Consider the following 53576-nt stretch of genomic DNA (forward strand, 5'->3'; position numbering starts at 1 on the left):
GCTCAAAAAAACCTGCCAGAGCACCCCATAAAGCCCAACAACAGTACCCAGCACCCAAAACGGCAACTACCATTACCACTAAATAGCATCATCACTCGAAGAAAAATACACCACCACATGAACAACACACACCCACACAGCCCTGAGCCCTGGAACGGATATTCAAAAGGCTCACGCGAATACATTTACATGCTCATTGCCATGTTCTGTGCAGGCATCGCTACCTTCGCCCAACTCTACGCACCACAAGCAATCCTCCCCTCCATCGCAACCGACCTAAACATCACCCCATCTAGTGCAGCACTAACAATCTCAGCAGCAACACTTGGACTAGCCCTTTTTGCCATGGTCTGGGCCTACATCGCCGACATCCACGGCAAAAGCAAAGCCATGTTCATCGCAATCAGTATCGCCACAGTACTCGGATTAATCAGCCCATGGGTTCACGACTTCACCATACTCCTCACCCTCAGATTTGCAGAAGGAGCAGCACTAGCAGGAATAGCAGGAGTAGCAATCGCCTTCATCACCGAAGAAACAAACCCACTCCACGCAGCAACAGCAAGCGGACTATATATCGCAGGAAACACCTTAGGAGGACTCGCCGGACGACTCTTCGCAGGCCCCCTCACCCAATGGGCCGGAGACTGGCGCATCGCCATCACAGCAGTCTCACTACTAGGAGCCATCACCGCACTCATCTTTATCATCAGCCTGCCCAAAGCCCGACGATTCACGCCCATCCCACGCAAAGGATCTTTCAGCAATACCCTCAAACAAGCCAAAAAACACCTCAAAAACCCAGCGATGCTTGCACTATACCTCTACGCATTCACTATGATGGGAACCTTCGTAACCATCTATAACTACGTAGGGTTCCTCCTCAAAGCACCACCCTATCTCTTCTCCGAAATAGCTCTCTCAGCACTCTTCCTCTCCTACCTACTAGGCACAATATCCTCATCAATATCTGCCCGATTCAGCACACGATGGGGAAACCTCAACGTCATGATAGGATCAACTGCCCTCCTTATCCTTGGCATAGCTCTCACGATGACCACAAACGTCACCGCCATTATTATCGGAGTCCTGCTCTTGACCTTCGGGTTCTTCTGCGGGCATTCCATCGCCTCAGGATGGACAGGACTACGAGCCACAACAGGAAAAGCGCAAGCAACAGCACTCTATAATCTCGCCTACTATGCAGGTTCAGCAGTTATTGGTTGGGGTAGCGGATTAATCTACAACACCAGCGGATGGTACAGCACAGCCTGGTTTTGCATCATTTTCACAGCACTACTCGTATCACTATGCGTCATGGTTTTAACACGAAACGATAAACCTCATAACGACGCACCAGTAGCCTAAGATTCAATACTAGGTGGCGTATCGTTGACCATATTCGCAAAGCGAGAATAATGTCCCTGGAATCCAACAGCAATGGTCTTAGTAGGACCATTACGATGTTTAGCGACAATAACGTCCGCTTCTCCAGCACGTGATGACTCTTTATTCTGAGCATCATCACGATGAAGCAAAATAACCATATCTGCGTCCTGCTCAATAGAGCCAGACTCACGCAAATCCGAAATCATCGGACGATTATCTGCACGTTGAGTAGAACCACGGTTCAGCTGCGACAACGCAATAACAGGAATTTCCAACTCTTTCGCCATCAACTTCAAGGAACGAGAAAATTCAGAAACTTCTTGCTGACGAGACTCTACCTTTTTACCAGAAGTCATCAACTGCAAATAGTCCAGAACAATCAGCTTAAGATTATTGCGTTGTTTGAGACGACGTGCCTTCGCCCGGATCTCCATCAACGTCATATTGGGAGAATCGTCAATATACAAAGGAGCGCTATCCATCTTTCCCACAGCAGCTGCAAGAGTAGACCACTGTTCTTCATCAAGTTTTCCCTGACGTAGACGAGAAAGGTTAATCCTAGCTTCAGCTGAAAGAATTTTTGTTGCAATTTCGTTACGGCTCATCTCCAACGAGAAAAATACCGTCGCCATATCCTTCTTAATAGCAGCATGGCGAGCAATATCCAGAGCAAAGGTAGATTTACCAATACCAGGACGAGCAGCAATAACAATCATCTGGCCAGGCTGAAAACCATCGGTTAATTCATCAAACTCAAAGAATCCCGTTGGTACACCACTAATACCGCTACCGCGAGCAACCTGAGCCTCGATATCATCAATGGTCTGATCCATAGCCTCTTTAAGCGGCACATAATCCTCTGAAGCGCGACGATCACTAATCTGATAAATTTCACCCTGAGCCTGATTGACGAGAGCCTCAACTTCGCCATCTTGAGAATAACCGAGTTGAGCAATCTTCGTACCAGCCTCAACGAGACGACGCAAAATAGCGCGTTCAGAAACAATTTCAGCGTAAAAGCCCGCATTCGCCGCAGTGGGCACAGACGTCGTCAAAGAATGCAGATAAGGTGCTCCACCAATACGAGATAGCTCGCCGCGTTTTGTCAGTTCATCGGTTACGGTAATAGCATCTGCTGGCTCACCTTGCCCGTACAAAGTAATGATTGCGTCATAGATACTCTCGTGTGCAGGCTTATAAAAATCCTCGCCACGAAGCACCTCAACAACGTCTGCAATAGCATCTTTAGAGAGCAACATTCCACCAAGGACAGACCGCTCTGCATCATCATCGTGAGGAAGAGTACGAACACCGTAATCAGAAGAATTTTGAGACACAATCAACCTTAAATTGTCGAGATATTTTTACAAAGAACCCCGAAGATTATTCACTATATTCACCTAGTGAAAACCATTATAAAAACACGTGGCAGAATAGCTGTTCCACGTGAAACATACTATGAGAAAAACTTATCCCAATGGAAGCGTTAGCACTTCATTCTGTAGAGAACTATCCCACAACAGAGATAGCAAGAAAGAATGTTGCAGGATTTGCCAGTAAGGAAACCAGTAAAAGGAGTGCATTATGCACTTTAAAACGTCGGTAACGAGCTAAACCAACAACCGCCAAAATGCTCGACAGTAACGACATGATAACGGCAAGAACCACACAGATGAGAAAAATCGTCAAACTATCAGAAGGCGTTCCCACGTTATTCCAAAATCCCAAAGATATCAGCAATAACGAAATCAGCTCAGCAACCAAGGCAATCAGAAACATCTGCAAACTTGGACGCAGCTTCGGAGCAGAATCCTTCTCCGACGAAACCAATGAAAACATGATCCCTTGACCTATTCTTCAAGCAATGAACATGATGATGACATAGAAGAAGTGCCCTCCCCCGTTGAAACAACAGGAAAGGACACTTCTTCTATATGCAATAAGCCATTACTTATGCAGCAACGACATCTAATGCAACCTGTGCAACAACGTCTTCGTGCAAACGCACAGAAACTTTGTAAGCACCGGTGGACTTGATAGCGGACCCAAGGTGGATAGCGCGCTTATCAACGGAACCTAGACCAGCAGCTTCAATTGCTTCTGCAATTGCTTCCGCACGAACGGTACCGAAAAGTCGACCTTCAGCGCCAGCTTTATGAGCTACGGTAACAGTAGCTGCAGCAAGCTTAGCTGCCTGTGCCTGTGCGTCTTCAAGAGAAGCCTTAGCGCGAGCTACACGAGCTGCGCGAATGGACTCAACCTGACGTTCGCCACCTTTAGTCCAGGTCACTGCAAAACCGCGAGGTAGCAGGTAGTTGCGTGCGTAGCCGTTCTTAACGGTTACGACATCGCCAGCAGTTCCGAGACCGGATACTTCCTGAGTCAGAATAATCTTAGCCATGTTCTTCTAATCTCCTTCTCTTTAGCGGCCAGCGCCGGAGTAAGGTAGCAATGCAACTTCGCGGGCATTCTTAATTGCCTGAGCGATTTTGCGCTGTTCCTGGACGGTGACGCCGGTAACGCGACGTGCACGGATCTTACCGCGATCGGAGATGAACTTACGAAGAAGTGCAACGTCCTTGTAATCAATAACAGTTACGTCAGCAGCCTTGAGTGGGTTCTGCTTTGGTTTGGGCTTACGAATTTCAGCCTTAGCCATCGTGGTGCTCCTTTTTCTTTGGGAGCCCGCGGAAAATACCGCGGGATGGGTTGGATATTTGGATTAATGAGGAAGGTTATCTTTAGAACGGAGGTTCGTCTTCTGCACCAGCGCCCCAATCATAGTTTCCACCAGATTGAGAACCCCAAGGATCTGCAGAAGGAGCAGGCGCTGCCTGTGGTGCAGGATTTCCTCCACCAAAGCCGCCACCGTTATAGCCGTTACCCCCGCCGAAACCGCCAGAAACTGAACCGTTATACCCATTGTTCTGGGTAGGAGCGGCAAAGTTATTGCCACCACCGGCGTAGCCTTGCGCATCTTGAGCGCCACCGAAGTTACCTCCGGAGCGCTGTTGATTACGGTTAACAGACGCAGAAGCAAAACGAAGGGATGGGCCAATTTCTTCGACCTCAAGCTCCATCGCAGTGCGACGTTCGCCTTCCTTAGTCTCATATGAACGGGATTTCAAACGCCCCTGAGCGATAACGCGCATTCCCTTATGTAGGGTTTCTGCAACATTTTCTGCTGCCTCACGCCAGATGGATGCTCGCAAAAAGAGGGTTTCACCATCTTTCCATTCACCACTTGCGCGGTCAAAGCTACGCGGAGTTGAAGCAATCGTAAAGTTTGCTACCGCTGCACCGTTAGGAGTGAAACGAAGCTCAGGATCACCAGTAAGATTACCAATCACGGTAATGACGGTATCTCCAGCCATTTGAGGCCTCCATTCATAGAGTTTTTCAAATAACAATTCATTCTGAGAGCAGTTATATCAAGAGTAAAAATAATCTTGTTGATAACCACATCAAAATCATGAATGAATATTATTTAGAAGAGATTTTCTGGTCTTCCGGACGGATAATCTTGGTGCGCATTACAGACTCGTTCAAGCTAAGAACGCGGTCAAGCTCTGCAGCAGTTTCCGGAGTGGAAGTGAAGTTAACGACGGCATAAATACCTTCAGTCTTCTTCTGGATTTCGTATGCCAAGCGACGACGACCCCAAATATCCATGTTGTCGATAGTGCCGTTGTCTTTGGTAACGATTTCGAGGAACTTAGAAAGAGTTGGCTCTACAGCCTTGTCTTCTACCTCGGGATTGAGGATAACCATTAGCTCGTATGCACGCATGATTAAACCCCTCCTTTGGGCTAAACGGCTATGGGATTTCCATAGCAGGAGATGTATAACAGTCAGTGCACCGCCGGAGATTTACCCATAAAGTACACAGACTTCACCTACTCTACAGTAAGAGCAGTATAAAGTGCAGAAATTTACCAATTTCAGCACAAGGTCACATGAATTACACCAATGTCATCTAAAACTGAATCTCAGGTCAATGCATATCGCATGGTTAATAACGGTAGGCTCGAGAATTCAAAATACCCACACGTATTGGCATCGTAAAGAGATCAATAACCATCAAAACACCGAGGAGGAAGAGAAACACCCATCCAATCAGAATAGGAGTCGTCAGCCAGCCAATCCCCAGCAAAAGAAGATACAGAACAAACATCATAGGCTGCCTCAAATACAACTTATGAATACCCCATACCCCAAGGAAAAACCACAATACATACGCAATCAGCAACGATTTTTGCTTCACGATATACACAGTAGAAGGGGCACCTTGATAGGAGTTTCGGCCTCCATGATTCATGTATTCCGGTGTGTAATGTTCTCTATTTGACATCAATATCCCCTTTCTTAGAAAGATCGTCGGGGAAGAACTTCCCTATTAGTACAACCGTTCACGTAGCTGTTTTATTCCTCAGAAACACGATTCGAACGCTACTGACCAGAAGTTCTATGTGGACGAACCATTCCAGATTCATACGCGAAAACAACAACCTGAACACGATCACGAAGATTAAGCTTTGACAAAATCGACCGTACATGTGTTTTAACAGTCGTCTCGGAGAGGAAAAACTGTTGAGCAATCTCAGCGTTAGAAAGCCCCTCAGCAATAGCACCCACCATATCTTTTTCGCGAGCAGTTAAAGAATCAATCAAATACTGGTACCCGTGAATAGCCGCCCGACCTAACGAAGAATCTTCAGCATACTCTTTCACGAGCCGAGCAGTAAGAGTAGGAGTCACCATAGATTCTCCAGCATTGACTGTATGAATAGCAGCAATTAAGTCTTCAGGGCGGATATCTTTGAGCACGAAGGCGCTAGCTCCAGCTCTTAAACCAGAGAAAGCGTATTCGTCGAGGTCAAAAGTTGTCAGAATAATGACTTTTGAATCACTCATACTCGTAATTTTCTGAGTCGCGGTAATACCGTCCATAACGGGCATCCGAATATCCATCAACACAACATCAGGATGGTGCTTTTGCACCATCTCAATCGCTTCTTGCCCGTGCGACGCTTCGCCAACAACCTCAATACCTGCATTTTCAAGAACGAGACGAAACCCCATCCTCAACAATGATTGATCGTCTACTAGCAGCACACGCAAAGGACTATTTTGTTGCTCTTGCATTATTTTCTACCTCGGATGTTTTGGAACGGTCTTTAGTTTGACTCGTTGATTCCCACAATAAATGAGCACGAACAGTCCAGCCTCCACGGTCATTCGCTCCAGCACGAAGCGATCCATGATAAGCAGCAACCCTCTCTTGAATACCAATAAGGCCCTTGCCGCTTCCAACGCTATTTTGTCTGCGAGAGATACCTCTACGTTCTATTCCACTTGTTCCATCATTGGCAATAATTACCACAATATTGGGCAGATTAACCTTAATGAGGACCTCAATAATATGTGCGTCTTGGGCATACCTTAAAGCGTTAGTCAAAGACTCTTGAATAATACGATAAAGCGTCATATGCAGCTGACTATCTTCAGGCAATTTTTGACCTTGCTGAGAAAAAGAAACAGGAAGACCCGTCGAACCAAAAGAATCGACTAGCGCTTTGAGATTATCGATGCCCAGAGTCTTATTTCTTTCTACTGGCGATAAAAGCTGTTGTGGGGACTCATCACGGAGAACTCCTAGCGTCTCTCGCATGTCAGCAAGCGCACTGCGTCCCGTATCAGACAGCTCTTTGAGAACATGTGACGTACGTTGAGGGTCTTTAGCGCTAATGGCTTGAGCACCATCCGCTAAAGCAATCATAACCGTCAAAGAATGAGCTACAACATCGTGCATCTCTCGTGCGATACGATGACGCTCCTCGATGGCAGCTAATTTCTGTGTCTTATCGAAGCTGCGAATAATTTCTTGGTCAAAGAGTCGATTCTTATGTACTTGTCGAGCGACAAGAAATACGACGAGGTTCATCAAAAGAGACGAAAGCGTCAGGAAGCCAAGAACTGAATAACTGATGATGACATATCGCGAGTCGTAGCTTCCATCGGAAGGTCCGCCTCTACTAATCCCAGCATATATGTATGGGTAATAGATAAAACCTAAGACGACGAGAAAGATACTAGTGGCAATAAAAATAGGAAGGGATTTTTTAAAAGGGTATTTAACTACTGCAGAATAAAGAAATATATAGAAGGTAATTCCAGTTGGAGATGTAAAAATTGTCTGAAGAATTTGCAGTTGCAAAAAATCTATACATATTGATAGGCATATCAATAGTACGGGAAATTTTTCCCTCCAAAATATTCCTGCAGCAAAGAAGAATGCTACACAAAAATAAATAGTAACATTTTTATCGTGGTCAAATATCTCTGAATCTGAGGAGAATAAGAGTTCTAGAAAAACAAAAAGTAAATTATTGACAGCCCAGAAGAGATTAACCCAAAAAGTATTTTCGTGAATCCAACGACGAATAATTCCACGGCGTTGCAGCACTAGACGCCGTCCTTCAGTAGCGACGGCGTCTAGTGATTCCGATGAACCTCGATGATTCATGAGTTTTTAGCTCTTAGCTATCGGTAAAACGGAATCGCAGATAGCCGAAGAAGGCAGGAACAGCTCCCCATAGAGCAAGGATAGAGGCTGCCATCGTATAGCTAATTTTCGCGTCGTCTGCTTTACCATAAGAAATCAATTCACTGCCTACTGGAAGTGGAAGATAGTTCGTGAAATCTTTAGCCCAGTCCCATGGAAGGAACAATAAGAAAACAATGTACGTTACCAAAATGGTGATAACAGACAGGATAATACCGCCAGCATTGTTACGCAGCAAGGAGCCAAAACCAAGGCCCATCCACGATACAAACATGCAGTAGAGACCAACTGCTACCCAGTTCAAAAGAACCCCTGAATTTAGTTGAGGAGATAGCTCTGGGATAATGGTCAAAGAGCCAATACCGAAGGAAATGGCGGCACAGATAAAGCCCCAGAAGAATCCGATAAAGCTCACAACAATGAACTTTGCTATGTACAAAGCAGAACGGCGAGGAACAATCGTTAGCGATGTATAGATTGAACGGGTGGAGTATTCGGATCCAATAAAAATCACCGCCCACGATGCGAAAAGCATGCTAGTGAAGGACATACCCGCTCCACCAATGCCTTGAGCAGAGTTGCGAAGCATATCAAGAGATGCCCCAAGGGTTTCGCTGTAGTTGATAGACAATGCCCCGATGAAGCCAAAGCCTGCCATCATTGCTAATACGGCAATGCCCATAACGAGGTGAGAGATGACAGTTCTAAATTTTAGAAATTCAGAGCGAACAATGCCACTAAAACGTAAACGTTGATCAGATGATGCGTGAAGTGCTGTATGCTGGCTCATTATTTTGTCTCCTTTGTAGAACCTTTTGACCAAGGTGCATCCGATGGGGAGTTTGTTTCAAACATCGTTGCTTTTGTTGCTTGAGGAATAGATTGAGAAACTTCACCAGAAGATAACGTTTCTTCAGCCTGAGAAGCTTCTATTCCGTGAGAAGAATATTCAACGGAGTCTTTAGTGAGTTCCATATAAACATCTTCTAAGGTGCTAATTTGAGGTGTTAATTCATACAGAAGAACACCGTGTTCTTGAGCAATCTGAGCAACTTCGCGGGAGCTAACACCAGAGACCATGAGGCCATCTATTTCGTGTGCCTTAGTAACGAGTTGACGTTCACGCAAGAGTGTATCGAACTGTTCACGATGATCGGTTCGCACCAAAACGGGGTTGTCAGCAGAACGGGCAAGAAAATCTTTAATAGAAGAATGAGCCAGAATCTTACCGCGACCGATAACGATAAGCTCATCAGCAGTCTGAGACATCTCGCTCATTAGATGTGAAGAAATGAGGACACAACGTCCCTCAGACGCAAGATGTCGAGCAAGGTTGCGAACCCAAATAACACCTTCGGGGTCAAGACCGTTAACAGGCTCATCAAAAATGAGGTTATGAGGATCCCCCAAGAGAGCAACAGCGATACCTAGACGCTGCCCCATACCGAGGGAGAAACCGCGAACTTTTTTATGAGCTACAGCGCCAAGACCTGTGAGTTCAATGACTTCATTGACTCGTTTTTTTGAGATTCCATGGGTCAAAGCAAGCGAGCGCAGATGTTGGATAGCTGAGCGTCCCGGATGCATTGCTTTAGCGTCTAAAAGAGCACCAACGGATAGCATCGGTGAGCTGAGTGTTTTATAAGTTTTTCCTTCGACAAGAGCTTTGCCAGAGGTTGGTTTTTCTAAACCAACGATCATGCGCATTGTGGTTGATTTTCCGGCGCCGTTAGGGCCAAGGAATCCTGTAACTTTCCCATCAGGAACATTAAAACTGATGTTATCTACGGCTGTTTTTGAGCCGTAGCGCTTCGTAAGCTGGTGAACTTCTAACATAAAGATCGCTCCTTATCCTGAGCGTAGGGTATGAGGTGGTTTATGTTCTTCATTCTACGAAGTTCACCATAAGAGCACCTCATCCCTAAGGATGAACCTTGAATTTTCCTTTAAAGATGCGTAAGAGTCGGTGATAAAAATATCTAGTTAACAACATATCCCCTAGTGGTTTACATATTCCATATGAGGAATATGTAAACCACTAGGGGGGTAGAGGTGACCTTATTGCTCTAGAATACCTTCTTCTTTAGCCCACGATAATAAACGTTCACGAGCATCTTCTTCAGATAAGACACCTTCATCCAAACGCACATTAAGCAAGAACTTATAAGCCCGACCCACAACAGGACCAGGAGAAATACCCAGAATCTGCATAATCTGTTCACCGTCTAGATCTGGACGAATAGCATCCAACTCCTCTTGCTCAGCGAGAGCCGTGATACGACGTTCTAAATCATCATAGGCACGGGAAATACGCTGAGCCTTACGCTTATTACGCGTTGTCACATCAGCACGCGTCAAACGGTGCAACCGCTCCAGATATGCCCCTGCATCACGCACATAACGGCGCACAGCAGAATCACTCCACCCAGCATCACCATAACCGTAGAAACGCATATGGAGCTCTACCAAACGAGCAACAGCTTTGGTTGTGTCATTATCAAAACGCAAAGCACGCATACGCTTTTTAACCAACTTCGCGCCAACAACATCATGATGCAAGAAACTTACAGAACCATTCTTCTCAAACTTGCGAGTAGCAGGCTTGCCAATATCGTGCATCAATGCCGCAAAACGAAGAATGAAATCGGGAGAAGGTACTGCCCCCTGCTGGTCAGTTTCTTGAGCGGCTGCCTGTTCAAGAACCGTCAGAGAATGTTGATACACATCTTTATGACGATGGTGCTCATCAATTTCTAATTTAAGCGCCGGTATCTCAGGCAAAACATAATTCGCAAGACCAGAATCAACAAGAAGATCGATGCCACGACGAGGAGCAGCTGCTGTGATGAGTTTAATGAGCTCATCACGTACACGCTCAGCAGAAATCATGTCAATACGTTGAGCCATCTTCGTCATAGCATCAAAGACTTCAGGAGCCACATCAATATCAAAACGCGCAGCGAATCGAGCAGCTCTCATCATTCTCAGAGGATCGTCTAAGAAAGAATCTTCAGCTCGTCCAGGAGTTCGAATGACACCAGCACGTAAGTCTCTAAAACCCCCGTAAGGATCCACAAGCTCTAAAGAGGGTAGACGCAACGCCATGGAGTTGATTGTAAAGTCACGCCGAAAAAGATCGTCTTCTAGAGAATCACCAAAAGAAACAACAGGTTTACGCGAATCGTGACGATAAATTTCTGCCCGATAGGTAGTAATTTCGACAGTTTCATCGCCCTTTCTTAAACCAATAGTTCCGTATTCTTTACCAATTTCCCACGTCGTATCAGCCCAGTCATCAACAATTTCTAGAATTTGATCGGGGGTAGCGTTGGTTGTGAAGTCTAAATCTGTTGCTTTTTGAGCAAGGAAAAGATCTCGAACAGGACCACCCACCAGAGAAAGTTCATACCCAGACCGTACGAAAAGCTCGCCAAGGGATAGAGCGATGGGGTCAATAATAGAAGAGTCAAAAAGATGCGCCATAGTCATACCATCGTGCCAGATAAATGACCGTTATACCCGTATCCCACACAATAATCAGGCATAGACTCATTTCATCGGTTAAGGTAGAGACATGACTTTTCCTATACCTCGGGCTCCCAAGAAGCGGGCAATAACCCCTATTTCTCTCTTGCCGACGGTAGAAGAAGTCTCTGCAGGAGGGGTTATCGTCGACCTTGACAAGCCTAATTTTCCGGTAGCTATTATTGCCAGAATGAACCGCGGAGGGCGTTTAGAGTGGTGTTTACCGAAGGGACACCCTGAAGGATCAGAAAATAACGCTCAAGCGGCAACACGCGAAATCGAAGAAGAAACAGGAATTTCTGGACAAGTTCTTTCTCCTTTAGGAAGCATTGACTACTGGTTCACTGTCGGCGGACGAAGAGTACATAAAACAGTTCATCATTACCTTTTAGCTGCCACGGGAGGATATCTCACCACAGAAAAAGATCCAGATCATGAGGCAATTGCCGTCGATTGGGTTAACATTGACGATTTAGGGCGTAAACTCTCATTTTCGAACGAACGACGAATTGCTGAGATTGCGCGCGAATACATTATTCACCAGCTCTCCTCGTGAGAAGCTCTCTCAGCAAAGATTAAGGGCACAACGTGGCACGTACAGGTGCAGTATCTAGCGCAATTATGGCATCGGGGACGATGGTTTCCCGTATTCTTGGGTTCGTTAAAACCATTCTCATTACCGTTGCTATCGGCACCGGAACCGCAATGGGAACTATTTTTGAAACGGCAAACACCCTACCTAACTTGATTTATGTTCTTGTTGCCGGAGGTATTTTTAACGCCGTCCTTGTCCCACAAATTATTAAAGCAGCAAAACACGATGACGGCGGCTCAGACTTTATTTCACGGTTAGTTACCCTAGCGACTGTTGGTATCGCCGCTGTAACCGTCGTTGTCGTAGCTTGTTCTGTGCCTATTATCTCCATCATGGGACGAACTTGGACGGAAGAACAACGCACCTTAGGGCTGATTTTTGCGTTGTGGTGTCTTCCGCAAATTTTCTTCTATGGTTTCTATACCATCATCGGACAAGTTCTAAACGCTCGGGGTGCTTTCGGCTGGTTTATGTGGTCTCCAGTAATCAACAATGTGGTAGCGATTATTGCCCTTATCCTCTTTATCAATGTTTTTGGTCAACAAACTAACACTGTTCCGCCGTTACACACTGTGAACACGTGGAGCACTGCTCAGACGGTCGTTCTTGCAGGATCAGCAACGTTAGGTGTTGTAACTCAAGCGTTAGTGCTTCTTATTCCTCTGCGTCGTATTGGTATTCGTATTCGCCCAAAGTTTGGGTGGAGGGGGATTGGTCTTGGCGCGTCCGTTAAATTAGCAGTGTGGACATTAGCTACTGGAATTGTTTCTAACCTTTCATTCTTTTATCTCATACAAATTGCTTCAAATGTTATTTCACAAGATGGAAAAATTGTTCCTGGGATTCAGGCGCTCAATTACTCGTCTATGCTGTATTCATTACCTCATGGTGTTATTGGACTTTCTATTGCAACATACCTTTTCAATAAAATGTCCCATGCATCACAAGAGAATAATCATCAAAATGTAGTACATGCTTTATCTTCTGGTCTAAGAGTTTCTTCTATTGCAACTATTTTCTTATCTGTAGCTCTTATTGTTTTTTCAGGACCGGTAGGAGTATTATTTGGTAACGGAAATAATACTTCTGCTGCCCTCATTGCTCAAACAATTTGCATTATTGCTTTAGGCGGACCTTTCCTCACTATTTCTTTTATGATGGGAAGAGTTCTCTACGCAAGAGAAGACGCAAAAACTCCATTTATTATTCAGCTCATCTCTGCAGTAGTTATCGTTGGGATGGGATTCTTCGCGTCCCAACTTAACCCGCACTATATTGTCTTTGGTTTAGCAGCAGCCTATGCCTTACAGAATGTTCTTTCTGTGGCCCTAAGCCATATTTTCCTCAAAAGGTATCTTGGGGACTACGACGGGATTAATATTCTTTCGACTCATGCTCGCGTTGGCCTTGCATCCTTCGTTGCCGGTATTTTCGGTTCACTAGTTCTCTGGATACTTGGCGGCTATTCATTTGATGGGTTTGCATGGTCAGGAACAACTCCGGCTCTCATCACAATTGCTGTAGGCGGAACTATTATGTCTTTGGCCTATTACATCGCTTTGCAAATCTTTAAAGTACAAGAGCTCGATGCTCTTATCTCCCCCATTGCGCGAAAACTTATGCCACAACGTCACCAATCTCGACACAAAATATAGATTTATTTTCAACAGACAGAACCCAACACGTCGTTATAACGGGTAAGATTCAGAAGAGAATCACCGTCTTAAATATTTAGAGCCTTGGAGGGCTACCTTGTCTCATTCACATTCCTCCCATCCCATTGCTATCAACACTGTTCTAGGTGAGCGTTATCGTGTCACCGCTGCTATTACGCAAACAGAACACGGCGACGCAGTTTTGGAAGGTAAAGACCAGGTTCTGAATAGACGCGTGTCGATTGTCGTAGCTTCCCCTACTCATAATGATCGTTTGATTGCTAATGCGCGCCTTGTTGCCACGACATCGCGCTCCCCCATTCAGGTGCTTGATTTGGGCAATAGCGAAGGACGAACGTATCTTGTCACTTCCTATTCACGCCCCGAAGCGCTTTTAGAGAATCTTTTGGCAGATTCATCGGCAGTAGCAGCTTCCTCCGAAACGCAAGAAGCTCTTGGTCAGGAAATTTTTGGGGATGAGGTAGCAACGGGAAAGACTCCTTATGCTGAGGTATCAGAACCAACACCAGAAGATACCTCAATTTCTGCGGTACGAACTGTTGAGGATCACGAGACTTTAGCTCCATCTACCGTCGAAGATTCCTCTTATGACGAAGAATATGATGAATACGATTATCCTGATGAACCAGAATTTGATGATGAAGATGATCAGCGTTCTGGTGGAGTATGGATTGTAGCTATTGCGGCTATTATTCTTCTTGTTTTGGGCGTAGCTATTGTTTTTTCTTCCATCAATGGCATGGTTTCGAAGAAAAGTGAGAATGAAAACGTAGCTGCCGCTAGTACTTCTGCTACGGCCAAGCCTTCACAGAATAAGTCCTCAGAGCCTTCAGAAACACCTTCTCCAAGCGTTTCTCATGTTCCGCCAAAGATTATAAGCGCATCTCGTCTTGTGCCGTCTTCTCCAGATTTTATGGCAGATCAGGATGCGACTCTCCCCCAAATGCTCGATGGTAACCCAGCAAGTACATGGATTAGCTACGGTTTCGCAACTCCTAATTTTGGTGGCGCGACCGATTCCTTCGCTTTGGTATTCCAACTTCAAGAACGTACCGTTGTTTCTGAACTTACGATTGAACAGATTAATGGCTCAGGTGGCGCATTTACGGTATATACCAACAATACGCCTTCTTTGGATGGTGCAACGGAAGTTGGTTCAGGCTCTTTCAATGCGCCAAAAGTCAACGTCAAACTTGACCAGAAGAAGCAGGGTGAAGGCATTCAGTATGTTCTAGTGAAGTTCACAGAAGCTCCTCTATTGGGTCAGCCTATTGCTGGTTATAACTATGGTGTGCGCATTGCTGAAGTAACAGCCCGATAAAGTTCTTTGACGCGTTTTCTCGACTGCCGCCTGATGTATTCTTTTTCTACCTCAGGCGGCAGTTGTTCACATAGGCTCAAGAGTTTGGAATAATCAGAGCTACATCATGGTTCTATTTGATGAACACTATTTCTATGAAAGAAGGATACTTTGCCAAACGAGTCTTTGGGCGGTCTTTTCTCTGCTCCTACTGGCGTCAAAGTGGACACTGCAGCCGTAGAGGCTGCACCCACTGCAGAGGCTGGGGACAGTCAGATTCATGACGTCATCATTGTTGGTTCTGGCCCGGCAGGGTACACTGCAGCGATTTATGCTGCTCGAGCTAATTTACGTCCTCTTCTTTTTGCGTCCTCTGTTTCCCCTGGTGGCGATTTGATGACAACAACTGAAGTAGAGAATTTCCCTGGTTTCGTTGACGGTATTCAGGGCCCTGAATTGATGACAACTATTGGGGCGCAAGCTGAACGTTTTGGTACTGATATCCGTTACAAAGATGTTGAGTCGCTTGAGCTTGAGGGCGAGGTCAAGAAAGTCATCCTCAGTGATGGATCTACTTTTTTGACCAGGACTGTCATTATTTCAACAGGTTCTGAATATCGTAAGTTGGATGTTGATGGTGAGCAGCGACTTTCTGGTCATGGCGTTTCGTGGTGTGCCACTTGTGATGGTTTTTTCTTCAAAGGTAAGACTCTTGCGGTGATAGGTGGAGGAGATTCCGCCGTTGAGGAAGCTCTCTACCTAACAAATCATGCGGCAAAAGTATATTTGGTTCATCGTCGTGATACGTTGCGAGCATCAGAGATTATGCAAAAGCGCGCTTTTGACAATCCTAAAATTGAAATGGTTTGGGATTCTGCTGTTCAGTCAATCAATGGGGAGGATAAAGTTTCTTCTATAACGTTGACTAACACTAAGACTTCAGAAGAATCTGAGCTCGTAGTAGATGGGGTATTCGTTGCTATTGGCTCTGATCCACGCACAGCCCTCGTTCGCGACATATTAGAACTGACTGAGGCTGGAACTATTGCCGTTGATGGGCGTTCTTCACGTACCTCAATCCCTGGTGTTTTCGCTGCTGGAGATGTGATTGATTCGACGTATCGCCAGGCGATTACAGCTGCAGGTTCTGGCTGTGTTGCGGCGCTAGATGCCCAGCATTATCTTGAATCTCTTTCTTAGATAGAGATAGTTTTCATCCACCACTATATGAAGGAAATAATTATGGCTAATCAAGTAACTGATGCAACTTTTGCTGACGAGGTTCTTCGCTCTGAGAAACCTGTCATTGTTGATTTTTGGGCGGAATGGTGCGGTCCTTGTCGTATGCTTGGACCTGTTATCGATGAAATTGCTGAAGAATATTCCGAACAGGTTAAAGTTCTCAAGCTTGATGTAGAAAATAATCCTGAAACAGCAATGAAATATGGCATCACGTCTATTCCAGCAGTTTATGTTTTCAAAGATGGTGAAGTCGCTCATCAAAGTGTTGGAGCAAAGCCTAAGGCAGCTCTTCTGAAAGAGTTTGCTCCTTTCCTTGGCCTCTAACACCTAAAGGCTCTCATTAGGGTGTTGGTTGTGTTTCACGTGAAACACAACCAACACCCTATTTTTTTATTGAGAGTTCGCTCGTGCTAAAGCCTTCGCAACGTCGTTGAGTAGTTGAGGGACATCATCTTTATCCATAATAATTTCCATAAACACCATGCGATCACGAGTTTTATTAGTAATACGGCAAGCATCTAATAATTCTTGGGCAGTTCGGACTTTAAATAAGAGGACGTCATCTTCACCTGCACCAAATGCAGCAGGTATAAGATCCCATTGATAACGGTGAATATCGTTATAAGGCTGTTGAGGCCCATGAATAGCTCGTTCAACGGTGTATCCGTCATTATTAATAAGAATAATGACCGGATTAATTTTCTCACGCAGCATTGTTCCAATTTCTTGGATAGTTAGCTGCGCTGACCCGTCTCCAATAAGTAGAACACCTCGTGACGACCTATCTGCTATTGACGCTCCGAGCATCGCTGGCAAGCTATATCCGATAGACCCCCACAGTGGTTGCCCAATAAACATTGAGGATTCTGGAAATTTCCTATTCGCCATCCCGAAGAAAGAAGTTCCTTGGTCAGCAACAACAATATTTCCAGGAGTCAACTCTCCAGAAAGCAAATCCCACAAGGTATCTTGCGTCAAAGAAGCGTTCATATCAATCTTTTGAGTTTGTTCTTTGACTTCTTTTTGGAGAGGGTATGGCTTGGCATCATATTCTCGAGCAACCTCTACAACAATCTCTAAGGCTGTTTTAATGGTCAATGGAGTGAAAACTTCATGCCCGATGCGTGAAGATTGCGGACGAATATGAACCGTATTCTCGGGAAGTTTCTGAGAGAATCCCGCAGTAGTAGAATCAGTAAATTCCACACCAGCACTAATAAGAACCTCTGCATTCTCAATAGCGTCTTTAGTTCGCTCATCAGAGACCACCCCTGCATATACTCCCGCAAATTGAGAGTCACTCTCGTCGACAAGAGTTTTGCCCCACATTAATGTAGCGTGAGGGAATCCCGTTTCTTTGAGGAGTGTCTTAAGCTGTTCACGTGCTCCCATACGATGCACCAATAAATCAGCGAGAACACTCACTTCTTTCCCGGCAAGAACCTCACTCAAAGCCTTTCTAAAGGCTTTTTGAGCACCTTCAGAGGATAGTGCAACATCAGTTTGAAGAGGCTCTCGAGGCGGTGTAGTCTCCACTCTTGCAACATCGGTCGACAACAAGAGGTAACCTGGTCGACGACGGATTACTACTTCACGAATCACGCGATCAATTTCAGCCGTTGCTGTAGCATGGTCAAGGTCTGCTACGGCACAGGAAACTTCCCGCGCCATTCTCATAAAATGTGAGAAATCACCATCGCCTAACGTGTGATGCATTTTCAGATGGTTTGCTTGATTTTCTTTACTTGGAGCACCAACAATATGCACGACAGGAACATGCTCAGCATAAGAGCCAGCTAAAGCATTGATCGCAGAGAGTTCTCCGACCCCATAGGTGGTAACAAGGGCACCTAGTCCACGAACCCGAGAATAACCGTCAGCACTATAACCAGCATTAAGTTCGTTTGCGCTACCAACCCAAGATATATTTTTATGTTCTACGATGTGATCTAGAAATTGAAGATTAAAGTCTCCGGGGACTCCAAATATTTCAGTAATCCCCTGCTCTGCAAGCCTGTCCAACAGGTAATCACTCACTGTATAACTCATATAGTCCTCATCTCTTTTTTATCAATGCAATAAAAAATATTGCAAAATATTCTTAGCTGTTTTCAGAATCACACAAAGGAGGAAAAGTTGCAAGACAGGTGAAACACAAAAGGGAAATTTTCCAGCATCTTACTAGTGCGACTCCCTCTTGTTCCACGTGAAACCCTCCTTAAAAGAGGTATTCATGCAGTATATTTAACCGCAAAAGGTTTATATCCTTCATAAAATCTCGTTTCACGTGAAACATTTCATTAGAAGACAGCAAGAAAACCTTACACTTAAAATAAATAATGCGTGAAATAAATATATTTATTTCACGCATTATTAATAAATATAATTATCTATTTTTTATCTATATTTGGATCGAGAACAGAAATAATTCTATTAAGGTCTTCCACAGAAGCAAATTCAATAGTCATTTTTCCTTTACGGGCACCTAATTGAATTTTAACATTTGTATCAAGCCTATCAGCGAATGCGTCTGCAATATAATCCAAGCGTTCATGATGCTTTTGAGGTCGAATTGTTTTAGGTTCTTTTTTAGGCTGTTCCGAAAAATGTGATACTAGTTCTTCTACAGCGCGAACAGACAAACCTTCATTAACAATTTTTTGGGCAACCTTTTCCATTTCAGCATGAGTTTTCAACGACAATAACGCCCGAGCATGCCCCGAAGACAATACACCAACAGCGACTCGGCGCTGCACGAGAGCAGGAAGCTTTAGAAGGCGAATAGTATTCGCAATCAACGAGCGAGAACGCCCAATTTTTTGGGCTAATTGTTCTTGAGTAGTTCCAAACTCCTCAAGAAGTTGCTGATACGCTGCAGCTTCTTCAATAGGATTAAGCTGGCTACGATGAAGGTTTTCTAATAATGCATCACGTAGCAAATCAACATCATGAGTTTCTCGAACAATAGCAGGAATCGTATCGAGACCAGCTCGTTGCGTTGCGCGCCAACGACGCTCCCCCATGACTAATTCGTATTTTTCCTGACCATTTTCACGGCTTTTTCTTACCACAATAGGTTGTAAAACACCTATTTCTTTAACAGAATGAACAAGTTCTTCCATATCTTGCTCATTGAATTCAGTACGAGGCTGTTTTCTATTGGGGTGAATATCGTGAACATTAAGAATGGTAAATTGAGCGCCGGGAACAGGGATTAGCCCACTGTCAGACTGACTTTCTCCGCCAAAGAAGAAATCGACAGGTCGCCTATTAGAAGTTGAACCACGAAGAGCTGCTCCCATGTCTGCACGTTTTTTCTTCGAATCCTTCTGCTGGGTTTGAGATGTTCCACGTGAAACATTCTTTGAGTCACCATTGTGTTGAGGAGCATTTTGAGATAAGCGATCTGCAGTTTGAGATATGTGAACGTTCTTCTCTGTATAGTTCTCAGTAGGAATGAGAGCGCCAATGCCTCGACCTAGCCCACGCTTCTTTTCTGCCATAGTAAGATTCTCCTCTTATTCAGTAGACCGTCTAAGTCTAACTGTTTCACAAGAAACATAGGGAGAAAGATGCGATGTTTCACGTGAAACTCTTAAATTGTACGCTCTTTTAAAAAGTTGTTATTCATGAATAAAAAGCAGTTGCTTCCTTTTTTTCACATAAAACAACCTATTTAGATTTATAATAATTATTTTCTTTTTGCTATTTCTATAGCAGCTTCTATATAAGCTCTAGAACCAGTCGATGAGACATCATAACTAATTACAGTCTGCTGATAGCTTGGCGCTTCTGAGATACGAACAGAACGGGGAATAACAGCATCAAGAACTTCATTCGGGAAGTGAACTCTTACTTCATCAGCTACCTGAGAAGCTAGATTTGTTCTTCCGTCATACATTGTCAAAAGAATAGTGCTCAACACAAGATCAGCATTAAGATGTTTCTGAATCATCTGGATGTTTTTGAGTAGTTGACTCAACCCTTCCAACGCGTAGTATTCACATTGAATAGGGATAAGAACTTCTTGAGCCGCAACAAAAGCATTAACGGTCAGCAGACCAAGGCTTGGTGGGCAGTCAATAAAAATATAATCAAGGCGTTCTAGCCCTTTATCTTGACGCCATTGCTCATATTCTTGAATTGCTCCTCGCAGTCGGTTTTCACGAGCAACCATTGAGACAAGTTCAATCTCAGCTCCAGCAAGATTAATATTTGCAGGCGCACACCAAAGCTTTTCGACGTCTGGACACGGTTCAATAACATCAGATAAAGGAACTTCGTCAATGAGTACGTCGTAGACGCTAGGCACATCGCTTCCGTGTTGAATACCTAAAGCTGTTGACGCGTTGCCTTGAGGGTCGCTATCAATGACAAGAACGTTCATTCCTTTAGTGGCAAGAGCGGCCGCTAAGTTGACCGCGGTGCTTGTTTTCCCGACGCCGCCTTTTTGATTCGAGATAGCAAATACGCGGGTTTTTTCTGGTCGATTCAAAACGATTTGTTCCAGTTCCTTAAGTTTCTTTTTCTCACTTAAAACCTCTGCAGAAACCATGCTATCGAGCCCTTTGCTCCGCACCTGTTTCTCTATTTTCTGACGCGTTTCACGTGAAACATAACCGCGATCCAGCCGAGGAGTGCCTGCACTTTCTGGTGGATCCGGCGGCATTCCAAAATCAGGAACATTAATTGCTATTTTTTGGTTCATGAGGTTCCAGTCAATCCTAACTTTCTCCCCTCAAGAGCAATATAGAAAATTCGGCACTACGACATGAGGGTGCTACTTAGATTACCTGTTTATCAGTGACATATCGACAATATTTACAAATAAAAACCTTAAAAGGTTGTTCTTAAAGATAAACTCCCAAATATTAAAAATCGCACAGGCAAGATTCACCCCATCACATACCAGGCACAACAAACTTAACAAATATAAAAAACGGTGGTATCAATACCTTGCAGTATTGATACCACCAAAAAGTAGAATCGATTTACAGATAAAAGCTTCTAAAGAGAAACTCTCACAATAGTCGTCGGTTCATCAAGAAGCCCTTCACCAGCACTAAGCACCTCTACAGTACGAGCACCATATTTATTGAGCTTCTTTTGCGCCTTAGCAATTTCTTCTCCAGCAGAACGTCCTTTAATCGCAAGCAACTCACCAGTACCACGAAGAATGGGAAGAGTAATATCAACAAGTCCCACCAACGCCGATACAGCACGAGCCGTCACATATTCAACGTCTACCATGCCGATAGCTTGCTCGGCACGAGAACGCAAAATTGTCACGTTCCCCAGTCCCAAATCTTCAACAACTTCATCAAGCCATATCACACGACGCTCCAGAGGCTCTATCAGCGTAATATCGAGGTCTGGACGAGCAATAGCCAAACAAAGCCCTGGAAGGCCGGCACCGGAACCCACGTCAGCGATTGAAGCGTCTTTCTTGATATATTCCTGCACCACAGCGCAGTTCAACACGTGACGCCCCCACAAACGAGGAACTTCTCGAGGCCCGATAAGACCTCTCTCAATACCACTAGTGGCAAGATGCTCAACATAGCGTTGAGCGAGCGAAAGCCTCTGACCAAAAATCTTTTCTGCAGCGATTCTTTCAACGCCGGTTAGCTCCGGAAGAATATCCTGAGTCATTTATGCCTCCGGAACAGAGATAACAATGTGACGCCCTGCCCCTTCTCCTTCAGACTCTGAATAAAGACCATTTTCAGCGACAAGATCATGAACAAGTTTGCGTTCATAAGCACTCAAAGGCTCCAAGTGGTAGTCTTCTCCAGTTTCTTTGACCTGCGCAATAGCTTCTAGTGCCATAGAAGTAGCTCGTTTAATACGTTTTGCGCGATATTCACCGATATCAAGAACCAAACGGGAATGATTTCCCGTAGCAGCAAGCACCGATAAACGCACTAGTTCTTGCAAAGCAGCAAGAGTATTTCCTCGTTTACCGATAAGAGCTTTAAGCTGTTCGTTCTCACCATCTTCACTAATAACAGAAAGATATGTGCGGTTATTACGAATCTCAATGTCGATATCTCCATCAATATCAGCGATATCAAGGAGTTCCTCAAGATAGTCTGCGGCAATGTCGCCTTCATCTTCGAGGTATTTGAGCTGATCTTTTTCCTCGCAGTTTTCGTGTTCTTCAGACATAGGTGTTTCTTCCACAAGATGCTCCATCAAACTAATTCTTCTTTTTCTGTTGTTGACGCTGACGTTTTTTGCTGACAGGCTGTTGGCGTTGCCCTTGAGCTGCACGTTCACGTGCTTTTTGCAATTCTTCTTCGTATTGTTCTTTAGTCTTACCGACCGGTGGCAGACCTTTTTCTGCGCGACGAGCGTTGAGTTCTCGTTCTGCCTGAGAACCGGGCGTTGGGTTATTACGAATAACCCACCATTGCTGCCCTACAGACCAGATATTTGAGACAGTCCAATACACAAGAACACCGATAGGGAAGTTAATACCAGAAATCAAGAAGATAACAGGGAAGATATAAATCATCATCTGCTGTTGGCGATACATGGGTGACTCTTTAGCCGCATCAGACACGTTTTTAGCGCCCAGCTGTTTCTGGGATACAAACATGGATACAGACATCAAGACGACGAGAGCGCCAGCGGCAATAATCGTGCTTGCGTGGTTTCCGTTCCCGGGGTTCAACATTGTGGAAAAGAGCGGAACTTGTCCAAAAATATACGAATCATTGAACTGTTTGACTAGGTCACTAGAAAGCATCAAAATGCCTTCATGTTTTTCCGCCGCGTGAGGAATCCCTCTTAGTACTTGGTAGAGCCCAAAGAAAATTGGCATTTGAGCCAGAATAGGGAAACAAGATGAAAGCGGATTAGCTCCGCGTTCTTTATACAGAGCCATTTGTTCTTGCGCCATAGCTTGACGTGAGAGCTGGTCTGTTTTACCTTGATATTTTTTCTTCAGTTTTGTGAGTTCTGGCTGAAGTTCTTGCATCCCTCGCATAGATTTAATCTGTTTAAGGAACAGAGGAATAGTCAGAGTACGCATCACGAGCGTTAGCCCGACAATAGCAAGTACCCAGGTCAGACCCGAGGTAGGGTCTAACCCGATTGTAGTGAAGAGTGAATGGAATACCCAGAGAATAAAGGAAACAATCCATTTAAAGGGCCAGAGAATGGCGTCAAACATCGAGTTCTCCTTGGCTCGTTGAGCCTATTAGTTTGGTCTGTTGCATGATGGTTTATAGATAGTCTTGAGGGTGGTTCAAGAGAATAATTTTAGGTTCTTTTCCGGCAGGAAATTTTTGTTTTCCTGCCGGCACTTCATCAAGTCCACCAGCCGCCCAAGGATGACAACGCAGAAGCCTGCGGACAGTAAGCGACAGCCCCTTAGTTGCCCCGTGTCGAAGGCATGATTCTAAGGCGTAGGCTGAACAACTTGGATAGTATTTACAAACGTTTCCATAAAGTGGTGAAACGACTGCTCGATAAACTTTTAATACCGCGATAAGAAAATTCTGTGGCAACGTCCATAGAGCATGTTGTATGGATTGCGGTCGAACAAATTCATGCGGCGCTTGTTCTAAAAGGTCTGATCTTTGTCCGTGAGAAGAGTGCGTCATCATGGATTTTCAGCATTCCTCTCGGCGGGATAGTGAGGCAGTTTCAGGGCTTTTCGCTACTGCTTGCAGACATTGTTGTGATGCTATTTTAGCAAGGATGCTAGTTAGAGCACTTTCATAATCTTGTGCTAGTTGCTCCCATGTGGCATGAGAGGATGCCGGAAGAGCGCGAATAACTAGTTGGTATCCCTGCGGAAGTTCTTTGAGCGTAGGTGCTGTGAGTGCGCGCAGTCTTCTTTTGACGAGGTTTCGGGTAACAGCATTCCCAACAGTTTTAGAGACAATAAATCCGATAATAGTAGGAGATTGCCCATAGGAAGTTGCATATAGAACTAAGTTCCGGCGCCCAGAACGGACACCGGAACGTGTAGTTTCTGTGAATTGGACTTTTGTCCGCATCCGGTGCTGTTGAGCCAGCACATGTTCTCCTTTCGGTTTCGACTCCTAGGATTCCCCCAGAGGTCGAGGAGGGAAGGAGTTTAATTTATGCCGAAAGAGCGGTGCGACCCTTGCTGCGACGGTTTGCCAAGATGGCACGACCTGCACGGGTGCGCATGCGAAGACGGAAACCGTGCTTCTTGGCACGACGGCGGTTATTCGGCTGAAAAGTCCGCTTGCTCATTTTGTTACTCCAAAGCGTTTGGTAGGGGCGCGCAACCCTTCACCAATTTGTTTAGAAACAGGTTGACGCTTATTTCTGATGATGAGCACACATCCTAAGCGTTTTTTCACACTATTGCCCTGCCTAAACAGAGCGTACGGAGCGTACACATATGACTAAAAAACTCTATGAGGTTAATTGCCTGTGGTCAAGCAAGGCACAGCTAAGTTTTTAATCACAGCATGTGCATAATCTATTATCAACACCTGTGGATTCATTCTTTTTGAGGCACTAAATTTCATGTTTTCCACAGAATGACCGCTCGCAACTCATCAACAGTTACTTTTCTTGTAATTCACGACTTCTTCGATAAACTGTCTCGAAGTGCCCACATGAAATACACTGTGTAAATAACAAGTTTTCCACTCTGTGTATAACAGCTGTGGAAAACTGTGGATTTTGGTTTTTAAGCGCTAAAATTTAATCTCAACATTACCCAATATAAAAGGAGTTCCACCTTGAGCGAGCAATCACATGACACCATGATGCTTCGTTGGGCTCATCTCAAGGAGATGCTTCGAACTAAAGTCAGTCCGCGGTGGATGGGATTCATTTCGCAAGCGCTGCCTCAAGCACATATGGGTTCAGTATTACTTATTGCGGTTCCTAGCGAGTATGCAAGAGAAGTCATTCAACAAAAAATTAATCACGAATTCAAGGTTGCATTAGAAAACGCTTTCGGAGAAGGAACTACCGAAGCTATCGTCATTGATACCAGTCTTGAGGAAGTCTCCTCTGCTGCTTTCGTTCAGCCAAAGAATCCTCAACAAGAGATCTCGTCACCGGCTAAAACCGCTAACATACCCCAAAATAATGATGAGATTCAGGTTGTTGAGTCTGTTCCGACAGTTCAACAGATAGAGACAGAGGGGCGTCTGGCAAGCCCATCCTTTACACAAAGTAATAATTCTGTTCAGGAAGAATCAGTTTCTCTTGTTCAAGATGTTGAGACGCCCAAGCCAAAGCAAAACACCGAAACGTCAACGGCATCGTCTGTGTGGGAAAGCTCTGCCCGCCTCAATGATAAATACACTTTCGACACTTTTGTAATTGGACAGTCTAATCGTTTTGCTCATGCGGCAGCTTTTGCTGTTTCAGAAACTCCAGCATCTGCGTACAACCCCCTCTTTATCTATGGCGATTCGGGGTTAGGGAAAACTCATTTGCTCCACGCAATCGGACATTATGCGAAACGACTTTATCCAGAACTTCGAGTACGTTATGTCAATTCCGAAGAGTTTACGAACGAATTTATTAATTCCATTCGAGATGATGAAGGCTCTTCATTTAAGCAGATTTATCGCAATGTTGATATGTTGCTGATTGATGACATTCAGTTTTTAGCTGGTAAGGAACACACTCAAGAGGAGTTCTTCCATACTTTTAACACTTTGCATAATCATCAGAAGCAAGTGGTTATCACTTCTGATTTGCCTCCTAAAATGCTCACTGGATTCGTAGAACGTATGCGTTCTCGTTTTGAGTGGGGGCTTATTACTGACGTGCAACCACCGGAATTAGAAACTCGCATTGCCATTTTGAGGAAGAAAGCTCAAAATGAATCTATCGAGGTGCCTGATGATGTGATGGAGTATATTGCCTCGAACATCGCGACTAATATTCGTGAGCTAGAAGGTTCTCTTATTCGTGTGGCAGCGTTTGCATCGTTAAATAAGCAACCTATTGATTTGTCAGTGGCAGAACGTGTCCTCAAAGATTTTATTACCAGCGACGGTGCTCAAGAGATTACCGCTTCTCAAATTCTTGTGGCGACTGCGAGCTATTTTGATGTGTCGATTGAAGAATTACAGTCAAAGTCTCGAACACGTACTCTTGTGACAGCGCGCCAGATTGCGATGTATCTGTTGCGGGAGCTGACAGATATGTCTCTTCCCAAAATTGGTCAAGAATTGGGTGGCCGTGACCATACTACGGTCATTCATGCTGACCGAAAAATTAGGAGTTTGATGGCAGAACGACATCAGATTTTCAATCAAGTAAATGAGTTAACCAACAAGATAAAACAAGCTCAAAGGGCTCAGAAGTAGTTCTGACAAGCTTAAATAACAAAAAATCTGGACTGTGGATAACTTGTGTGACTTAAGGTCTTAAAATGTGGACGTTAAGTGCATAGTTATACGTTTTAAGTGGATTGCTTATACAGCATAATTATTCATTCACACTGGGTTCACTTAATGAGCTTTATTAAAACACATTTTATCAACATCTAAAACCTTGAATTCTCGCGGTATTTGATGGTTATCCACATAATCCACATCCGTTATTAACACTACTACCTTAAAGAGAAAAACCTCCAAATAACATTTTCTGTGTCTTTCTCGAACATCTAGACCTCTGTAATTACAACTTTTCTTGCCTGCTATTGGTGTCCTAGTTCTTGATGTAATTACAGAAAATTGGTGTTTTCTGAGATGTTGTGTTGTTTTGAAAATTAAAAGGATGTAGTTTGACTATCAGATGATCTTCTTTTGAATAACAGTATTTTAAGAAGTATTCTCGCAATGAACCATTGAGAACAACACTGAAATGTACATATTTTCATGAGTTCTCCCCTTCTTATATAGAGGAACCATGAATTCGATATCTCGTCGTCATCTTGTTAGTGGAACTGCTTGGTCTGTACCTGTAGTTCTTAGTTCGTCACTAGTACCCAGCTACGCTTCCTCCCCTTGTTCTGAAAGCGTGTGGTATATCAAGTCACGTCTGATTCAAACAGAATCGGATCCTTCAAACGTTAACTTTGACAATGTTGTTACCGACCAAACAACTCCTCCGGGTGAAAGTTCCATGCAACATTGGTATTTCAGAGGAAAATTATGGTGGCGTATTCCTTTAGGCTTTCCAGAAGGAGCAGAAGCTGGAACGCTTGTTACTATCCCCTTCGATAGCTCTTGGACTTCCCCTTCGCGTCCGTCTCCTTATCCTCTTGCTAAATTTAAAGCGTTTGGATCAGCCCATCCTGAGCTTTTTACTCACGAACTCCCTCCAGCTGAGATAGCTATAGGATCTGACCACATAACAATTTCTTTCTCTCAAGAAATCCCAGTAGGAGCTGCTGGAGGTTTTATTTTTACAACACTTCCTGTTGGTGGAGAAGATGCTGTATTAGCCGGTACTCCATATACGGCTGAAGCTTATATAACTTTCAAACCTCTACAGTGCTCTTAAAATCTCGATACTTTTTAGATACGTCGTAGTACGAATCTGGCGGGGTATGTCAGCTAAACAGCTGACATACCCCGCCAATAGAGTGGTTAGTTAATAAAACGTCTTTTGGGTATCTTGTCGGTACACTAAAAAGTGAAGTTTTAATTTAAAAATTTTTTCTTATTAGGGGAATAATGTCTCACACAGTGAACCGCCGTCATCTTGTTAAAGGTGCCGCTTGGGCTGCGCCCGTTGTCCTCGCAACATCTGTCGTTCCGGTCTATGCTGCTTCATGCGACATTCGAGTCTGGGAAGTTGAATCTCAAATTGTTGCAACGGACCCAGACTATTCAAACAACAATTACATCAAAAAAGTTCTTTACGGCAAAGGTCTTAGCGAAAAAGACAAGTCTCAAGAATACGGTGAAGCAGAAATGCAACACTGGTACGATGCCAATAGTAAAAAGCTGATGTGGCGTCTACATATCGGTCTTCCTGAAGGTGCTGCTAGCGGTGCAATGATTACAATTCCTGTTGACCCCTCATGGTCAAACCCCTCAGCTATTAGCCAAGGCGGACTCGAACTTTTCTTGCGTCTTGATGCTCACCGTCCAGAACTTTATTCGGAGAGTTTCCCACCTGCTCTCATCGAAGATCGTGGAACTTACTTGTCTATTATCTTCGCTGGGCCTATTCCGAAGGGTGCAGGAGCAGTCTTTACGTTCTCTGCGGATCCAAAGGGTGGAGAGGAAGCCGTTCTTGGACGCAATAGCTCCACTGGCACAGGCAATACATACACTGCTAAAGCGACTATCGAGTTTAAGAAATTAGGCTGCTAAAGAGTCAAAAAAGATTACCACTAGCGTATATACCCTAAAGGGTATATACGCTAGTGGTGTCTTTAAGGGTGATAACAACTAAAAACACCCCCCATCTTCTGGTCTTTACAACGGAACACTTGAAAATATCCGGTAGACTGAACACAAAATGTGCTCACATCTTCGACGAGCTCAGAAACTTTATCTTTGATTCAACGTACAAGGGGTACTGGTGAAATTTACTATCGAACGTGATGTCCTCACAGAAGCAGTCGGCTGGACCGCTCGATCACTTTCACCTCGTCCACCTGTGCCTGTCCTTTCAGGACTGCTAATTACTGCAGCTGACGGAGAAGTCTCTATCGCTAGTTTTGATTACGAGACCTCCGCAAAACTAAAAGTCAGTGCCGTTATTGAAGAAGAAGGTACAGCTCTGGTTTCAGGAAGGCTACTTGCGGAAATTTGCCGTGCTTTACCGAACTCAGCCGTGAACGTTAGCGTTCATGAGTCAAAAATGCATATTCAATGCCGTACCGCAAGTTTTAACCTCAGCACTATGCCAGTAGCTGACTATCCCGAGCTTCCTGCGCTTCCCACTATTTCTGGAACTATCGACGGAAATTCTTTCGCAAAATCTGTTTCACAAGTTGTTGTTGCAGCTTCTAAAGACGACACCATCCCCCTACTCACTGCTATTTTGGTAGAAATTGAGGGGAAAAAGATGACGTTATTTGCAACTGACCGTTATCGTCTAGCAATGCGTGAACTGACATGGGAACCAGCCTCAAAAAATATTAAAACTTCAGTATTAGTCAAAGCGAAAACAATGTCAGAGGTAGCTAAAACTCTAGGTGGAGCAGGCGATCTTAACATAGCGCTTTCCGATTCCCATGAACTGATTGGTTTTGAATCAGGCGGACGTCGCACGACAAGCTTGCTTGTCGATGGAGAATACCCCAAGATTCGCTCTCTCTTCCCTGACTCCACACCTATTCATGCGATTGTCAGAACTTCTGATTTGCTCGAAGCGGTACGTCGTGTCTCGCTTGTTGCAGAACGTAACACTCCTGTGCGTCTTGTTTTCGCTGAAGGTCAAGTGAGCTTAGATGCTGGAACAGGCGAAGACGCGCAAGCAACGGAAACGCTGAGCGCTCATCTTGAAGGTGAAGATAACATTACTGTTGCGTTCAACCCATCCTACTTATCGGAAGGTCTAAATAGTTTCGGGACAGAATTTGTTCGATTCTCTTTCACTGACCCTGCGAAACCTGCCTCTATCTCAGGGCAGAAAGAACTGATGGGCGAAGATGAAAGTGACTACCGATATTTGCTCATGCCTGTTCGTCTACCTAACTAACAAAGTCTTTTAAAACTAAGAACTTGTGAAGAACGGAAGGTTTGTGTGTACATCGACCATATTTCGTTGATGAACTACCGCACTTACTCGCTGTTGAATTTGCCGTTGTCTACTGGTGTCACCGTGTTTTTGGGTGCTAATGGTGTCGGTAAAACCAACATTGTTGAAGCCATTAACTACACTGCCGAGCTTTCTTCACATCGCGTGTCTCATGATGGCCCATTAGTTCAGGTGGGTGCTCAACGAGCGTATATACGTACTCGTGTTGTGCGTGGAAAATGGCAGACCATCACTGAATTTGAAATTGCACCAGGGCATAGTAATCGTGTTCGCATTAATAGGGCAGCTCCCGTGCGTGCTCGCGAAGCGTTGGGGATTACTGCGACAGTGTTTTTCTCTCCCGAAGATTTACAACTAGTTAAAGGAGAGCCTCAATATCGAAGACGTTTTGTTGACGATATGGCTGTTTCTTTGCGTCCTGTTGTTGCTTCTTATCGAAGTGACTATGAACGGATTCTCAGACAACGAAACTCTCTTCTAAAAACGATGAGAGGTGGGCGAATCACTGAAGAGCATCGCCATACTTTGACTATTTGGAATGAGCAAATCGCTCAAGCTGGAGCGTTACTTGTTCATTCTCGATGGAATGTTTTGGCTCGGCTAATGCCAGAAATTCAACATGCGTATCAGCAGCTCACTGACGGTTCTAAAGCGATTGGTGTCACCTACGAATCGACTATTTTTCCTGATATTACAGATGCTACGCTCCCCCACGCAGCGCAGCTGAGCGTTGCTGATATTGCTCAGGAATGGATGCGCGCGATAGAAGACAAACAGCAAGAAGAAATTGAGCGTGGAGTAAGTTTAGTGGGCGCTCACCGTGATGAGATGATATGGAAGATTGGTGATATACCGGCTAAAGGTTTTGCATCTCATGGGGAGAGCTGGTCCTTAGCGCTAGCTCTCAAATTAGGTTCTTGGTATGTTCATAGAAAAGAACAGCAAGGTGTAGGATCTTGTCCGATTCTTATCCTTGACGATGTTTTTGCTGAATTAGATACTGCACGGCGAAAACGCCTCGGTTCAATTGTCTCTGACGCTGAACAAGTGTTAGTCACATGTGCTATCGAAGAAGATATCCCTCAGGAACTGGGGGATGATATTACCATTGTGAGGGTGAGCCCGGGGCGGGTGGCATTTGGTGCAGAATCTTAGATGGCATACGGTAGTGAAAGAATTGTCTTCTCATGAATTTTGACGAGCGATACGCTGAAGCTCCAGCAATTATGTTGCAAAGAATGCGTTATGCTGCTTCTGAGCGAGGAGAGGCACCTCTTGAGGGGTATGCTGCTCGAAAAATTCTCAAAGATTTTAGTGTCTCAATGAGTCAGCAACCGGGGAAGAAAAAACCTCAACCGTATTACCAGCGGCAAAATATTGCTCAAATGGGTGGATATACAGGGTCTGGTGAAGATTATCGTGACCCCCAACCGCTGAGTTATGCTATCGATAAATTAATCCGTAGTCGAGGCTGGAAAGATCCGGTTGCTGTTTCTTCTGTGCTGGCTCGGTGGAAAGAATTGATGGGTGAGCATGTTGCTGAACATACAACACCCGAAAAATATCAAGATACTAAAGTTACGATTCGATGTTCTTCGACCTCCTGGGCTACTAATCTGAAGCTGATGAAAAGTGAAGTGTTGAAGATGTTTGAGCGGGAGCTTGGTGCTGGTATCGTGACAGATATTATTATTTTGGGCCCCCATACACGACAGTGGAAACACGGTAAATTGGTTGCTCCTGGTGGACGTGGACCACGAGATACCTATGGGTAGTTTTCTTATCTAAGAAGAGAAACTTATAACCACGGGGAACCTATTGTGCAATACCCTGATGCGCTTGAAACGCCGATTTTAGGCGTTCTAGCGGGTAGCCGCTAAGAATAACCCTTTAAAAGGCAACAAAGAGGGCGATATTTCCCTATTTTCCGGTAGAATTGAGCATAAATGTACTGCGCATTTTTAACTCTATATCACTCATTGAATGAGTAATCCGTGCAGCCTTAATGTATAGCAATAAATAAGGTTGTGAAGGTTTGACAAAGATGCGCTAAATCTTACTCAAGGAGCCTTATACCTGTGGCAACTGAAGAAACACCTCATGAATATGGTGCAGCCGATATTACGGTTCTCGAGGGGCTAGAAGCTGTTCGTAAACGTCCTGGTATGTATATCGGTTCAACTAATGAACGCGGTCTGCATCATCTTGTCTATGAAGTTGTCGATAACTCTGTTGACGAAGCTTTGGCTGGCTATGCCGATCATATTGAGGTGACAATCCTCGAAGACGGAGCGGTGCGTGTTAGCGATAACGGACGTGGCATTCCGGTTGATGAGCATCCCACCGAACATAAACCTACTGTAGAAGTCGTGATGACGATTTTGCACGCTGGCGGTAAATTTGGCGGTGGCGGTTACGCTGTTTCTGGTGGTCTGCACGGTGTGGGTATTTCTGTTGTGAATGCGCTATCTACTCGCGTGGAAACGCAGGTGCGACGTCAAGGGTATGCGTGGAACATCTCCTTTGAAACTGGTGGTGTTACGAAGAACCCGCTGACTCGTGGCGAAGCAACAGAACAAACTGGAACTACTCAGACGTTCTGGCCAGATCCCGAAATTTTTGAAACAACTGTTTTTGATTTTGAAACGTTGAGGGCGCGTTTTCAGCAAATGGCGTTCTTGAATAAGGGCCTCACCATTTCTTTGACGGATCAACGAGAAGTTCTCCCCCAAGACGAAATTGCTGGGGACGATAAGAAAAAAGGTGAACAACTCAATCGAGTTGGTGCAAATGCGCACGGATATAAGAGCGTCACCTACCTCTATGAAAATGGTCTTTTAGATTATGTTAAGTTCCTTAACAGCTCTAAAAAACTAGAGACTATTAACGACGAAATCATCGCTTTTGAAGCAGAAGATACCGAGCGTATTATGAGCTTGGAAGTGGCGATGCAATGGACTACCGACTATAAAGAGTCTGTCCATACGTATGCTAATACCATTAATACGCATGAAGGCGGCACCCACGAAGAAGGCTTCCGTGCAGCACTGACGTCTTTGGTGAACCGTTATGCTCGCGATAATAAATTGTTGAGAGATAAAGACGATAACCTCACCGGTGAAGACGTTCGTGAAGGCCTAACGGCTGTTGTCTCTGTAAAAATTTCTGAGCCTCAATTTGAAGGTCAGACGAAGACGAAGCTGGGCAACTCTGAGGCGAAGTCCTTTGTTCAGCGTGAGATGTCAGATCATTTAGGTGACTGGTTCGAGCGTAATCCTCAAATCGCTAAAGACATTGTGCGCCGTGCGATTACTGCGTCTAATGCTCGTTTAGCTGCTCGTCGCGCTCGCGAGACAACTCGCCGTAAAGGCTTGTTGGAGACAGGTTCGATGCCTGGAAAGCTTAAAGACTGTTCGTCGAAGGATCCATCGATTTCTGAAATTTATTTGGTGGAGGGTGACTCTGCAGGTGGTTCTGCGGTTCAGGGACGTGACCCAAATACTCAGGCGATTCTTCCTTTACGTGGAAAGATCCTCAATGTAGAACGTGCTCGTCTTGACCGCGCTTTGGGCAATGCTGAGATTCAGTCGATGATTACCGCTTTTGGGTCCGGCATCGGAGAAGAATTTAACATCGAAAAAGCCCGCTATCATAAGGTTGTTTTGATGGCGGATGCAGATGTTGATGGTCAGCATATTACGACGTTGTTGTTGACTTTGCTCTTCCGCTTTATGAGGCCTTTGATTGAAGCTGGGTATGTGTATTTGGCTCAACCTCCGCTGTATCGCATTAAATGGTCTAACGCTCCGCACGATTATGTTTATTCTGATGCTGAGCGTGATGAGGTTGTTGCTCGAGGTCTCGCTAATAATCAGCGTCTTCCTAAAGATAATGGTATTCAGCGTTATAAAGGTCTTGGGGAGATGGATTATACCGAGCTTTGGGAAACAACGATGGATCCTCAAAAGCGCACTCTCTTGCAGGTGACTGTAGAAGATGCTGCTGCAGCTGATCAGGTTTTCTCTGTTCTGATGGGTGAAGATGTTGAGGCTCGACGTGACTTTATTCAACAGAACGCAAAAGATATTCGATTCCTTGATGTCTAGGGAATATGTGCATAGCACAAGCGTTATATAACGCTCAAGGAATATAAATCAAGGACGAAAAGAAACGGAAAACTTCACATGAGCGATGAAACTCAGAATGATTCCACAGAACCTATTGAAGGCGAAGTTGTAGGAAGTTCCTTAGCGGCAGCAACTACCGTTCACGGACGAGTGAATAAAGTAGACCTCCGCTCAGAAATGGAACGTTCATACCTGGATTACGCGATGGCCGTCATTATTGGACGTGCTTTACCGGACGTGCGTGATGGGCTAAAACCTGTACACCGTCGCGTCATCTATGCAATGTACGATGGCGGATATCGACCTGAACGAGCTTTTAATAAATGCGCTCGCGTGGTTGGCGATGTGATGGGTCAGTACCATCCCCACGGTGATAGCGCTATCTATGACACCTTGGTACGTCTCATCCAGCATTGGACCATGCGTTATCCCCTTGCGCTAGGGCAGGGAAACTTTGGCTCTCCCGGTAACGATGGAGCTGCGGCGTCTCGTTACACTGAGACAAAAATGGCGCCTATCGCATTAGAAATGGTTCGTGATATCCACGAAGATACCGTGGACTATCAAGATAACTACGATGGTAAGAACCAAGAACCGACTGTTCTTCCATCTCGTATTCCTAACCTATTAGTCAATGGCTCCTCAGGTATTGCGGTGGGTATGGCAACCAACATCCCCCCTCATAACTTACGTGAAGTAGCAGAAGGCGTGGAATGGTTCCTTAAAAATCCTGATGCAACGAACGAAGAGCTTCTTGACGCTCTATTAGAGCGCATTAAAGGCCCAGACTTTCCTACTGGCGCTACCATTCTTGGGCATAAGGGCATCGAAGATGCTTACCGTACAGGACGCGGATCTATTACGATGCGCGCGGTAGTCAACGTCGAAGAGATTCACGGTCGCACCTGCCTGGTTATTACCGAACTCCCCTATCAAACAAACCCCGATAATCTTGCTATTAAAATTGCTGACCTCGTCAAAGAGCATAAGATTACCGGTATTGCTGATTTACGGGATGAAACTTCTGGTCGTACCGGACAGCGTCTAGTTGTCGTTCTTAAACGTGATGCTGTGCCTAAGGTTGTTCTAAATAACCTTTATAAGCACACTCAGTTACAAGAAAACTTCTCTGCTAACATGCTTGCTGTCGTTGATGGTGTGCCTCGTACACTTTCTTTGGACGCGTTTATTCGTCATTGGGTAAACCACCAGATTGAGGTTATCGTTCGACGAACTCGTTATCGTTTGCGTCAAGCTGAAGAAGAAGCGCATATTCTCCGCGGACTGCTTAAAGCTCTTGACGCTCTAGACGAGGTAATTGCTCTGATTCGTCGTTCTGCAACAGCAGATGATGCTCGTAGCGGGTTAATGACGTTACTTGATATTGATGAAGCTCAGGCTCAAGCAATTCTTAACATGCAATTGCGTCGTCTGGCAGCTTTGGAACGTCAGAAGATTCAAACTCGTCATGATGAATTGATGCGTTTGATTGCAGAATATAACGAGATTATTGCTTCTGATACTCTTCAGCGTGAGATTATTTCTGAAGAGCTTGCTGATATTGTCAATCGCTATGGCGATGATCGTCGCACCAAGATTCTGATGGGATATGACGGCGACATGTCGATGGAGGACTTGATTCCTGAAGAGGAAATGGTTGTAACTATTACTCGTGGTGGTTATGTCAAGCGCACTCGTTCTGACCAATATCGAAGCCAACACCGTGGCGGTAAAGGTATTAAGGGTGCTGCATTACGTGGCGATGATGTTGTAGAACAGTTCTTTGTGACCACAACGCATAACTGGATTCTTTTCTTCACGAACCTAGGTCGTGTTTACCGCACAAAGGCTTATGAGCTGATGGAAGCCGGTCGTGATGCTAAAGGCCAGCATGTCGCTAATCTCTTGGCGTTCCAACCTGGAGAGACTATCGCCAAAGTGATGGAGCTGAAATCTTATGAAGATGCTCCATATCTAGTGCTCGCTACTAAAGGTGGTTTGGTGAAGAAAACCAAACTAAGTGACTATGACACTAATCGTACTGCTGGTGTTATCGCTATTAACCTACGTGATGGCGATGAACTTGTTTCTGCTGGTCTTGCTTCCGCAGAAGACGATTTGATGTTGATCTCTCGTAAGGGTCAGTCACTGCGTTTCACCGCAACTGATGAGGCATTGCGTCCGATGGGTCGTGCAACCTCTGGTGTTACGGGTATGAAATTCCGTGATGGTGATGAGCTGTTGAGTATGAACGTTGTTTCTGATGATTCGTATGTTTTTGTCGTGACTGAAGGCGGTTATGCAAAACGCACGAAGGTTGGAGAGTATCGTATTCAAGGTCGTAGTGGTCTTGGTATCAAGGTTGCTAAATTGGCTGAAGATCGTGGTGACCTTGTGGGTGGATTGATTGTTGAAGAAGATGACGAAGTCTTAGTCGTTATGCAATCAGGTAAAGTTGTTCGTACTTCTGTTGCTGAAGTTCCTGCTAAAGGACGCGACACCATGGGTGTTATTTTTGCTAAACCTGGTAAAAATGACCATATTGTTGGTGTTGCTCGTAATCAAGACCGACAGCTTGAAGAAGAAAATGATGGCGAAAGCGCCGAAGCGGTCGATAATACAGTACCGTTAGAGAATCATCAGCTTGAGTCTGAGCAAGTAGTAGCTCAGAGTTCTGAAGAGAATGCACACGGAGGTAACTAAGAGTGAGCACTACCGGTACTAGCACCCGTAAACAAGGTGCACGAGCTACTGCGAATAAACAGCGTGCGGGGGCACGCAGCAACAGTACACGTTCTGCTGCTCACCGTAATAAGCCTTTGGTGCGTCCTGCACCTCGTTCTAAAGTTCGTCGCGCTCGTCTTGTTGTTGCTAAAGTCGATACTTGGTCTGTGGCTAAGCTGGTTTTCTTGCTTTCTGTTGCTGTGGGTATTGTCTTTGTTGTGTCTTCAGTGGTTTTGTGGCTTGCGATGCAGGCTACGGGGCTGTTTGATGGCATTAATGATCTTCTGACGATGCTTGGCACAACAGGTAACCATATTGATATTTCTGATTTCTTATCGTTGGGGCAGGTTGCGTTGTACACCACGATGATTTCTGTGGTGAACGTTATTCTCTTTACACTGCTTGGTGTTATTGCTGCAATGCTATATAACATTGCTGCAAAGCTTGTCGGAGGTATTGGGTTGACCTTGACTGATGATTAGAAATCTCTCTGTTTCCTTAGGATAATCTTAATGTGACCTAAAATACCCTATATCGATTTGGAAAAGTCGTGAAGGTCGTGTAAAGTTTTATTTCGTCCTAAGGGACAGGTAAGGGCGTATAGCTCAGACGGTTAGAGCGCTTCGCTGATAACGAAGAGGTCCCAGGTTCAATTCCTGGTACGCCCACTTCCTTACCGAAAGGCAAAAATGAAAAAGGTACTTCTAGTTGTTTCAACTGCGGTTCTTGGAATATTTTTGACAAAGAAGGTTCAGGAAAATCAGGATGTCAAAGCATCTTGGAAAGAATCTACGGATTCTTTGTAAAATCTCATAGAGGTTATAGCCGAGGGGGCGTGGCGCAATTGGTAGCGCACCTGCTTTGCAAGCAGGGGGTTAGGGGTTCGAGTCCCCTCGCCTCCACGTTTCGGTGGTTATAGCAAGAGGGAAACGCCCGGATCCATCCCGAACCCGGAAGCTAAGACTCTTTGCGCCGATGGTACTGCACTGGGGACGGTGTGGGAGAGTAGGTCGTCGCCGAGCTATTTTTATGGTTGAGAATGACTCCAAGCCTTGTAGAGGTTTGGAGTCATTTTTTATGCTCGGAATAGAGGATATTTGTGATGAGTGTCCTACTGTTTTTAAGGTGAACAGTTGGTAAACACTACCTAAAGATAGGGTTTAACTCGTTGATATCTTAGGTGAACGCTTTTGAATACAACATAAAACAACATATGTTTGTTACGGAACAACCCTGTGTTTACTTGAATGAAAACCTGTTATTTAGGGAGAGTTTAAGGGTTTTTAACCTTCTATTATTTTCTCTGTAAAGATTAAAGTGGTTTTAGTGTCTGTTCATGTTTGTTCATGTTGTTTTTTGGTGAGTGTTTTTACCGTGTTCACCTAGCTTTCTATCTCGAATAACTATGTTCATAATCAAAGAGTGACTACTGAACTTATTATCTTAGCTATCGTGGTTCTTACGGCTTTAGCCTTTGACTTCACGAATGGATTTCACGACACCGGAAACGCTATGGCAACTTCTATTGCCACCGGTGCTCTCAAACCTAAAACTGCTGTAACTCTTTCTGCTGTCCTTAACCTCATCGGCGCATTCCTCTCCGTCGAAGTTGCTCGAACTGTAGGTAAAGGCATTGTTAATCTTGATGCTGTTGCTGGTGATAACTCAGGACTACTTCTGATTGTCTTTACCGGGCTCGTTGGCGGTATCTTATGGAATGTTCTCACATGGCTTCTAGGATTACCTTCTAGCTCCTCTCACGCTCTATTTGGAGGGTTGATTGGATCAGCTATCGCAGCTTTCGGATTCTCTGGTGTTCAATGGAGCGGAGTTGCCGCAAAAATCGTCATTCCCGCTGTGATGGCACCATTCGTAGCAGGTATGGTTGCAACGGTAGGAACTTGGCTTATTTATAAAATTTCCCGACCAGTCTCTGATAAAAAGAAATATGAGGGATTCCGTTGGGGACAAGTTGGTACCGCATCCTTGGTTTCTCTAGCACACGGTACAAACGATGCCCAAAAAACTATGGGTGTTATCTTCCTAGCGCTTGTTGCATCTGGAGAAATTACGCCTGATGCAGATATTCCGTTCTGGGTTAAATTTACCTGTGCTCTCGCTATTGCTCTTGGTACTTACTGGGGCGGCTGGCGCATCATTCGAACCTTGGGTAAAGGCCTCGTGGAAATTGATACACCTCAAGGTATGGCAGCTGAAGGATCATCTGCCGCAATTATTTTGACATCTTCTCACTTCGGTATGGCGCTATCTACAACGCACGTAGCAACAGGCTCTATTCTTGGTACCGGTCTTGGGCGACGTGGCGCTGAAGTGCGCTGGGGTGTTGCCGGGCGTATGGTTATCGCTTGGATTATTACCTTGCCTGCGGCTGGAAGTATCGGTGCTATTACTTGGATGATTGGTCACTACCTCAACGCTGTCACAGGCAGTGGATTCTTGGGTGAACTCGCAGTATTCCTTATTCTCATTGGTTTCTGTGCGTGGATGTACCTACATTCCAAGAAAGCTCCTGTGGACGCTTCAAACGTCAACGCTGAATGGGGCGAATCAGGCGCCGATAAACAGTCTAAAGAATCAGTTCAGACACTAAACTCTGGTGTCTCCAAAAATACAGCCCATAAGGTGGGTGCCTAATGATAAGTCTTTTTGAGATTGCTCAACGAGTTGTTCCCGTCATTCTGACCGGCTTAGTGTTTGGTGCTGGTATTCCAGCTTTCTACGCCATTGGGCTGAGGATGCTTGCCGGAACGACTGAATATACCGCAGACGGTCGTTTGATTGAGGTTGAACCACCATCTTCGTTCCGTAAAGTCATCGCTTATAGTATCTTTGCAGTGATTGTCCTTGTTATTATTATGGGAATCTTATGGATTGCTAAAGATTTTATTTATCATTCCACAGGGTTTAACCTATTTGGTGTGGCGGGATAGGATGTCTCGCTTTTGAATCCCTAGCAAAGGAGTAGCGGGATGCCTCAGAGAAATATCGTCTCTCGTGTTATTGACTGGTTGAGTGTCGGTTACCCCGAAGACGTCCCGGTACAGGATCGAGCAGCAGTGATGGCTGTGTTGCGTCGTCGATTGACTGACGCGCAACTTGAAGAAGTAATTCGTAAGTTAATGCTCTCTCGTGCTGCTCGAGGTGAAGATTATGTTTCTGACCAACGTATTAACGAGTACATCAGAAAAGTAACCGATGACGTTCCTACTCCTGAAGAGATTGACCGTGTGGCTCGAATCCTCGGCGCTCATGGTCTGCACATTTCAGAGAATCATTTCAGTGCCGAAGACTCTGTTGAAGAGACTGACACTGATGGGTACGTCGAATACACCAACCCTAGTGAAGAAGAAAAGCGTATTGCTGAGTTAGCCGCTTCTCGTGTTCGATTGGATGGAATCACTGGGGAACAATAACTGTCGGCATTCGTTGAGGCGCGGATGTCGTATCTAATCTTTCTTAGAAATAAGAGAGGTGCAATCGCATCAGTAGTCCGTAGCGAAATGCACGTGAGGAGCACCTTGTAGCGGGGTGCTCCTCACTTTATTTAAGATATAAAGTGCTGTAAGTCATAACTTCTTGATTTGCTTAGGTTTCGGTAAGTGTTGTAGGATTTTATCTGTAACACCACGGGGGCGTGGCGCAATTGGTAGCGCACCTGCTTTGCAAGCAGGGGGTTAGGGGTTCGAGTCCCCTCGCCTCCACGTTTCGGTGATTATAGCAAGAGGGAAACGCCCGGATCCATCCCGAACCCGGAAGCTAAGACTCTTTGCGCCGATGGTACTGCACTGGGGACGGTGTGGGAGAGTAGGTCGTCGCCGAGCTATTTTTATGGTTGAGAATGACTCCAAGCCTTGTAGAGGTTTGGAGTCATTTTTTATATCGACCCATAGCCACTCATAATGCCATAAAACCCGATACCGCTCTACAGCGTCGAAATGACGCTATTCTCCTCTAAACAGCTCTTCAGATTCCCAAAATCCTCATAAAAGTACCCTTGACAAACGGTTACTACGCCCGTTCATCAAGGGTACTGAGAAGAAACTTTATAGAAAAATTCTTATATCCAAGATTGATCAATAACTAGCTTTGAGGGGTCTTCCAAGGATCCTCTACTGGCTGAGATGCTTTATATGCGGCATAACCGGCAACTGCACCAGCAACTACCAAGCCAAGGAATACCAAAGACTTATTTCCACCCTTAGTAGCTTTTTTCTGCTCTTTGGCATAAGCCTTCGCAGCCTTAACAGCTTGCTTCTGAGCATTCTTGAGAGCTTTTTTATTTCCAGTTGCTTTCTCAACAAGGTTTTCTGCTTGTTCTGGAATATCGAAAGAACTTAGCTTATCTGCGGCAACAGCAGCAACCTCGCCACTCTTTGCACGAGTCTTTTCTGCATACTTCTGAGCGATTTCGCTAGCCTTAGCTGCCTGAGCTTCAGCAAGCTGAGTGAGCTTCTCAGCCTTTTTGCCCGTTGCTTTCTGAGCCTTAGCAAAAGTCTTTTCTGCAAGTTTCTGAGCTTTCGATACTTTGCGTGCACACACCATGAGGTCTGCCTTTCTTTATCGTTACACCATAGAACCAAGTGCCCTACGGAAAATTATGATTAATACCTAGCTTACGTACTATTTTCTTAAAACAGAGGTTTAGCTCGCAAAAACCCCCATGTTTCACTTCTCGCTAAAGTTCTATCAACATATCTCAAAGACTTTCGCTAAGTGCATAAGTGTCCTAGAGGCTAGCGGACTATGACAGAACATGCGAAAATAGAGACTATGACTAACGCAACTGCTAAAGCAACTATTCATACCAACCACGGTGATATTGTCGTCAACCTCTTCGGCAACCATGCACCTATCACTGTCAAAAACTTCATTGGTCTTTCCGATGGCACCCAACAGTGGACACACCCTCACACCGGTGAACCACAAGAAGGTCCCCTCTACAAAGACGTCATCTTCCACCGTATTATTCGTGATTTCATGATTCAAGGTGGAGACCCCCTCGGTCAAGGAATTGGCGGCCCTGGCTACCAGTTCAAAGATGAGATTCATCCTGAACTTTCCTTCAATAAGCCATATCTTCTCGCTATGGCAAATGCTGGCCCCGGCACCAATGGTTCACAGTTCTTCATCACGACTGTAGAGACCCCTTGGCTCAACGGTCGTCACACCATTTTTGGTGAAGTCGCAGACGAAGCATCTCAGAAGGTTGTAGACGCTATTGAAGGCGTTAAAACCGGAAATATGGATCGTCCCGTCGAAGACGTTGTTATTTCTTCTATCGATATTGAAGAACTCTAAACCTGATTAATATTAGGTAAGAGCCCGTCCGGTACATACCCCGGTCGGGCTCTTATTGCATCACCACAGCATAACTCAGAGAAAAGTACGCCAGATGAACTATCAACCACCTCTACACGGAGAATCATCGACTCCTTCATTTCCGACCTGCTCTCAACACCCTGACAAGATGGCATATGCACGGTGCAAACAATGCCAAAAACCTACATGTGGTGATTGTCAGATTCCCGTAGAAGTCGGTATCTTATGTCGTTCTTGTCATCCTGATGGGACAGCTTCTCGCAAGATGAGGAGAATGTTAACACAACAAGATTCTCCTGTGATTACCTACCTGTTAATAGTGCTAACAACACTGGTTTATGGCGCTCAGCTATTAATCCCCGGGTATTTTGTGTTTAATGCTTTTGCTTTTAACTGGAACTATGTTCTTGAAACACATCAATGGTGGCGTTTTCTCACAAGTGGTTTTTTGCATAGCCAAGGGAATATCTCTCATCTGGCGCTCAATATGTTTTCTCTATGGCTTTTTGGCCGCGAACTAGAACTTCGCTTGGGAAAAATAAAATTTATAGCTCTTTACCTATGTTCTATTATTGGCGGATCTATTGCGGTGTCTATGGCTAGTATGTTGAGTTCTGATCCGTCTGTAACGACTATCGGTGCTTCTGGGGGAGTCTTTGGTCTCTTCGGTGCATCTTGGGTACTGACTCGTCTTCGAGGCGAAAATTCTTCCCCTATTCTGATCCTGATTGTTATCAACATGGCCTATAGTTTTTTCTTTCCCGGTATTTCTTGGGAAGCTCATCTTGGAGGAATGCTAACAGGTGCTGCAATGACATGGGCGTTGCAAAAATTATCCCAACAGGGGCAATCAAATATTTGAGAAGAAGGGGTATCTACTCCAGTGAAAGAGACACACTGAGTAGTTATCCACATACTTTGTCCACATTGTTAATAACTACAGGTGTGTAATTCCTAGAATGTTATTCTGTGGAAAACGTGATGGATTCAAGAAGCTACTTTCGCGTAATTACAGGGGTGTAACTATTTTCCCCAGAGTTATCCACTGTTGTGGATAACTCTGGGTTTGATATCTGTGGATTTTTTGGAATTACAAAAAAATCACACAATATGAAGACTCCTAAACAGATGCCTTCTTGATGAGAGCACGTACAACCTCAGAAGCATCAAGATGCCGAAGCAACAAAAGACTCTTGAGCTGTCGAAACTGTTGGAACAACGGCATTTCCCTGATTGACCGATTTAACAAATTCTTCAGCCTCAGAATCTTCCCAAATATTGACCCATACGGCGCTATCGCCATCGTCACCTAAACCAGCGTCAAGGCGCTCACAAAAAGGGCACCCCGGCCTCCAAAAAATAACAACAGAACCCTGCTCAAGAGCCTGCTGGGCCTGAACAAACGTTGATTGCTGACGGTTTGGCATGGCAAACTTCTTTCTTCTAAAAATACTGATACGAGGTAACACAGAAAAACTCCCTGCTACTGGAAGTGTGATGACACAAAAAACTGTGGACGATACCGAAAAATCGGTACCGCCCACAGCTTCTAAAAGAATAAATTACTTCTTGAAGGAATCAATAATGTCGCCAGCAGCGTCCTTGACCTTCTCTACACCGTCTTTAACAGTGGACTTGAGCTGATCAACTTTACCCTCTGCTTCTAGCTGAGAATCGTCAGTTACTTTGCCAGCAGCTTCTTTTGCCTTACCGGTAGCGTCTTCAACGCCGTTCTGAATTTTATCTCCGATGCTCATAAGAGCCTCCTTCATAGATATGAGGTCTTTCGAGGAAGCAAACTTGCAACCTCTCACTAGTAAGACGAAACAACCCACAAAAATGTCACGCAGAAAATAAAATTTTTTTCGGGGAAACTAAAAAAGACTAATTCTGCTGCATTCTATCGTGAAAATAGTCTTAAAAATCAAACGCCCCATCGAAAAGATGGAGCGTCCGGCGAAAAACTTACTTGCCAAATTTTTCGGTTACAGCTTCAATGCCTTCGCTGATTTTCTCTTTTGCTTGGTTGACAATATCTTCGTTGACAACGTCTTTACCAATTTTTTCGTTGACAACATCTTTGACGCTTTCGACGCCTTCGGTGATTTTGTCTTTCATTCCATCAAGATCGAAACCCACGGAACTATCCTTTCATATCAAAGACGAGAAGAACTCTTGGAGTATCTACTCGAAGCATCAGAATAATGCTCATAACTAGAATAGTTGGTGCAGAATCATAAATAAAAGCTTTTCATCAAAATTTTCTATATCAACAGATTAAGGATTCAACAGCATATCTCTAAATCTAGGTGATACCGCAAGCTGAACCACCAGCTCAAAACCTCAAAAGAACATTGGCATGCCGAAGAACCACCATTATAGGTAAAAACAAGTATCAAAATAACTAAAAATGACGTTTCTGACCAGCATGAACTAAAAAATAATGGTACTGAGTACATTGCATCGAAAAACAGGAGTATACTCGCCAGAGTCTTATTCATGATTACGCACAATAGTGCGTTCCTAGAAAGGTCCCCCTGATGGGGTCTACGCTCAAAAATAAACAGCGCAGTATCGCTCAACGAACACACAATAGCGATCCTGAACCAGAGGCGACATCAACTATCACACAAAAAGTTCGCCATATATCTCGTACATGGCTCTTAGATAATGGGCAAGAACTCAAAGGCAACCTCCAAGGCCCACACGGTAGAAAACGTCCACAACATGAAGGCCATTCTTGGTGGAAAGTCATGTGCCTCTCCGGCGTTGACTACTTTTCGACCTTGGGATACCAACCGGCTATTGCAGCACTTGCAGCAGGACTACTAAGCCCTCTCGTGACAATACTTCTTGTCTTTGTCACGCTCTTTGGTGCACTTCCTATCTACCGCCGTGTAGCTGCAGAATCTTCAAATGGCGCCGGATCTATCGTCATGCTAGAAAGACTCCTTTCACGATGGAATGCAAAAATTGTTGTCCTCATCCTTCTCGGATTTACGACTACAGACTTCATGATTACGATGACACTATCAGCAGCCGATGCTGCTGAACACGTCGAAGCTAATCCTTACGTCCCATCTTTTCTCAACGGACAACATATCCTGATTACCCTTTTCTTCCTCGGCCTACTCGGTGCAGTATTCCTCCGCGGCTTCAAAGAAGCTATCGGCATCGCAGTCGGACTCGTTATCTTCTTTCTCTCTGTAAACGTGGTAGTTATCGCCGGTTCAATGATTCGTATCTTTGAACACCCCGAATACCTCAATAACTGGTCGGAAGCATTACTAAGAAACCATTCAAACCCATGGTTAGCTTTTGCCCTTATCGCTCTTGTCTTCCCTAAAATAGCGCTGGGTATGAGCGGTTTTGAAACAGGGGTTGTCGTTATGCCCCAAATTAAGGCTGAAGGAAAAAATACTGCCGAACAAACTAAACACCGTGTTATTGCGACTCGCAAGCTACTCACCACTGCAGCGTTAACAATGAGCACGTTATTGATTACCTCAAGCTTTGTCACAACATTGCTTATTCCGCAGGCAGAATTTCAAGAAGGCGGTCACGCCAACGGTCGAGCTTTAGCCTACTTAGCCCATGAAATGTACGGGGAAGGATTTGGAACAATCTACGATATTGCCACCATCCTCATTCTCTGGTTTGCAGGGGCTTCAGCAATGAGTGGTTTATTAAACCTCGTGCCACGCTATTTGCCTCGATACGGTATGGCCCCAGAATGGGCGCGTGCTTCACGTCCTTTAGTTATTGTCTTCACGATTACAGCATTCATCATCACCATCATCTATAAGGCAGATGTTAACGCCCAAGGTGGAGCTTATGCTACTGGCGTTTTGGTGCTCATGACAAGTGCCGCTATTGCGGTAACTCTGAGCGCTCGCCGTCATCGAGAACCTTATTCCGTTATTTTCTATTCGTTGATCACTCTCATCTTTGTCTACACAACCGTTACTAACATTATTGAACGCCCAGAAGGTATTCGTATTGCTAGCACTTTCATTGTGGCAATAGTCGTTGTGTCACTTATTTCTCGTGCGATGCGCTCATACGAGCTTCGTATTGACCACGTTAAATTTGATAAAAAGGCTCTTGAATTTATTCTCGAAAAAACAGATGAGCCCATACACCTTATTGCTCACCGTCCTGATAACTTCAACCTTGCTGATTATCTTGAAAAGCGAGAACGTGAAGAATGGGGGCATCATATCGGTAGAGATAAGAATGTGCTCTTTATGGAAATTGCAGTGATGGATCCTAGCCAGTTTAAATCTGAGTTAACGGTGCACGGTGTTGAAGTAGGCGACCAGCGTATCCTCTGTGCTTCTGGAGCTTCTATCCCTAATAACATTGCTGCTTTGACATTAGAAATCCGTGATATGACCGGTAATGTTCCGCATGTGTATCTTGACTGGGCTGCGGGTTCTCCGATGAAGAACTACTTGGCGTTTATTTTCTTTGGACAAGGTCAAGTTGCCTCAACAACGCATGAGGTATTGCGGCGAGCTGAAAAACAGATTATGAGACGACCTGTTGTTCATGTGTCGTAGTTGGTGTCCTTGATATAGCTATCCCCTAGTAAATATTCCATTTGAGGCATATTTACTAGGGGATAGCTATATCTCAATAATTTCTAGATATCTTTATCTGCGGGGAATCCTGCAACCATCGGTAAAAACTCAGGGGAGGCGTAACCACAGCGAGCATAAGCTTGCGCCACACTCCTTGCGGCATCAGGAATCTTCTGTCGATCAATAAGCGCCATGACCGCACCACCAAAACCTCCTCCAACCATGCGAGCGCCTAATGCTCCATTTTCAAGACAGACGTTTACTGCAAGGTCAATCTCTGGTCGTGAAACCCTCAGCTCATCCCTCATGGAAATAAAAGATTCTGTGAAAAGATGCCCTAGTTCACTCCATGCATGAGGGGTTTCATCTGACATATTCCGAAGAAGGAATGTTGCTCGTTCTACAAGGCACATGTCGTGAAAAGTGTGTCTAACCCAACCACGAGGAAATTGTGGCGGTTGCTCAGTTCCTTCAAAAGCGTCAAGAGCACGAATCGTCGTTGTATCAACCATAGATAAACGCCAAAGCTTCGCCTGATGCTCATCTAATTGAGAACAGGACAAATCCTCAGGGAGAGCATTGCGAAGATAGTCCAAACCTAGAGCCTGCGCGCAGGCTTCTGCTGCTGCTCGACGGACTGCGAATTCTCCGCCGGAGAGTTCGTGTGGAGTATTGGTGTTGATGACGAGGAAACCTAACCCTGCTGACTCAACATCTGCTTCTAGAGGTTCAATGGAGAAATCTCGAAAATCAATAGCTAGAGCCTTATGAGGCTTCGACCGTAATGAGGTTGTCTGGTCTAAACCTCCCGTACGAGCTCCCGCTACATCATTTTCTGCGCGGATGCATACTTGAGCTAGGCGGGAACGCAAAGCGTCATTGCCTGGCCCGCGATCAGAAGGCAATGGTTCGCTCTCGTCACAATCTTCACGTAGAGGGCACGAAAGGTCGAGGAGAGCTAAAATTGTTGAGCATTCTAAAGCTGCAGAAGATGAGAGTCCGCCGCCAACAGGAACATGAGAGTCAATGAGTAAATCTGCACCAAAATTTTTAGGTAAAATAATATCTTTGCCCCCTTCCTGATTCATGGACCAAGCAACACCTGCAACATATGTGAACCACCCTTTGAGGTTGCCTGGTTGAATATCTCGAATGACAACAGTTCTTTCGTCAGCGGGCATCTGTAGAGATTCTGCACGAAGCACACCGTCGGTTCTGAGCTTTCCTGCAATATAGGTGCGGTAGGGAAGAGGCATCGGTAAGCATGAGCCACCCAAGAAATCAATATATTCCCCTAGTAGGTTAAGTCGTCCAGGGGCAGACCAGACACCATCAGGATAGACTCCATATTTTTCTTTGAACGCATTTTTCACATGCAGTACTTGTTCTTGATGATGAGGAAGATCTTTCCATCGTGGTTGAGCAAAATTGCTCATAATGATATGTCTTCTTTCCTGTAGTTGTAACCTCTACACCTCATATGTGGTGAGGTGGCATATTCGAGAATATAACGATATTTTCTCACGGTGTATTCCCTCTGATTATGTTGTGCTCATGCTCTGAATTTGATGGAGAAGAATATATTTTGGGATGATCTACTTTTCAGAGGAGTGATTATTCTGTTGCTAACCACCCATGAATGAGCGCTTGGATACTTGTTTGATAAGAAGAAGGGGGCGTCAGCATCGCCTTTCGTGCTTCAAGGACAGCTGTTGTTTGTTCTTCTTCAATGAGGCTGAGACAAAGATGTACTAAAGATTTTGCGGCAATCATGCCTGATATGTCTTCTCTGAGCTGTGTGAAGAGGTCTGCTAGATGGCAGAGAAAAGGCAAGTCTTCGGGGTGGAGAGCTAAGGCTAAACGGATGACTTCAGCACCTTCGGGTATAGAAATAATATGTGTGTAAAGTTCTTGAGCGCTATGAGAAAGCGCAGTATCTACACTGTCTCCAACGCAGCGGATATTAGAGAGCATTCTTGATGCCAAAGACGCAAGAAGCTCTTGTTTATTTCGAATGTGATAGTACAAAGAACCTGGTGCGACGTTTAACTCAGTGGCTAATCTACGCATAGAAAGATCCGCTAAACCGTATTGGTTGAGAACGGAGAATGCAGTGTCCAAAATTTTTTCACGTGATAGAGCCACCACATTATTGTAAAACGGTTCAGAGAACAAAAAAATAGATAAACAATGGGGTTGAATGGAAATATGACACTGAACTTCTCTGAACTCAAAGCACGTGTTTCTCGTAAAGAGCCTCTGACTATTAATGATGTTGTTGATATTTTGAGCTCTGGCCCAGGTGCAAAGTTTGCTCTTGTCGAATTAGCTGCACAGCAACGTACGGAGTTTTTTGGTCGTGAAATAACGATCGCTAATTTACTCGGTGCAGCACCTCTTTCTGATATTCCGCAAGTGGTTGTAACCGTCGCAGATGCAGAGGATGACCAAACATTAGCGCTGAAGCTTATGAACGCTGCTGATGAATTAGAGTCGCTTACTCACGGACAATCTGGCCAGCTGGTTCTCGACTTTTTACCAGTTCACAAGGTATCCGATGCGGCTCAGACACTTAGTCCGATGCGAGCTGTTGGCGTTCTTGTTGCTCTTCGTCTATTAATCGGTTCGCATAGTCTTTTCTTGAGACAACAGAGAGTTCAGCGACTGCAGTCTTTACAATCTTTAGGTTTGCATGTGCTAGATACTCTTGCGATGGAATATGACCAAGAAAATGCTTCCTTGAGCGTTTTTGAAGACCTCGTTTCTATTCGTAATGCGCGTTTAGAAATCTCTAATATTCAAGGGCGAGATATCATCGAAGAACACATCGCGTTCTTTGAGTCTCAAGGAGATTCTGACGCTCGCTCCTACGCTGAGGTTCTTTTGGGAGAGGACGGCGGTACCAGTGGCGGTTGCGGTGGTAACTGTGGGTGCGGTTCAGGCGGTTGTGGCTAATAACCTGTGATACAGGCATCTTTAAATGCACTCTTCCTGAGATTTTCTGGAGAACTTCAGGGGTATGGGCGCGTTTTGAATTGAACACCGTTCAAAAAAACAGTTAGATGAGTTTATGACGACCAACTTTCTAGAGATTTCTCAACGCATTCTCAACGGTGGGCAACCTGCTACCCGCGAAGAAGCCTTAGCCATGCTCACCGCAGAAGACTTTTCTACCTTCATCCTGGTAGAAGCTGCCGGTCAATTACGTCGCCACTATTTTTCTAATACAGTCAAAATCAATTACCTCGTCAACCTCAAATCTGGTCTGTGCCCAGAAGACTGCACCTATTGCTCTCAGCGACTAGGTTCAGAAGCTGACATTCTCAAATACACCTGGATTAAACCCGACGAAGCCGTCAAACAGGCAGGGCACGGTATTGCTGGAGGGGCATCTCGTGTATGCATGGTTGCTTCCGGTAAAGGGCCAACCAACCGAGACGTTGAACGAGTTGCCGGAATGGTAGAAAGCCTGAAAGAGGAACATCCCGAGGTGGAAGTATGCGCCTGTCTTGGGATTCTCAAAGAAGGACAAGCAGAACGTCTACAACAAGCTGGTGTTGACGCTTACAACCACAATCTCAACACTAGTGAAGACCACTATAAAGATATTTGTACAACCCACACCTATGAAGACCGCGTCAACACAGTACACTCAGCTCAGGAGGCTGGACTATCTGCCTGTTCGGGTCTCATTGTGGGAATGGGAGAAAGCGACGAACAACTTGTCGACGCAATTTTTGCCCTTAAAGACCTTGAAGGGGACTCTATCCCCGTAAACTTCCTGATGCCTTTTGACGGAACTCCCTTAGCTGGCACGTGGGAACTCACGCCCATGAGATGTTTGCGTATCCTTGCAACAGTTCGCATGGTCAACCCTGAAAAAGAACTTCGTATGGCTGGAGGCCGCGAGATGCACCTGCGCTCGCTTCAAGCTACAGCATTACACGTCGTTAATTCCTTATTCCTCGGTGATTATTTGACCTCTGTGGGTCAGTCTGCTTTAGATGACTTAAAAATGATTCGGGATGGGGGTTTTGTCGTTCTTGGTGCTGAAGATCGAGATCTTGTGGCAGAACACGAAGAATATCTACGTGCTCATAATGCTCTACCTCAAGAGAATATGCCGGCTGCGACCCCCTGCGGAACTAGTGGTTCTGCAAGTGCCTGCGGTGGTTGTTCTTCTGCTGGAGCTTGTGGAAGCTCGCACGCTTTAGCTGAAACTGTTCAAGATTCTGGACACCATGTTGAGTTTTCTCCTGTAATTACAAGAAAACGTGGTGTTGGTACAGATATTGCACCTAATGCCTGATGGTTTTCTGATGATACGGTGAGAAAAATAGCGTATTTTTAATCTTTTCTCACATAGACTGGGGCATAATGTCTTATACGATGCACCAGCACATCATGAGAGGGTGAATAGAGCTATTATTTCTCGACGTTCAGCACTGACATTATGTAGTCTAGGTGGTCTAGGTCTAACTCTTAACGCTTGTGGTTCTTCGTCTAAACAAGAAAAAGATGAGAATCATGTTGCCGTGGAATTGTTTGATCGACAGAATAATCCGCTTAAAGTTTCTGGTGCTTACCGTCAATTAGCTGATTCTCTACGTGGGCTACCAGAGTTTTCTTCCCCTCGTAATTTTTCTCTGGCTCTGCACCGTTATGATACGCAAGAAACTTTTTACTATAACCCGTCATATCGTGGTTATGAAGCGAGCACGGTGAAGGTTCCTATTGCCTTGGCTCGAATGCGTATTGCGTATGAGCATGGAAAATCTTTGGGGCGTCATACCGTATCTTTAGTGAAATCAAGTATCGGTTATAGCGATAATAATTCGACAGTTTTGCTCTACGCCGGATTAGGTGAAAACGAGCAGGAACGCTCTGAACAACTTAATCTCACCTATCAAAAGCTGGGTGTTTCTCAGACTCGAGACGGTGGTGGTTGGGGGAATAACCTCACAACAGCTGGAGACCACCTCAAAATTGCGCGAGCGGTCTATGAGGGACTTGATTGGGTGGCTTCATCTGATATGCGCGTCCTTCGTACTGCTATGGAAGGAGCTGACCCGTCATCGCAGGGGTGGGGTGTTGGTGCCCTCACTCAAAACCCCGGTGCTCAACGCGTACTTTGCAAGAACGGATGGATCGCTGATGATGCTGGCATTTGGTTCATTAATTCTACGGGCGATGTGCTTCATCATGGGAAAACATATGCTCTATCCGTAATGACAACCGGTTTCGCAGAGCAACAGCAGGGGCAAGAAGCTAATAGTAAAGTTGCTCAGACGGCGTTATCAGTATTATCTTCTTGATAAACACCGTCATCGGGAAAACTTTGATGATGCTATCAGTCTTTAGGACTTAGAACGAGAAGAAATATGAACTAGACTTATTGCATAAGATAGCTTATGAACCTGTATAAAGCTCCTTTATGAGCGACGCAAAGACTTACTCAAGGAATTGATTCAATAACCATGAATTTAAAAGATTTTTCTCCAGCATTCCTAACCTCATTAGCAGGCATTTTCGTGGGAGCGTTGATGATTGGTTCAAGCTCGGTAGTAGTAACGGCTCTAGGATGGTTACTGTTACTGGCGGCCCTCGTTCTTAACGTATTTTCCGTGATGGTTTCTCTCCAAGGGGCTAAAGGTAAAGATCTTCCTAGCTTGATTAGTTCTGTTGTTTCGGATTCTCGTGGTGACGAGAAAAAAGCTATTACTCAGACAGAAAATTCTGAGCCTGAACCTGATACAGAGGCTCAACCCACGGTAGAGAAAAATACTGAAAAAGAACAAGAGAAGATTTTTCGTACGCGTTCTGCTCGACCACGAAACTAGAAGGTAAAGAACCGGTATGAATACAAAGTTTTTACGTTCTCCGGCGTATCTTATGTCGGTTGGTGCGCTTATTGTTGGTGCGGTGCTAGCTAGTACTGACATGATGATTATCGGGTGGATTGTTTTTGCTGTTGGACTTGCTCTTAACGCGATGGCTTTAGTTGTTTTAGCTAATCGAGATTATTTGCATCATGTTCAGCGGTTAGAAGCGTCTCGTTCTGCACGTGCTTCTGGTCGCTCGTAAGATACGAGCACATGTCATAAAAAATGCGGTGACCCTCCGTGTTAAGGGGAGGGCCACCGCATTTTTTATTTCTTTGCATTATCACTACTTAGATGATGTCGTTGAGGATTCTCTTCATGAGAGTAGACATCGCAACGATTTCGTTTGAGTCGGTGTTGCGTAGTAGGTTTTGAATAAGGTCAGTGTGCACGGTGCGTGCTGCTCGGAATTGTTTATATCCTTGGGGTGTTAGGTAGACACCTTTTCCTCGGCGGTCTTGTTCGACGTTGATGCGTTCAACCCAGCCGATGTCAATGAGACGACCAACCTGGTAGGTGAGGCGAGAAGGGGAAAGGACGAGTGTTGAGGACAACTTGCCCATGCGCACCACTGGTGGCTCTTTGTCTTTCTTGTACCCTTCTGCGAGTACTGCAAGCACCTGGAAGTCGTCGAGCTTCATTTTGGTGTGCGCTCGAAGTCCTTTATCAAGGTATTGGGTAATAGTGCTGTGTGTTTGTGAAAATAGCTTCCAGAGAAGTGTAATTTCCTGTTCGGTAAGTGGATGGGCAGTATTCATAGCAGTATGGAGTGTACCCTTCGTTGGGGAAGTGGGTTGGGGAAATATATTTTGTAGGTTTCGATGATATGTTGTTCAGAAAATCCATTACTGGATATCCATGACAAAATATCAAGTCCACAAGCTACATATAGTTTATAGTAAATAATCTCTTAACAGTTACATTATATGCAAAGAAAAATTTTCTCATTACCAA

55 protein-coding genes, 3 tRNA genes and 2 rRNA genes are annotated in these 53576 nt (G+C 44.8%); 32 read left to right on the forward strand and 28 right to left on the reverse strand.

Going from position 1 to position 53576, the window contains the following annotated elements; genetic code table 11:
• The first annotated feature begins 117 nt into the window (after positions 1-117).
• A complete protein-coding gene (locus tag ACN08X_RS07285) occupies positions 118-1368 on the forward strand; it encodes an MFS transporter (RefSeq protein WP_419108356.1) in 1251 nt (416 codons plus the stop codon).
• Here ACN08X_RS07285 and dnaB read toward each other — a convergent pair.
• The 12 genes from dnaB to ACN08X_RS07345 form a co-directional block, all read right to left on the reverse strand.
• Positions 1365-2726, reverse strand: coding sequence for a replicative DNA helicase (gene dnaB / locus ACN08X_RS07290; RefSeq protein ID WP_419101286.1), 1362 nt, complete (start codon positions 2724-2726; stop codon positions 1365-1367). The two genes, ACN08X_RS07285 and dnaB, sit on opposite strands and share 4 nt — an antisense overlap.
• Positions 2727-2898: 172 nt before the next feature.
• Positions 2899-3228: a hypothetical protein gene (locus tag ACN08X_RS07295; RefSeq protein WP_419101285.1), complete on the reverse strand. Its 330-nt coding sequence runs from the start codon at positions 3226-3228 to the stop codon at positions 2899-2901.
• A gap of 112 nt (positions 3229-3340) precedes the next feature.
• Positions 3341-3790: a 50S ribosomal protein L9 gene (gene rplI / locus ACN08X_RS07300; RefSeq protein ID WP_419101284.1), complete on the reverse strand. Its 450-nt coding sequence runs from the start codon at positions 3788-3790 to the stop codon at positions 3341-3343.
• A 21-nt stretch (positions 3791-3811) separates the two neighbouring features.
• Positions 3812-4048, reverse strand: a complete 237-nt coding sequence (rpsR, locus tag ACN08X_RS07305; RefSeq protein ID WP_004005948.1) for a 30S ribosomal protein S18 — start codon at positions 4046-4048, stop codon at positions 3812-3814.
• A gap of 82 nt (positions 4049-4130) precedes the next feature.
• Positions 4131-4763 carry a single-stranded DNA-binding protein gene (locus ACN08X_RS07310; protein ID WP_419108357.1) on the reverse strand — a complete coding sequence of 211 codons (633 nt, stop codon included), beginning with the start codon at positions 4761-4763 and terminating at the stop codon, positions 4131-4133.
• A 109-nt stretch (positions 4764-4872) separates the two neighbouring features.
• Entirely contained in the window at positions 4873-5178 is a 306-nt protein-coding gene (rpsF, locus tag ACN08X_RS07315) for a 30S ribosomal protein S6 (RefSeq protein ID WP_419101282.1), read from the reverse strand.
• Positions 5179-5401: 223 nt separating this feature from the next.
• Positions 5402-5740, reverse strand: a complete 339-nt coding sequence (locus ACN08X_RS07320; RefSeq protein ID WP_419108358.1) for a TM2 domain-containing protein — start codon at positions 5738-5740, stop codon at positions 5402-5404.
• Between the two features lie 98 nt (positions 5741-5838).
• Positions 5839-6534, reverse strand: coding sequence for a response regulator (locus tag ACN08X_RS07325; RefSeq protein ID WP_419101281.1), 696 nt, complete (start codon positions 6532-6534; stop codon positions 5839-5841).
• Positions 6515-7915 carry a histidine kinase gene (locus ACN08X_RS07330; RefSeq protein WP_419108359.1) on the reverse strand — a complete coding sequence of 467 codons (1401 nt, stop codon included), beginning with the start codon at positions 7913-7915 and terminating at the stop codon, positions 6515-6517. Before ACN08X_RS07330 ends, ACN08X_RS07325 begins: the two co-directional genes overlap by 20 nt.
• A 13-nt stretch (positions 7916-7928) precedes the next feature.
• Positions 7929-8744, reverse strand: a complete 816-nt coding sequence (locus tag ACN08X_RS07335; protein WP_419106557.1) for an ABC transporter permease — start codon at positions 8742-8744, stop codon at positions 7929-7931.
• Entirely contained in the window at positions 8744-9790 is a 1047-nt protein-coding gene (locus tag ACN08X_RS07340) for an ABC transporter ATP-binding protein (RefSeq protein ID WP_419108360.1), read from the reverse strand. The genes ACN08X_RS07335 and ACN08X_RS07340 overlap by 1 nt, the downstream gene beginning before the upstream one ends.
• A gap of 222 nt (positions 9791-10012) precedes the next feature.
• Positions 10013-11437 (reverse strand): CCA tRNA nucleotidyltransferase, encoded by a 1425-nt coding sequence (locus ACN08X_RS07345; RefSeq protein WP_419108361.1) that lies wholly within the window; start codon positions 11435-11437, stop codon positions 10013-10015.
• Between the two features lie 91 nt (positions 11438-11528).
• Here ACN08X_RS07345 and ACN08X_RS07350 point away from each other — a divergent pair, with 91 nt between their 5' ends.
• The 5 genes from ACN08X_RS07350 (at position 11529) to trxA (ending at position 16616) form a co-directional block, all read left to right on the forward strand.
• Positions 11529-12035: an NUDIX hydrolase gene (locus tag ACN08X_RS07350; protein WP_419101276.1), complete on the forward strand. Its 507-nt coding sequence runs from the start codon at positions 11529-11531 to the stop codon at positions 12033-12035.
• 32 nt (positions 12036-12067) lie between these two features.
• A complete protein-coding gene (murJ, locus tag ACN08X_RS07355; protein ID WP_419108362.1) occupies positions 12068-13729 on the forward strand; it encodes a murein biosynthesis integral membrane protein MurJ in 1662 nt (553 codons plus the stop codon).
• Positions 13730-13826: 97 nt separating this feature from the next.
• A complete protein-coding gene (locus ACN08X_RS07360; RefSeq protein WP_419108363.1) occupies positions 13827-15071 on the forward strand; it encodes a serine/threonine protein kinase in 1245 nt (414 codons plus the stop codon).
• Between the two features lie 150 nt (positions 15072-15221).
• Positions 15222-16250, forward strand: coding sequence for a thioredoxin-disulfide reductase (trxB, locus tag ACN08X_RS07365; protein ID WP_419108364.1), 1029 nt, complete (start codon positions 15222-15224; stop codon positions 16248-16250).
• A 27-nt stretch (positions 16251-16277) separates the two neighbouring features.
• Positions 16278-16616 carry a thioredoxin gene (gene trxA, locus ACN08X_RS07370; RefSeq protein WP_419101272.1) on the forward strand — a complete coding sequence of 113 codons (339 nt, stop codon included), beginning with the start codon at positions 16278-16280 and terminating at the stop codon, positions 16614-16616.
• A gap of 66 nt (positions 16617-16682) precedes the next feature.
• Here the strand turns inward: trxA and ACN08X_RS07375 are convergent, their stop codons facing one another.
• From ACN08X_RS07375 to rpmH, 9 genes are all read right to left on the reverse strand, one after another.
• A complete protein-coding gene (locus tag ACN08X_RS07375) occupies positions 16683-18341 on the reverse strand; it encodes an alpha-keto acid decarboxylase family protein (RefSeq protein ID WP_419108365.1) in 1659 nt (552 codons plus the stop codon).
• A gap of 341 nt (positions 18342-18682) precedes the next feature.
• Entirely contained in the window at positions 18683-19795 is a 1113-nt protein-coding gene (locus ACN08X_RS07380; RefSeq protein ID WP_419101270.1) for a ParB/RepB/Spo0J family partition protein, read from the reverse strand.
• 188 nt (positions 19796-19983) lie between these two features.
• A complete protein-coding gene (locus ACN08X_RS07385; protein WP_419108382.1) occupies positions 19984-20847 on the reverse strand; it encodes a ParA family protein in 864 nt (287 codons plus the stop codon).
• A 452-nt stretch (positions 20848-21299) separates the two neighbouring features.
• Positions 21300-21944, reverse strand: a complete 645-nt coding sequence (gene rsmG / locus ACN08X_RS07390) for a 16S rRNA (guanine(527)-N(7))-methyltransferase RsmG (protein WP_419105860.1) — start codon at positions 21942-21944, stop codon at positions 21300-21302.
• Entirely contained in the window at positions 21945-22460 is a 516-nt protein-coding gene (locus ACN08X_RS07395; RefSeq protein WP_419105884.1) for a protein jag, read from the reverse strand.
• 31 nt (positions 22461-22491) lie between these two features.
• Positions 22492-23469: a membrane protein insertase YidC gene (gene yidC / locus ACN08X_RS07400; protein ID WP_419108366.1), complete on the reverse strand. Its 978-nt coding sequence runs from the start codon at positions 23467-23469 to the stop codon at positions 22492-22494.
• Positions 23470-23521: 52 nt separating this feature from the next.
• A complete protein-coding gene (gene yidD, locus ACN08X_RS07405) occupies positions 23522-23902 on the reverse strand; it encodes a membrane protein insertion efficiency factor YidD (RefSeq protein ID WP_419105883.1) in 381 nt (126 codons plus the stop codon).
• A 9-nt stretch (positions 23903-23911) separates the two neighbouring features.
• On the reverse strand, positions 23912-24322 hold the full coding sequence (rnpA, locus tag ACN08X_RS07410; RefSeq protein WP_419108367.1) for a ribonuclease P protein component: 411 nt from the start codon (positions 24320-24322) through the stop codon (positions 23912-23914).
• Positions 24323-24386: 64 nt separating this feature from the next.
• Positions 24387-24524: a 50S ribosomal protein L34 gene (rpmH, locus tag ACN08X_RS07415; protein WP_419101264.1), complete on the reverse strand. Its 138-nt coding sequence runs from the start codon at positions 24522-24524 to the stop codon at positions 24387-24389.
• 521 nt (positions 24525-25045) lie between these two features.
• Here rpmH and dnaA point away from each other — a divergent pair.
• The 18 genes from dnaA (at position 25046) to rrf (ACN08X_RS07505) (ending at position 40659) form a co-directional block, all read left to right on the forward strand.
• The gene (gene dnaA / locus ACN08X_RS07420; protein WP_419108383.1) at positions 25046-26611 is read left to right on the forward strand and encodes a chromosomal replication initiator protein DnaA; all 1566 of its coding nucleotides are present in this window, start codon (positions 25046-25048) and stop codon (positions 26609-26611) included.
• 544 nt (positions 26612-27155) lie between these two features.
• Complete coding sequence (locus ACN08X_RS07425; protein ID WP_419105857.1) at positions 27156-27752, forward strand: hypothetical protein; 597 nt, start codon at positions 27156-27158, stop codon at positions 27750-27752.
• Positions 27753-27925: 173 nt separating this feature from the next.
• Positions 27926-28570, forward strand: a complete 645-nt coding sequence (locus tag ACN08X_RS07430; RefSeq protein ID WP_419108368.1) for a hypothetical protein — start codon at positions 27926-27928, stop codon at positions 28568-28570.
• 211 nt (positions 28571-28781) lie between these two features.
• Positions 28782-29906, forward strand: coding sequence for a DNA polymerase III subunit beta (gene dnaN / locus ACN08X_RS07435; RefSeq protein WP_419105856.1), 1125 nt, complete (start codon positions 28782-28784; stop codon positions 29904-29906).
• A gap of 45 nt (positions 29907-29951) precedes the next feature.
• The gene (gene recF / locus ACN08X_RS07440) at positions 29952-31121 is read left to right on the forward strand and encodes a DNA replication/repair protein RecF (protein WP_419105855.1); all 1170 of its coding nucleotides are present in this window, start codon (positions 29952-29954) and stop codon (positions 31119-31121) included.
• A gap of 32 nt (positions 31122-31153) precedes the next feature.
• Positions 31154-31741, forward strand: a complete 588-nt coding sequence (locus tag ACN08X_RS07445) for a DUF721 domain-containing protein (protein ID WP_419108369.1) — start codon at positions 31154-31156, stop codon at positions 31739-31741.
• Positions 31742-32044: 303 nt separating this feature from the next.
• On the forward strand, positions 32045-34072 hold the full coding sequence (gene gyrB, locus ACN08X_RS07450; protein ID WP_419108370.1) for a DNA topoisomerase (ATP-hydrolyzing) subunit B: 2028 nt from the start codon (positions 32045-32047) through the stop codon (positions 34070-34072).
• A 78-nt stretch (positions 34073-34150) separates the two neighbouring features.
• On the forward strand, positions 34151-36796 hold the full coding sequence (gene gyrA, locus ACN08X_RS07455; protein WP_419108371.1) for a DNA gyrase subunit A: 2646 nt from the start codon (positions 34151-34153) through the stop codon (positions 36794-36796).
• Positions 36797-36798: 2 nt separating this feature from the next.
• Positions 36799-37299: a DUF3566 domain-containing protein gene (locus ACN08X_RS07460; protein WP_419108372.1), complete on the forward strand. Its 501-nt coding sequence runs from the start codon at positions 36799-36801 to the stop codon at positions 37297-37299.
• Between the two features lie 112 nt (positions 37300-37411).
• Positions 37412-37485 (forward strand) — tRNA-Ile (locus tag ACN08X_RS07465).
• A 21-nt stretch (positions 37486-37506) separates the two neighbouring features.
• The gene (locus ACN08X_RS07470; RefSeq protein WP_419101255.1) at positions 37507-37623 is read left to right on the forward strand and encodes a DLW-39 family protein; all 117 of its coding nucleotides are present in this window, start codon (positions 37507-37509) and stop codon (positions 37621-37623) included.
• Between the two features lie 23 nt (positions 37624-37646).
• Positions 37647-37719 (forward strand) — tRNA-Ala (locus ACN08X_RS07475).
• Between the two features lie 3 nt (positions 37720-37722).
• Positions 37723-37839, forward strand: a 5S ribosomal RNA gene (rrf, locus tag ACN08X_RS07480).
• A 400-nt stretch (positions 37840-38239) separates the two neighbouring features.
• Complete coding sequence (locus ACN08X_RS07485; RefSeq protein WP_419101254.1) at positions 38240-39472, forward strand: inorganic phosphate transporter; 1233 nt, start codon at positions 38240-38242, stop codon at positions 39470-39472.
• The gene (locus ACN08X_RS07490; RefSeq protein WP_419101253.1) at positions 39472-39768 is read left to right on the forward strand and encodes a hypothetical protein; all 297 of its coding nucleotides are present in this window, start codon (positions 39472-39474) and stop codon (positions 39766-39768) included. Before ACN08X_RS07485 ends, ACN08X_RS07490 begins: the two co-directional genes overlap by 1 nt.
• Positions 39769-39807: 39 nt before the next feature.
• Positions 39808-40251, forward strand: coding sequence for a DUF3349 domain-containing protein (locus ACN08X_RS07495; protein WP_419101252.1), 444 nt, complete (start codon positions 39808-39810; stop codon positions 40249-40251).
• A 215-nt stretch (positions 40252-40466) separates the two neighbouring features.
• Positions 40467-40539, forward strand: a tRNA-Ala gene (locus ACN08X_RS07500).
• Between the two features lie 3 nt (positions 40540-40542).
• Positions 40543-40659: ribosomal RNA gene (gene rrf, locus ACN08X_RS07505) — 5S ribosomal RNA — on the forward strand.
• Positions 40660-40918: 259 nt separating this feature from the next.
• On the opposite strand, the gene ACN08X_RS07510 is transcribed toward rrf (ACN08X_RS07505), so the two are convergent.
• Entirely contained in the window at positions 40919-41380 is a 462-nt protein-coding gene (locus ACN08X_RS07510) for a hypothetical protein (RefSeq protein ID WP_419101251.1), read from the reverse strand.
• A gap of 228 nt (positions 41381-41608) precedes the next feature.
• Between ACN08X_RS07510 and ACN08X_RS07515 the strand changes: the two genes are divergently transcribed.
• Together ACN08X_RS07515 and ACN08X_RS07520 are read left to right on the forward strand one after the other, a co-directional pair.
• Positions 41609-42136: a peptidylprolyl isomerase gene (locus tag ACN08X_RS07515; RefSeq protein ID WP_419101250.1), complete on the forward strand. Its 528-nt coding sequence runs from the start codon at positions 41609-41611 to the stop codon at positions 42134-42136.
• Positions 42137-42230: 94 nt separating this feature from the next.
• The gene (locus ACN08X_RS07520; RefSeq protein WP_419108373.1) at positions 42231-43019 is read left to right on the forward strand and encodes a rhomboid family intramembrane serine protease; all 789 of its coding nucleotides are present in this window, start codon (positions 42231-42233) and stop codon (positions 43017-43019) included.
• A gap of 304 nt (positions 43020-43323) precedes the next feature.
• On the opposite strand, the gene ACN08X_RS07525 is transcribed toward ACN08X_RS07520, so the two are convergent.
• The 3 genes from ACN08X_RS07525 to ACN08X_RS07535 all read right to left on the reverse strand — a co-directional run bounded on the left by ACN08X_RS07525 (position 43324) and on the right by ACN08X_RS07535 (position 44296).
• Complete coding sequence (locus ACN08X_RS07525; protein WP_419108374.1) at positions 43324-43584, reverse strand: glutaredoxin domain-containing protein; 261 nt, start codon at positions 43582-43584, stop codon at positions 43324-43326.
• 135 nt (positions 43585-43719) lie between these two features.
• Entirely contained in the window at positions 43720-43914 is a 195-nt protein-coding gene (locus tag ACN08X_RS07530) for a CsbD family protein (RefSeq protein WP_419101247.1), read from the reverse strand.
• A gap of 208 nt (positions 43915-44122) precedes the next feature.
• Complete coding sequence (locus ACN08X_RS07535) at positions 44123-44296, reverse strand: ribosome recycling factor (protein WP_419101246.1); 174 nt, start codon at positions 44294-44296, stop codon at positions 44123-44125.
• A 401-nt stretch (positions 44297-44697) separates the two neighbouring features.
• Between ACN08X_RS07535 and ACN08X_RS07540 the strand changes: the two genes are divergently transcribed.
• Complete coding sequence (locus ACN08X_RS07540) at positions 44698-46719, forward strand: amino acid transporter (protein ID WP_419108375.1); 2022 nt, start codon at positions 44698-44700, stop codon at positions 46717-46719.
• A gap of 83 nt (positions 46720-46802) precedes the next feature.
• Here the strand turns inward: ACN08X_RS07540 and ACN08X_RS07545 are convergent, their stop codons facing one another.
• Together ACN08X_RS07545 and ACN08X_RS07550 are read right to left on the reverse strand one after the other, a co-directional pair.
• Positions 46803-48176, reverse strand: a complete 1374-nt coding sequence (locus ACN08X_RS07545; protein WP_419108376.1) for a galactokinase — start codon at positions 48174-48176, stop codon at positions 46803-46805.
• 178 nt (positions 48177-48354) lie between these two features.
• Entirely contained in the window at positions 48355-48885 is a 531-nt protein-coding gene (locus ACN08X_RS07550) for a TetR/AcrR family transcriptional regulator (RefSeq protein ID WP_419108377.1), read from the reverse strand.
• Positions 48886-48948: 63 nt separating this feature from the next.
• Between ACN08X_RS07550 and ACN08X_RS07555 the strand changes: the two genes are divergently transcribed.
• The 5 genes from ACN08X_RS07555 to ACN08X_RS07575 all read left to right on the forward strand — a co-directional run bounded on the left by ACN08X_RS07555 (position 48949) and on the right by ACN08X_RS07575 (position 52824).
• Entirely contained in the window at positions 48949-49695 is a 747-nt protein-coding gene (locus ACN08X_RS07555; protein ID WP_419108378.1) for a hypothetical protein, read from the forward strand.
• A 115-nt stretch (positions 49696-49810) separates the two neighbouring features.
• Positions 49811-51049 (forward strand): biotin synthase BioB, encoded by a 1239-nt coding sequence (gene bioB / locus ACN08X_RS07560; protein ID WP_419108379.1) that lies wholly within the window; start codon positions 49811-49813, stop codon positions 51047-51049.
• A 103-nt stretch (positions 51050-51152) separates the two neighbouring features.
• Complete coding sequence (locus ACN08X_RS07565; protein ID WP_419108380.1) at positions 51153-52055, forward strand: serine hydrolase; 903 nt, start codon at positions 51153-51155, stop codon at positions 52053-52055.
• Positions 52056-52217: 162 nt separating this feature from the next.
• Positions 52218-52580: a hypothetical protein gene (locus tag ACN08X_RS07570; RefSeq protein ID WP_419108381.1), complete on the forward strand. Its 363-nt coding sequence runs from the start codon at positions 52218-52220 to the stop codon at positions 52578-52580.
• A 16-nt stretch (positions 52581-52596) separates the two neighbouring features.
• Complete coding sequence (locus ACN08X_RS07575) at positions 52597-52824, forward strand: hypothetical protein (protein WP_419101238.1); 228 nt, start codon at positions 52597-52599, stop codon at positions 52822-52824.
• An 88-nt stretch (positions 52825-52912) separates the two neighbouring features.
• On the opposite strand, the gene ACN08X_RS07580 is transcribed toward ACN08X_RS07575, so the two are convergent.
• Positions 52913-53380: a MarR family winged helix-turn-helix transcriptional regulator gene (locus ACN08X_RS07580; protein WP_419101237.1), complete on the reverse strand. Its 468-nt coding sequence runs from the start codon at positions 53378-53380 to the stop codon at positions 52913-52915.
• Positions 53381-53576 lie beyond the last annotated feature (196 nt).

Origin of the sequence: Rothia sp. P6271, assembly GCF_048512995.1 — a bacterium.
GTDB lineage: Bacteria > Actinomycetota > Actinomycetes > Actinomycetales > Micrococcaceae > Rothia.

Excerpts from the sequence above, each read along its gene's own strand:
- ACN08X_RS07285 (WP_419108356.1), top strand. The coding sequence starts at position 118 with ATGAACAACACACACCCACACAGCCCTGAGCCCTGGAACGGATATTCA.
- ACN08X_RS07295 (WP_419101285.1), bottom strand. The coding sequence starts at position 3,228 with ATGTTTTCATTGGTTTCGTCGGAGAAGGATTCTGCTCCGAAGCTGCGT.
- rplI (WP_419101284.1), bottom strand. The coding sequence starts at position 3,790 with ATGGCTAAGATTATTCTGACTCAGGAAGTATCCGGTCTCGGAACTGCT.
- rpsR (WP_004005948.1), bottom strand. The coding sequence starts at position 4,048 with ATGGCTAAGGCTGAAATTCGTAAGCCCAAACCAAAGCAGAACCCACTC.
- ACN08X_RS07310 (WP_419108357.1), bottom strand. The coding sequence starts at position 4,763 with ATGGCTGGAGATACCGTCATTACCGTGATTGGTAATCTTACTGGTGAT.
- rpsF (WP_419101282.1), bottom strand. The coding sequence starts at position 5,178 with ATGCGTGCATACGAGCTAATGGTTATCCTCAATCCCGAGGTAGAAGAC.
- ACN08X_RS07320 (WP_419108358.1), bottom strand. The coding sequence starts at position 5,740 with ATGTCAAATAGAGAACATTACACACCGGAATACATGAATCATGGAGGC.
- ACN08X_RS07325 (WP_419101281.1), bottom strand. The coding sequence starts at position 6,534 with ATGCAAGAGCAACAAAATAGTCCTTTGCGTGTGCTGCTAGTAGACGAT.
- ACN08X_RS07330 (WP_419108359.1), bottom strand. The coding sequence starts at position 7,915 with ATGAATCATCGAGGTTCATCGGAATCACTAGACGCCGTCGCTACTGAA.
- ACN08X_RS07335 (WP_419106557.1), bottom strand. The coding sequence starts at position 8,744 with ATGAGCCAGCATACAGCACTTCACGCATCATCTGATCAACGTTTACGT.
- ACN08X_RS07340 (WP_419108360.1), bottom strand. The coding sequence starts at position 9,790 with ATGTTAGAAGTTCACCAGCTTACGAAGCGCTACGGCTCAAAAACAGCC.
- ACN08X_RS07345 (WP_419108361.1), bottom strand. The coding sequence starts at position 11,437 with ATGGCGCATCTTTTTGACTCTTCTATTATTGACCCCATCGCTCTATCC.
- ACN08X_RS07350 (WP_419101276.1), top strand. The coding sequence starts at position 11,529 with ATGACTTTTCCTATACCTCGGGCTCCCAAGAAGCGGGCAATAACCCCT.
- trxA (WP_419101272.1), top strand. The coding sequence starts at position 16,278 with ATGAAGGAAATAATTATGGCTAATCAAGTAACTGATGCAACTTTTGCT.
- ACN08X_RS07375 (WP_419108365.1), bottom strand. The coding sequence starts at position 18,341 with ATGAGTTATACAGTGAGTGATTACCTGTTGGACAGGCTTGCAGAGCAG.
- ACN08X_RS07380 (WP_419101270.1), bottom strand. The coding sequence starts at position 19,795 with ATGGCAGAAAAGAAGCGTGGGCTAGGTCGAGGCATTGGCGCTCTCATT.
- ACN08X_RS07385 (WP_419108382.1), bottom strand. The coding sequence starts at position 20,847 with ATGGTTTCTGCAGAGGTTTTAAGTGAGAAAAAGAAACTTAAGGAACTG.
- rsmG (WP_419105860.1), bottom strand. The coding sequence starts at position 21,944 with ATGACTCAGGATATTCTTCCGGAGCTAACCGGCGTTGAAAGAATCGCT.
- ACN08X_RS07395 (WP_419105884.1), bottom strand. The coding sequence starts at position 22,460 with ATGTCTGAAGAACACGAAAACTGCGAGGAAAAAGATCAGCTCAAATAC.
- yidC (WP_419108366.1), bottom strand. The coding sequence starts at position 23,469 with ATGTTTGACGCCATTCTCTGGCCCTTTAAATGGATTGTTTCCTTTATT.
- yidD (WP_419105883.1), bottom strand. The coding sequence starts at position 23,902 with ATGACGCACTCTTCTCACGGACAAAGATCAGACCTTTTAGAACAAGCG.
- rpmH (WP_419101264.1), bottom strand. The coding sequence starts at position 24,524 with ATGAGCAAGCGGACTTTTCAGCCGAATAACCGCCGTCGTGCCAAGAAG.
- dnaA (WP_419108383.1), top strand. The coding sequence starts at position 25,046 with ATGATGCTTCGTTGGGCTCATCTCAAGGAGATGCTTCGAACTAAAGTC.
- ACN08X_RS07425 (WP_419105857.1), top strand. The coding sequence starts at position 27,156 with ATGAATTCGATATCTCGTCGTCATCTTGTTAGTGGAACTGCTTGGTCT.
- ACN08X_RS07430 (WP_419108368.1), top strand. The coding sequence starts at position 27,926 with ATGTCTCACACAGTGAACCGCCGTCATCTTGTTAAAGGTGCCGCTTGG.
- ACN08X_RS07445 (WP_419108369.1), top strand. The coding sequence starts at position 31,154 with ATGAATTTTGACGAGCGATACGCTGAAGCTCCAGCAATTATGTTGCAA.
- gyrA (WP_419108371.1), top strand. The coding sequence starts at position 34,151 with ATGAGCGATGAAACTCAGAATGATTCCACAGAACCTATTGAAGGCGAA.
- ACN08X_RS07470 (WP_419101255.1), top strand. The coding sequence starts at position 37,507 with ATGAAAAAGGTACTTCTAGTTGTTTCAACTGCGGTTCTTGGAATATTT.
- ACN08X_RS07490 (WP_419101253.1), top strand. The coding sequence starts at position 39,472 with ATGATAAGTCTTTTTGAGATTGCTCAACGAGTTGTTCCCGTCATTCTG.
- ACN08X_RS07495 (WP_419101252.1), top strand. The coding sequence starts at position 39,808 with ATGCCTCAGAGAAATATCGTCTCTCGTGTTATTGACTGGTTGAGTGTC.
- ACN08X_RS07510 (WP_419101251.1), bottom strand. The coding sequence starts at position 41,380 with ATGGTGTGTGCACGCAAAGTATCGAAAGCTCAGAAACTTGCAGAAAAG.
- ACN08X_RS07515 (WP_419101250.1), top strand. The coding sequence starts at position 41,609 with ATGACTAACGCAACTGCTAAAGCAACTATTCATACCAACCACGGTGAT.
- ACN08X_RS07520 (WP_419108373.1), top strand. The coding sequence starts at position 42,231 with ATGAACTATCAACCACCTCTACACGGAGAATCATCGACTCCTTCATTT.
- ACN08X_RS07525 (WP_419108374.1), bottom strand. The coding sequence starts at position 43,584 with ATGCCAAACCGTCAGCAATCAACGTTTGTTCAGGCCCAGCAGGCTCTT.
- ACN08X_RS07530 (WP_419101247.1), bottom strand. The coding sequence starts at position 43,914 with ATGAGCATCGGAGATAAAATTCAGAACGGCGTTGAAGACGCTACCGGT.
- ACN08X_RS07540 (WP_419108375.1), top strand. The coding sequence starts at position 44,698 with ATGGGGTCTACGCTCAAAAATAAACAGCGCAGTATCGCTCAACGAACA.
- ACN08X_RS07545 (WP_419108376.1), bottom strand. The coding sequence starts at position 48,176 with ATGAGCAATTTTGCTCAACCACGATGGAAAGATCTTCCTCATCATCAA.
- ACN08X_RS07555 (WP_419108378.1), top strand. The coding sequence starts at position 48,949 with ATGACACTGAACTTCTCTGAACTCAAAGCACGTGTTTCTCGTAAAGAG.
- bioB (WP_419108379.1), top strand. The coding sequence starts at position 49,811 with ATGACGACCAACTTTCTAGAGATTTCTCAACGCATTCTCAACGGTGGG.
- ACN08X_RS07570 (WP_419108381.1), top strand. The coding sequence starts at position 52,218 with ATGAATTTAAAAGATTTTTCTCCAGCATTCCTAACCTCATTAGCAGGC.
- ACN08X_RS07575 (WP_419101238.1), top strand. The coding sequence starts at position 52,597 with ATGAATACAAAGTTTTTACGTTCTCCGGCGTATCTTATGTCGGTTGGT.
- ACN08X_RS07580 (WP_419101237.1), bottom strand. The coding sequence starts at position 53,380 with ATGAATACTGCCCATCCACTTACCGAACAGGAAATTACACTTCTCTGG.